Raw genomic sequence first — 56,475 nt, forward strand, 5'->3', positions numbered from 1 at the left:
GTTGATCTGGGCCGCCAGCGTCAGGCTGGCCCCTCTGGGCTGGACCACCAGCAGCACCGGCAGGCCCAGCGTATCGGCCAGATGCCAGGCACTGACGGTATCACTCACGCCGCCCAGTCCATCGTAAAAGCCCATGGCACCCTCGCACACGGCTGCCCCGTGCCCGGCGGCGGCCTGCGCATAGAGCGCGCGCACGGTCTCCGGCGTGGAGAAAAACAGGTCGAGGTTGTGGCTCTCCACCCCCAGCACGGCCCGGTGAAACATGGGGTCGATATAGTCCGGCCCGCTCTTGAAGGAGCAGGGGTCCTGCCCCCGCCGCTTGAGCGCCGCCAGCAGAGCGCAGGTCAGTGTGGTTTTGCCGCTGCCGGAACAGGGCGCGGCCACAAGAAATTGGATCATTTGCGTTCTCCTGTGATAAGGAAGATGGGGTTATTGGCCATCAGCAGGTGGAGCCTGCCCGCAGGCCGGGTGCGGCTGACCGCGATCTGCGTCACCTCCGCAGCAAGGCCGTGGGCAGTCAGTGCGGCCACGGCGGCGCTCAGCGTTTCCAGCGCAATGGCGGAGATGCAGATGCGGGCGTTCGGATTCCGGGCAAGCACCGTGTCCACTACAGCCTCCATGCCCCCCTTGGTCCCGCCGATGAACACGGCATCCGGAGCGGGCAGGTCAGCCAGCGCAGCGGGGGCGCAGCCCTCCACCAGTGTCAGGTTGCAGGCGTGGAACGTTTCCCGGTTCTGCCGGATGAGCCCGCAGGCCTCCGGGTCGCACTCCACGGCATACACATGCCCCTGGGGTGCAGCCAGCGCCAGCTCCACGCTCACGCTGCCGGTGCCCGCCCCCACATCCCACAGGGTATCGGCAGGCTGCACGGCCAGCTTGGCCAGCGCCGCCGCCCGCACCTCCTGCTTGGTCATGGGCACCTCTCCCCTGTGGAAGGCTTCATCCGGGAAGCCGGGCACCCGCCGGGGCGGCTGAGGAAGATGCTCCACAAGCAGAACGCTCAGGCTTGCAAACTGCTTTTGCGCAAACTCCTGCGCCGTGCCGAACAGGATCTTTTCCTCTGCCCGGCCCAGCTCTTCGCCCACCAGCACATGGGCATCGCCCAGCCCGGCGGCAGCCAGCCGGCCGCAGAGGGAGGCAGGCGTTTCGGCCCCGCCGGTCAGGAAAAACACAGGCTTTCCCCCGGCTGTCAGGCACTCGGCCACCGGGTCGCAGGCACAGCCGTGGGCCGAGACCAGCTTCCACTCCTGCCAGGAGCGGCCCACCGCAGCGGCCAGCAGCTGAACGCTGGAAAGCCCCGGCAGCACCCGGCAGGAGATGCCAAAGGCCCGCAGCATCGGCAGCAGCTGGGCCGCACCGGAGTAAAACCCGGTGTCGCCGCTGTACACAAGGGCAGCATCCACCTCCGGGTCAGCCGCCAGCGCGGCAAGGACATCCTCAGGCTGATACAGGGCCTTCCGGTGTTCCGTGCAGCCCTGCGGCAGCTGTTCCAGCAGGCGCTTTGCCCCCAGGATCAGTCCGGCGTTCTGCAGGGCGGCAAGGCCCTGCGCGGTCAGGCTTTCCGGCGTGCCCGACCCCATCCCGATGAGTGTGATCATTGCAGCATCTCCTTACAATGTGTCAGGATCTGTTCCGCCGTTTCGCCCTGCTCGGCCGGGCGGCGGATGACGATGAGCTGTGCCCCGGTGTCCTGCGCTGCCCGGGCTTTTTCTTCAAAGCCGCCCGCCGCGCCGCCATCTTTGGTAACGAGGAAGCGGATGGCAAACTGCTCCATCAGTGCCCGGTTCAGCGCATAGGAGAACGGCCCCTGCATGGCAATGATGTTCTTATGGGGGATATCTGCCCCCTCGCAGGCGGCAATGCCCTCCCGGGTGGGCAGGACACGGGGAAAAAGCCGTGCCGGTTCCAGCACAGCAAAGGCAGAAAGCTCCTTGGCCCCGGTGGCAAGCAGGACATTTCCCTGCGTCCGGGCCAGAAATCCCGCCGCATGGGCCGCAGAGGCAAACACCATGCTCCCGGCGGGCAGCGGGCTTTCGGGCCGGAGCAGGCGGCGGTACTCCGTGCCCGCTGTTTTGCAGGCTGCCCGGATGTTCCGGGTGGCCTCCACCGCATACGGATGGGTCGCGTCCACGCAGAGGTCAGCCCCCTGCAGCAGGGCGGTCATCTCCTCCGGGGTCAGCCGCCCGCAGTGGACGGTGATGCCGGACCTTTCGCCCTGTTCCTCGGCCCCCAGCGGGGTGGCCACGCTGACCAGTACCTCGGCCCCCAGTGCGGCCAGCTGCTTTGAAAACATGCGGCCCTCGGTGGTGCCGCTGAATACCACGGCCCTCATGCGCGGTACCCCCGCGGCGTGACCATCCGCCCGCTCAGCTGGCGGGTCTGGGCGTTGCCGACAAACACGGTGGTGAACATATCCACCGGGGTGGTTTCCAGCGCAGCCAGCGTCAGAATGCGGCTTTCCTGCCCCTCCCGGCCAATGTTCCGCACAATGCCGCAGACCGTTCCGGGTGCTTTGCCGTTTGCCAGCAGGATGCGCACCGCCCGCGCCAGATAGTCCGGCCGCCCCTTGGAGGAGGGGTTGTACAGCGCGATGCAGAAATCCCCCATGGCTGCTGCCGCCAGCCGCCGCTCAATGACCTCCCACGGCGTGAGCCGGTCAGAGAGGGAGAGCACACAGAAATCGTGGGCCAGCGGGGCACCCAGCACCGCACCGCCGCTCAGGGCGGCGGTCAGGCCGGGCACCACCTCCACCGTCACGTCCGGGAAGTGCTCGGCCAGCTCCAGCAGAGGGCTTGCCATGCCGTAGACCCCGGCATCTCCCGAGCAGACCAGCGCCACCGCCCTGCCGCTCCGGGCCGTTTCCAGCGCCCAGCGACAGCGGTCGATCTCCTTGGTCATGCCGGTGGAATAATAGAGCTTGTCCGGGAAGTAAGGGCGCACCAGATCCAGATAGACCGTATAGCCGCACAGCACCTCGGCTTGCGTTAAGGCGCTCTGCGCCTGTGCGGTCAGAAACCGGGGATCCCCGGGCCCAAGCCCGACAACAAAAACAACCTTAGGCATCCTGCCACCTCCAATCCGGGGCAAAGGGACGAAGCGCCAGCGCAAAGGTCACGCCGCCGCCCGCCTGTTTGGGAAGAATGATCGTGCCGCCTGCCGCCAGCACTGCCGCCCGCTCGCAGACATTGTCCACACCGGTCACGCTCCGGACAAAGGCCGAAGGTGTGAACTGCCCGGGGGCGTTCTGCAGCTGTGCGGCAGAATAGAACTGCACCGGCCAGCCGTGGATTCTGCAAAATTCCAGCAGGCCCGGCTCATGGGCTTTCAGGTCGATGCTGGCCGCTGCCGTGATGCACGCTGCCGCAAGGCCGTGGGCCGCACAGAACTGTGCAAAGGCCGCTTCCAGCTGTGCAGCGCTGGTCCCCCGCCTGCACCCGATGCCCAGCACACCGATCTTCGGGATCAGGTGCAGCGCATCGCCCGCCGGGAAAAGGGTCAGGGCAAAGTCGGCGCGCTCTGCCTCCCCCGCCGGGACCACCCCGGCAGGGGCCTGCCCGGCAATGGGGAATTCCGACCGATACCGCACCGGCCCGCCCGCCAGCAGTCTGCTGCTGACGCGCTTGATGCGCTCTGGCTCCAGCACGGCGCAGTTCTGATGCCTAGCCCACGCATCCACGGCAAACACACCGTTGGCATCGGTGGCCGTGGTAATGACCGGCACCGCGCCGCAGACCGCCGCCAGCGCCCGGGCCAGATCGTTGGCCCCGCCCAGATGGCCCGAAAGGATCGGCACCGCAAAATGACCACACTCGTCCAGCACCACCACGGCAGGGTCCACCGCCTTGTTCCGGCAGTGGGGCGCAATGGCCCGCACCGCAATGCCCACAGCCCCCACAAAGATCAGGGCATCCGCATGGGCGAACTGCTCCGCAGCCCAATCGGCAAGGCCGGGCCCGCCATGGCCGCAGCGGTCTACGGTGCCGGGCAGGGCACTGGCCAGCTTTTGGGCCAGCGCCAGCCCTTTTTCCGTAAAGGCGAGATAGGCGCGGGTCACTGGTCTGCCCCCTTGCGGAACTCCGTCGTAAAGGCTGGGTCGTAGAGCTTGCTCCGCTCATACCGGGTGCCCAGAAAATCCCCCACCACGATGAGCGCCGTCTTGGTGATGCCGTTGGCGCGGGTGCTCCCGGCCAGCGTGCCCACGGTGCAGCGCACCACCTTCTGCTCCGGCCAGCTGGCCTTGTAGACCACGGCGGCAGGAGTCTCCGGCGTGTAGGCTCCGCCTGCCAGCAGGGCCTGCTGCACCTTGTCGATGAGGCCGATGGAAAGGAAGATCACCATGGTTGCCCCATGGGCGGCAAGGCTGGCCAGCTTCTCCTTTTCCGGCACCGGGGTGCGCCCCTCCATCCGGGTGATGATCACGGTCTGGCTGATGGTGGGCAGGGTGTACTCGGCGTTCAGCGCCGCCGCCGCCCCGCAAAAGCTGGACACCCCGGGGGTATCATCGTAGGAGATGCCATCCGCATCCAGTGCGTCCATCTGCTCCCGGATGGCCCCATACAGGCAAGGGTCGCCGGTGTGGAGCCGCACGGTGGTCCCGCCTGCGGCTTCCACCCGGCGCATCACGTCCAGCACCTGTTCCAACGTCATCTCGGCGCTGTTGTAAACGGCGCACTCCGGCTTTGCCAGCCCCAGCAAGGCCGGGTTGACCAGACTACCCGCATAAATGATGCAGTCGGCTTCCTGCAGCAGGGCCGCGCCCCGCCGGGTGATGAGGTCAGGTGCGCCAGGGCCTGCGCCTACAAAATGTACCATCTCAATGCTCCTTCCATTCGTTCAGCAGTTGTGCGGCAGTGTCGGTGGCTCCCAGCGGGCCGTGCTGGTTGGAAAACAGCACCGCCCCCACCCGGAACGCCCCGCAGGTCCGCCGGTCAAGGTGGAGCTGAACCGCCCGCAGCAGGCTTTCCAGCACCGGAGCCCGCAGGCCGGCGCTGTCCAGGAGTTCCAGACAGGCATCGGTGGTGGCAGCGTTCATCAGGGCGGCGCAGACTTCCCGGGAAGCGCCGCAGAGCGCCGCATGGGTGCAGAACAGCTCGGTGCGGCAGTCAGCAGTGTGGGAATGGGTGTTCATAATACCGCCCGCCACCTTGACCAGCTTGCCCACATGGCCCACCAGAAGCACCTCTTCAAAGCGGGCCGCTGCAGCCATATCCAGCGTATCACCGATAAAGTTCGAGGTTTTCACCACCGGAACAGCATGAAACTCCGGGTATCTTTCGTGCAGATAGTCCAGCCCGTAATTGCCGGGGGCCAGGATGAGCCGCCTGGGGCTACCCGCCCGGAGAGCGGCCTGATTCATTTCCAGCTGGATGGTATCCAGGATCGCCTGCTGGCTCATAGGCTCCACAATGCCGCTGGTTCCCAGCACCGAAAGCCCGCCCTCGACCCCGATGTGGGGGTTGAAGGTGCGCTTTGCCACCTCTTCCCCGCCCTCGATGGAGATGGTCACGGCAAAGCCGCCGGTGTAGCAGGCGCTCTCGGCTTCCCTTTGCAAGGCCTCGGCGATCATCTGCCGGGGCACATGGTTGATGGCAGCTTCCCCCACCGGCTGGTCCAGCCCGGCCTTGGTCACCCGGCCCACGCCCTTGCCGCCGGAGATGCGGATCTCGGTGGTATCGGGCAGCAATTCTACGGCGGCGATCACGGGCAGGCCGGTGGTCACATCCACATCATCCCCGCCGTCCTTCTCAATGGCGCATTCGGCACCGGCTCCGGCGGGGCGGCAGTACAGCGGTGCCACCTCCACCACGATGCCCTTCGGCGTGCGCAGGGCAACGCTCTCCGGGGCATGGCCGGTGAGCAGGAGCCGCGCGGCCCCCGCCGCACCCAGCGCCGCGCAGGTGCCGGTGGTGTACCCGCAGCGGAGCAGCTTCTGCCCACTGCGGACGTAATGTTCAAACTTTGGCCCGGCAGGCTTTTCCGGACCGAACACGGCCTCGTACTGCTCCTTGGTCAGGCTGTACAGCGCCCGGATATTCTCCGGGGCAAAGGCCTCCTTTGGGGTCAGCACCCCCGAAACGCTGTGCGGGAACACGCAGACCACCGCATCCGCGATCTTCTGCGCCATGTCCAGCTCGTGCAGGCTGACGATCACGGCCAGCCCCTGCTCATGGGCCAGTTTCTGCAGGATGGTCAGCAGCTCGATCTTTCCCTTGACATCCAGAAAAGAGGTCGGTTCGTCCAGCAGCAGAACTCCGGGCTGCTGGCAGATGGCGCGGGCCAGCAGAACGCGCTGGCGCTGGCCGTCGCTGATGCAGTTGAAATCCCGGCCCGCCAGAGGGGAAGCTCCCACCAGTTCCAGCGCGTCCCGCACGGCCTGCCGGTCGGTATCGGACAGGATGCCCAGCCGCCCGGTATAGGGGATGCGCCCGGCGGCGGCAAACTCAAAGCAGGAAGTCAGCTCGGTGCGGCGGGTATGGGGCAGCATCAGGGCCAGCTTCCGGGCCCGGGCCGGGCCGGTGTAATCGGTCAGGCTGCGGCCATCCAGCAGGACAGCCCCGCCCAGGGGGGCCAGCTGGCCCGCCAGCGTTTTGAGCAGGGTGGATTTGCCCGCGCCGTTTGGCCCGATGAGGGCCAGGATCTGTCCCGGCACCGCCCCCAGCGTGATGCCGGAAGCAAGGGGCGCGCTGCCATAGCCGATGGCCAGTTCTTTCGTTTCACAGCGGTATTTCATCGCACACCCTCCTGACCCCGGCACACCAGCAGCCAGATGACCACCGGTGCACCAAACACTGCCGTTACGGCGCTGATCGAAAGCTCGGTGGGGGCAAACATACTGCGGGCGATGAGGTCGCACAGCAGGCAGAAGGCGGCCCCGCCCAGGCAGCACCCGGGCAGCACCACCAGCGGCCTTGCGCTGCCGAACAGCTGCTTGACCAGATGGGGCACCGCGATGCCCACAAAGGAGATGGGCCCCGCAAAGGCCGTGACACAGGCGGCCAGCAGGCTGGAAAGCAGCACCAGCAGCCGGGAAAAGGCTTTGACATTGATGCCCACGCTCCGGGCGTAGGCCTCCCCCATCTGGTAGGCGGCCATGGGCTTGGAGAGGCAGAACGCTGCCGCCAGAGCGGGCAGCACCACCAGCGCCGCCGCCCGCACATTGCCCCAGGTCATGCCGGAAAAGCTGCCCTGAGACCAGTTGTGGAGGTTGACGATGTTGCTGTCCTGGGCAAAGGCCACCACAAACTCCGTGACGGCCGAGCAGATGTAGCCGATCATTACGCCGCAGATAACAAGGATGCTCATCCGCTGCACCCGCCGGGAGACCGCCAGCACAAAGGCCATGGAGGCCATGGCCCCCGCAAAGGCGGCTGTGATCAGGGTAAGGGAGCTGGTAAGCAGGCCATGGTTCAGAAAAGCCACCATAACCAGTGCCACGGCCAGCTTGGCCCCGCTGGAAATGCCCATGACAAAGGGCCCTGCAATGGGGTTGGCAAAAAAGGTCTGCAGCAGGTAGCCCGCCGCCGAGAGCGCCGCCCCCAGCAGCACCACCATCACGGCCCGGGGCAGGCGCAGCTGGGTGATGATGCCCACGCTCAGAGCGTCCTGCCCGCGGCCGGTCAGGGCCGCCAGCACTGCCCCCGGTGTCAGGGACACACTGCCCCAGAACAGGTTGGCGGCAAACAGCACCGCCAGCAGCAGGGCAAGGATGCCGTAAGAAAGGATCAGGCGCTTTTTGCTGGTCATAGGTTACTCTACTTTCCTCAGAAATTGCAGGTCGGCGGGGTCGTTCTCCGTAAAGACACGGTGCAGATCGAGCACAAAATCGACCAGCGCCGTACTCTGCTGGAAAAAGCTCTGGGTGGTGCACCAGACACTGCCGCTCTGCACGGCCTTGAACTCGGCCAGCAGGGGGCATTTTGCCACCAGTTCCTCCGTGGTATGCACCACGCCCTCAATGGTGCTGTTGTAAAGGAGCACATCCGCATCCTTTGCACCGGCGTAAAAATCCTCCAGCGGCAGGTTCATGGTGGAAAGGTTGTTGCCGTTGTCGGTCAGGTCCGCAAACACATAATCACCGCCCGCCATCTCGATCATCTGGGCCACATAGTCGCCGCCCTTGCGCACATTGGCAAGGTTGTTGGCTGTGATGGAGAAAAAGGCACAGCGCTTGCCGGTGGGAGCCTGCCCGGTCAGCGGTGCAAGGCGCTCCACCTGCCGGGCAAACTCCTGTTCCGCCAGCTCCTCTTTCCCCAGCAGGATGCCCCAGAACTTGAGCCATTCCAGCCGGGCCAGCGGGCCGCTCTCATAGCTGGAGCGCTCCACCAGCACCGGGATGCCGAACCGTTCCAGCTGCTCCTTGACCTCCGGGGTGTGGTAGATCATGGTGTTCTCGATGGCAAGGCCGCAGTTGGCCGCAAGGATCTTTTCGTAGTCCGGGGCGCTGTACTTGCCCGCATAGGCAATGCGCCCGGCCTCCATGGCGGCTCTGGCCTCATCCAGATACCAGCCCTCCGCCCGGGTGCCGGAAAGGGTCACGCTGTCCAGCCCATCCAGCGCGAGGAACAGGTCCATCACCGAGGTGGAGACAAGGTAGATGTTCCGGACGGGCTGACGCAGCACCGTCACGCTCTCGGGCAGGCCTTCCACCGCAGCGGCATCCTCCGGGGTCACAAGGAACTGCTCCCCCGATTCGGTCAGGGTCAGCATGGTATAGCCGCCCTCATAGCAGTCGGCAGTAAACTGTGTGGCGTAATCCAGCGGGCAGGCATGGTCAAAGACCAGTTCCTCTGTGCTGGCGGGAGCCGTTTCGGAGGCGGCGCAACCCGACAGGGCCAGTACTGTAGCAGGCAGAACGCGCAGGAATTGTTGTCTCGTCAGTTTCATCAGTTCAGCGCAAAGGTCAGCGTATACTCGATCTCATGGGGGGTGCTCATGGCTACGGTATCGGCAGTGACAGTCAGCGGGGTGCCCAGTGCAGAAACAGGGATCTCAAAGGTGGAGTTGCCCTCGGTGTTGGTGGGCAGATACTTCTCGCCGTCCACGATCATGTAATCATAATTGGGGCTGCTCCACAGGATGACAGCGGTCATTTTGCCGTCTGCCACGGTCAGGGCGGCAGGGCTTTCCACGGTGGCACGGCCAGAGCCGCCCTCCAGGGTCACATTCACGCTGTATTCACCGTCCGCAGGGGTCTCGGCAGCTTCTTCCGTCTTGGGCTGTGCATTGCGGATGCTCACGGTGTGGTCATACCACTTGCCCTTGGTCCCGAGGAGTGCCAGCTGGAAGTCCTGGTCCACAGCGGCCACGGGGATATCATAGCCGTAGACCTCCTCCGAGGTGCCATCAGAGTAGGTGACGGTGTCGGTGGTAGGCAGCAGCCAGTCTGCCTTGTTGGCCTCGGCATCGGCGGCCATGCCAACGTACAGGTTGACGATCTTCTTGGAGGCCAGACTGACATGGAAGGTCATCTGCCCGTTCTCCACGGTCAGGGTGCCCATGCCATTGCAGGCTTCGTTGGCGTGGAACATGCCGCTGTCGGTGTCGAACTCAGCCGTGTACACGCCGTCCGGCAGGGCGGCTTCGGCAGGTTCGGATGCGGCAGCGCTCACGGCAGAAGCGGCTTCCGAGCTGGCAGCAGAGGAAGCAGTGGAAGAAGCCCCGCCGCAGCCGGTGAGGACGGCGGCCAGCATCAGAGAAGCAACGGACAGGGAAACAAGCTGTTTGCAGTGCATAAACAAAATACCTCAAAAATTCAGAATTTGAAATGGGAGTGTTTCTCCTCATGCGGGGAAGCTCTCCATAAAAAATGCCCGAAAAGATCTCTCCCTTCGGGCATTGGAAATGCGGAATATTAGCCGTTCAGGGAATCAATGGCGGCTTTGGTGTGCTCAATGTAGCGCTGCTGGATGTCCTCGATCTCACCCAGACCGGCGATCTGGCACTCCACGGACGCGAAGTCACCGGAGGCCTGGAACTGGCTCAGCCAGGAATCGTCATCCGCACCGGCCATATCGTTATTGGCGTGGTCACCGGCAACGACCATCAGGGGACGCAGGATGACCTTGGTGTAACCGGCGGCCTTGACAGCCTCGATGACGTTCTCGCAGGCGGTCTCCTCGGGCTCACCCTCCACCGTGCCGATGAACACGTTGCTGTAGCCCAGGGTCTGCATGGCGGTCTGCATCTGGCTGTAGCTCACCTTTGCGGTGTGGGAGGTGCCGTGGCCCATAAAGACGAAGGCGACCTTCTCCTCAGCGGCGGCCTCCAGGCTGTCGAAACCGGCATCCTTCACAGCAGCAGCGGTAACGGCCTTGGCAACAGCTTCCTTGTCGGCGTTGATGACGGCAGCATCGGCACCAACCTCGCCCAGCAGGGGCTCAGCAACGGCGACGCTCTCGAACTTGTCCTTGTACTCGTCGATCATCTCCATCATCTCGTCGTACTCTGCACCGTGCATCAGGTGGGTGGGCTGGACGACCAGGTTCTTCACGCCGTTGGCCACAGCGCGATCCAGAGCCTGCTGCATGTTGTCGATCTTCTCGCCGTCGCGGGCCTGAACATGGTTGATGATGATCTGTGCGGTGAAGGCGCGGCGGACAGACCAATCGGGATAAGCGGCCTGCAGCGCATCCTCGATGCCCTTGATATCCTTCACTCGGCTGTCGTTGAAGGAGGTGCCGAAGGAAACCACCAGCAGCTCATTCTCGCCGATGTCGTCCTGATTGCGGCTGTCGTCCTTGGAAGCATCGCCGGTGTCGCGGCCAAAGTAGTCAGGGTCAGCCTCTTCGCCCTCGACCAGCTCCTTCTGGGCATCGGTCAGGGCATCCCATGCGGCCTTGGCGGCCTCACACTGGGCATCGGTGTCATCGGTGCGCTCCTGCACATAGATGGCATCGATCAGGTCTGCAACATTCTTTGCGGCCAATTCGTCAGCCTCCTCGCCGGAAACCTCGCTGCTGGCAGCAGATCCTGCCGTGCTGGAAGCAGTGGTGCTGCTTGCGGCACCGCCGCAGCCGGTCAGTACACCGGCGCAGAGGGCCAGAGCGGTCAGAGCGGCCGCTGCTTTGTGGATGGTGCGTTTTCTCATTTTTGTTCGTTCCTTTCCTGTTTTTGAACATGATTTTTGCTGAACAGAAGGTACAGGAAAGAGTGCCCGGCAAAACAAAAGGGGCCTTTCTGCTTGCGGGATGGCAAAGCAAAAAGGCCCTTTTCAGTTTTTTCAGGCTTTTTGGGTACAACCAATTCCTCGTGATCTGGGGCTTGCGCCCCCGTACCAACAGCGGGCAGGTTTCCTGGCTGAAAGCTCAACATCCACCGCCGCCTTCCCGGAACATACGTTCCAGTGACCGGTGCAGCTGCACCCTGGCGGTAAACTCCCTTATCACAGTGACGAGATCGTGCGGGATTTGCACCCGCTTCCCTTTTAACGTGCCTGCCCCCGGCCAGAGCCGCGGGCGGTACGCACCTGCTGTTTTCTATTCAGTTCGCTGTTCAGTATAACATACTCAACGGAGGAATGCAATCACCACTCCGGGGAAACTTCCGGGCTCACAGGCGGTGTTTTTTCCCCGATCAGGGCCACCGCCACATCGTTGACATTGGTGCCCGTTGCCCCGGTGATGATCAGGCCATCCACTGCTTTCAGGGCGTGGTAGGAATCGTTGTTCTGCAAAGCAGCGTATCCGCTCCAGCCCCCGGCCTCCAGCGCGGCAAGGGTATCCCCATCCACATAGCCGCCGGCGGCATCGGTGGGGCCGTCTGTGCCATCGCTGCCCACAGAGAATACCGCCGCGTTCAGCCCGGCAATGGCAGGCGCAACCGCAAGGGCCAGCTCCTGATTTCTTCCGCCAAGCCCTTTTCCGGTCAGGTGAACGATGGTCTCGCCGCCCGCGATGTAGGCCAGCTTTTTCCCCTGCCCTGCCTGGGTGCGGACAATGGAGCCAAGGAAGCTGCCTGCTTCCCGTGCTTCGCAGCAGAGTTGGTCGGTCAGGAGAACCGGTTCATATCCCAGATTCCGGCAGGCGCTGGCCGCGGCACGGCAAAGCTCCCGCACGCTGCCGGTGATCCGGGTGGTCACATTGTCCAGCGTTTTGGGCGTTTCCTGCGCCAGCAGGGCCCGGGCCTGTGCTGAGAGTGCCAGATGATACTTTTTGGCAACGGCAAGCGCCTGGGCGCAGGTGGAGGTATCCGGCACCGCCGGGCCGCTGGCGATCATATCCAGCGGATCCCCCAGAATGTCGCTCAGCACGATGCTGAACACCTGCGCAGGGGCACAGCGCTGCGCGAACCGCCCGCCCTTCACACCGGAAAGCCGCTTGCGGATGGTATTCATCTCCACAATGTCGGCCCCGCTGGCCAGCAGCTGGCTCGTGATGTCCTGCAGCTCTGCCCCGGGAACGAGCGGCTGCTCGAACAGCGCACTGCCGCCGCCGGAAAGCAGGAACAGCACCGTATCCCCGGCAGTCAGCCCCTGCACCAGCTCCAGCGCCTTTTGAGTGGCCGCAAAACCGTTTGCATCCGGCACCGGGTGGCCCGCCTCATAGCAGGCCACACCTGGGATCTCACCTTTCACATGGCCGTACTTGGTCACGACCACACCGCCATCCACCCGGCCCAGCGTTTCAACCGCCGCGTGTGCCATCTGCCAGGCCGCCTTGCCCGCCGCCACCAGAAGCACCCGGCCCTTCCCGGGCCGGAGATCCCGCAGCGCACGGCGCACCGCCTCATCCGGCAGAACAGCGTTCAGGCTGGAACGAAGGATCACATCCGCATCCCGGCGCAGTGCAGCATTCATAGACTCGCCCTCCTTGCAGCGGTGCCCGCCCCTCCGGGACAGCGCACCAGAAACAGCCGAATAAAAAATCAAGACCGACGATCTCTTTTGAAATCGTCGGTCTTGTTTCAATCCGAGTGGCGAGAATCGAACTCACGGCCTCTTGAACCCCATTCAAGCGCGCTACCAAAACTGCGCTACACCCGGACATCTGATCGAGCTTGTCGCTCACAGCTCAATCAGTATACCCGAAGAATGGTGTTTTGTCAAGCACTATTTTCAAATTTCTTTTTCATTTTCGGCAATGGCCGTTGTGCTGCCCACCGGCTGCGGAAACTCCACCGTAGCCAGCGCCACAGCGAACACGCTCTGCGCACCGGCATCCAGCAGAGCCTGCGCGCAGGCCGAGGCCGTGGCTCCGGTGGTCAGAACATCGTCCACCAGAAGGATGCGCTTTCCCTCCACAGCCTCCGGCCGGGCCACCCGGAAGGCACCCGCCACATTGGCCAGCCGCTCGTCAAGGGAAAGTCCCTCCTGCCGCCGGGTGGAGCGGGCACGAGTCAGCGCGTCCGTGACCACCGGCACGCCCACCGCCCGGGCAAGGGGCTGTGCCATCCGCTCCGGCACATTGTAGCCGCGCTTTTTGCTGGAGGCCGGTACCGGAAGGATGCAGTCGTAACCCCTGTCAAGGCCCGGCACCGGTTCGGGCAGGGGCTCAGAGCCGCGCATTCTGATCTCGCTGCCAAAGAGCAGGCGGGCCATCTCCACGCCCAGCTCTACAGCTGCCCAGGGCGCGCCCTGATATTTCGCCCGCAGCACCGCGCGGCGGACAAGGCCGGTGTATCGGTAGGGCGCGGCTGCCCCATCCAGCCGCCCCAGGTAGTGCTCGGAGCCGCGCAGCCGCATGGAAGGTGCACGGCGCAGCTCTGCCAGCCCATCGGCGCAGTCCGGGCAGGCAGGCTGGTTCCCCAGCACCCGGTCACAAAAAGGGCAGCGGCGCGGGTAAAGCACCCAGCGCAGCTGCCGCAGTGTGCGGCTCAGGCCGCTGTAATAAAGCATCAGTCGTTCTTGACCGCAATGATGACGCGGACCTTTTTTCCGGCAGCGCAGCCGAAATTATCGTACCAGCCGGTCAGCTGGTAGCCGTCCGCATCCACCTGAGCCAGCTTGGTGGGGTAATACTGGCCCTTGTACCACAGGTAGACCTGCACATTGTCTGCCATCTCGTAGCGTTCATTGCCCGAGAGCACCGAGGCCGCGCCGACCTTGTCGATCTTCAGGGGCATCAGCTGCATCATGGCCTTGACAGAGCCGGTGGTCTCCTGCCGCACGGCAATGCCGCCCGCCAGCACCGGATACTTGATGGCCGTGGTGTAGCTGGCCACCGCGCCGTTGACGTAGCAGATATAGGTCGCCCCGCCGCCGATGTAGTTAAAGATCTGCTTGAAGGGGGTGCCCGTGATCTCCGCGATCTGCTGGAAGCCAATGCTCATCAGGGAGCCGGTGTTGCTGGTCAGCTTCTGCCAGGCCGTGCTCAGGATATCGCCCGAGACGATGCCCCACAGGATCTCGCTGGTGGTGGGCACCAGCAGATTGGACAGGCGGTCTACCGCCGTGGCACCGGTCACAGTGGTGGTGGTATCCGAGGTAGAGCCGGAGCCGTCGGTGCCGCCCGTGGCCGCTCCGGTGGTGGTGCCTGTCGTGGTCGTGGTGCCGGAAGCGGAATCTCCCGCCGTAATGCTGGTGACGAGGCTCTTCAGGTCAGAATAATTCATGGCCAGATTTTTCACATCGTCCAGCACGCCGTAGCTCCACAGGTCGCCGGTCACATCGTTCAGGATGAGCCGGTCGATCTGTCCGGCATCGTTGACGGTATAGTAGCGGACATCGAGGTCACTCAGTGTTACCCCCGATAGGCGGCTGGGACGAACCGTCCCAGCCACACCCTCCGAAGTTGTATCCAGAATCTCTACATCGTCGGCCAGGGCGGCTGCGCCCAGAGCAGTGGCATTGGCATTGATGGTGCCGTTGACGCGGCGGTCCTCGATGTGCTCCACGCTCTCGCCCTCCGGGGTGACCTTGATCTCTACCAGCCACCCCTGCGGAAAGTTCAGGCTCTTGTCCACATTCACAGTGCGGGCAATGCCATCGGTGCACATGACGGAGACTTTCTGCAAAACATCCGCGCCGTTCTCTTCCACCAGACTGCGGGTGGCGGTCTGCACGACACCGTAGAACACGTTGTCGGCTTCCTCGCCGGTCACGATCCCGGCAGCCTCATTGTTCATGCCCAGCAGCAGGGTGACGACCTCGCCCACGCCGCCGCCGTTGAGGGAGGACACCTGGGAGGCCACCGCAGAGGAACCCAGCGTATAGCTGGTGCCTGCCACCGTTACACTGGTGGGGGCGCTGGCACTGGGCGAAACTGCCGTGATGCGGCCAGCGGCGCGGCGGGTGTAGACCCACAGCGTCTGTAAACTTTCGCTGTAATAATACACGTCGTATTTGTTCAGTTCCGCAGATTCCGACGCTTTATCGTTGCGGTAGACCATCTTGGGAACAAAGGGCAGCTGGACCGTATCGCCCGCCACAAAGGGGCCCTTCAGGCTCTTGAGCATGACGCTGGAGGTATCCACCTGACCGTTGGAGACCGTGAAGCCCAGGCTGCTGCCGTAGGCACTGCCGCTGGCAGCGTTGGCTGTCAGGGTGTTGTAGAACAGCAGGGCGCACTCCTCGTAGTTGAGCGCCTCGCCCTGGCTGCGGTCCACCTGATTGCGCAGGCCCAGCTCACTGGCCTTGTTCAGCTGTGCGTTGGGGAAGGAGCCGCTCAGGTCGGTCATCTTATAGCCCATCAGCTTGAGGATGGCCGTGACCGCCTCCTCCAGCGTCACGGCGTTGTCGGGCCGGAAAGAGCCGTCGGTGTAGCCGTTCATCCAGCCGTTCTGCACCGCAATGCGGACATAGGGGGCATAGGGCGAAGTGCCGGGCAGGTCGGTGAACAGGGTGCCCACCGTGCCCTGAGAGCCCACGCTCTCGCGGTAGGTGGAGTAGGACACCAGCATCCGGGCCAGCGCACTGCGGGTGACCACAGCGTTCAGAGCAGCCTGCTGGCTGCTGTCCATCGCGTTCAGCGTGATGGACAACTGGACCGCCGTGTTGGCGTTGCCCGCTGCCGATGCCGGCAGCACCAGCATCGACACGGCAATGCTTACCGCCAGCAGAAATGCAAGGATTCGCTTTTTCATGGAAAATCCTCCTTAAAATAGTTTCTAATGTATTCCGGGTTGCGGCTCCCAGCGTCTGCTTCGTGCAAAGCCTTGCACTTGCATCCTGCTGGCCGCGGCCCCAACAACTCCTCCCTTCATCCGCCACTGGCGGCGGTCGTCGTTGTTGCCCCTATTAGGGGAGCTCCGCAAGGCGCTGGCAAAGCCAGACCGAAGCGGTGAAAGGTTTAATCATATCTCAGCGCTTCAATGGGGTTCAGCCTTGCGGCGCGCTTGGCGGGCAGGTAGCCGAACAGCACGCCGATGCCCACCGAGATGCCAAAGGCCACCACGATGGAGTTGAACGAGGGACTGACGGTCACATCAATGTCGCTGGAGATCATGGGCAGGATGCGGTTTGCCGCCATGGACACGATATAGCCAAGGACGATGCCCAGCACGCCGCCCAGTGCGGAGGTGGTGGCAGCTTCCACCACGAACTGCGACAGGATCACCCGCTCCTTGGCACCCAGTGCCTTGCGGATGCCGATCTCCCGGGTGCGCTCGGTCACCGACACCAGCATGATGTTCATAATGCCGATGCCGCCCACCAGCAGTGAGATGCTGGCAATGCCGGTAAGGATGATGATGACCATGTTGATCATCTCGTTCATCTCCTCCAGCCACTCGCTGGCGCTGTAGATGTAGTAAGCGTTGTCGCTCTTGAGCAGGTCGTGCAGACCGCTTTCCACCACCGCCTTGGCCTCGTTGGCCCGGCTCTCGTCCTTCATAATTGCAACAAAGTTCTTGGCGCTGGACTGGTTGGAGAGCCGCATGGCCGTGGTGTAGGGCAGATAGATGCAGTCATCGTCGGAGCCCTGCTGCATGTTCTTGTCCGTCACCTTGGCGTTCAGCACGCCCACGATCCGGAACTTGTAGGCCCCCAGCTTGATGGTCTGGCCCACCGCGTTGCCGCCGTAGGCCGCCCGGTTGAGGTAATCGCCGATGATGCAGACCTGCTTGTTGTCCTTGATGTCCATGTACTGCAGGCCGCGCCCCTGGGCGAGGGTATAGTTTTTCATCTCAGTGTAGTGCTCGTCCACACCGTAAACGCTGGTGCCGTAGCGGTAGGTCGTGGTGCCCACCTTGGGGGTGTTGTTGCTGAAATCGATCTGGGGCGAGACTGCGGAGATGAGCTCCTTGTTCTTATCCGCGATCTTATACACATCCTCCACCGAGGCGGTGCGGGAGCCGTAGCCCCAGACCTGAATGGACAGGGCATTCGTGCCCAGCGCCGAAAAGCTGTCCCGCATGCTCTGGGTCATGCCGTTGCCCAGGCCCACGATAACGATGACCGCCATGACACCGATGATGATGCCCAGCATGGTCAGGAAGGTGCGGAGTTTGTTGCTCCACACATTCTGGAGGGCCTGACGGAAGGTCTCAATGATCATTTGTTCCCCTCCTGTTCTGCCGATTCAAAGTTCAGCGTCGGCTGGACGATGGCTTCCGGCGCGCGGGAGTCGCCATCGTAGACCACCTGACCATCCTCCAGCCGGATGATGCGGTCGGCCTGCACGGCAATGGAGTTGTCATGGGTGATAAGCACCACCGTATGGCCCTGCCCATGCAGGTCCTGCAGCATTCCCAGCACCTCGCGGCCGGTGTGGCTGTCCAGCGCGCCGGTGGGCTCATCCGCCAGAATGATCGCCGGGTTGCGCACCAGCGCCCGCGCGATGGATACGCGCTGCTGCTGGCCGCCCGAAAGCTGGTTGGGCTTGTTTTTCAGCTTATCGCCCAGCCCCACCTGCTCCAGCACCTCGCGGGCCCGGCGGTGGCGCTCGGCGCGTGGGATGCCCGCATAGACCAGCGGCACCTCCACGTTTTCCAGTAAGTTTAATTTGGGCAGAAGATTATACTGCTGGAAGATGAACCCCAGCATCTCGTTGCGGATGGAGGCCAGCTCGTTCCGGCTCATCTTGCCCACATCCCGGCCGTTCAGCCGGTAGGTGCCCGCCGTGGGCACATCCAGACAGCCGATGATGTTCATGCAGGTGGACTTGCCGGAGCCGGACTGGCCCACAATGGCAACAAACTCGCCTTTTTCTATTTTCATGGTGATGTGGTCGGCGGCTTTTACCGTGGTGTCGCCCATCTGGTAATACTTGCAGACCGCATCAAATTCGATCAGAGCACTCATTCCATCCTCCCATCAGAAGATCATCATGCCGCTGCCATCGTCATAGTAGCTGTCGCTGCTGACCGAGTTGGGGTCGTAACCAATGGTGTCCCCCTCCTGGATGCCGCTGACGATCTGGGTGTAATCATCATCGCTGACACCGGTCTTGACGGCCACATAGACAAAGCCCTCGGGTGCCTCCATGGTGGCATCCGCCTTGGAAGCGCTGGGGGAATCCTGGGTCACCAGCACATAGCCGCCCCGGACGATGGCCGCATTGGGCACGGTCAGGGCATTGGCAGCCTCGGCCACCACGATCTCGGCATTGGCGTTCATGCCGGGCCGCAGGCCGTCGGTCTCGTCAATGCGGATGGTCACCGGGTAGGTGGTGGTGCCGCCGTTGGAAGCGCCCTTCATGGAGACGCGGGTCACAGTGCCCACATAGTTCTTATCCTGCACGGCATCGGCCGTGATCTGCACCTTCTGGCCCACAGTCAGGGAGCTGATCTGCAGCTCGTCCACATTGATGACCATTTCCAGATAGCTCAGGTCGTAGATGACGCAGAGGGTATCGCCGGATTTGACCGCATCGCCCACCTTGGCATCCTTTTCAATGATGGTGCCGCTGATGGGAGAGGTGACGGTATAGTTGGCCATGGTATCCTGCAGGTTCTGCAGGGAGATCTCAGCGCTGCGCAGGGTCTCAGAGGCCGACTGGATGCTCTCGGTCAGGTCATCGCCGCTCAGCTCGATCAGGATATCGTCCTTGGCAACAGTCTGGCCCTCCTGCACATGGATGGAGGTCACGGTGCCTGCGGCCTGTGCGGTCAGGGTACGCTCTGCCTGATAGCCAAAGGTGGCAGAGCCGATGGAGCTGACCCCGTTGATGGAGGCGGTGGCCGCCTGCGCGGTGGTCAGGCCACCCGCGTTCCGCACGGCAATGGTCACGGTGCGGGTGAGCAGGTTGCCGGTGCTCAGGGCATCCGTTCCGGTCACGCTGGTCACGGTGCCGTCCAGCTGCTCAAAGGTGCCGTCCAGCGTCACCTGGGCGGTCTGGCCCACGCTGAAATTGGCGGCATCAGCGGCGGGGAATTCCAGCGTCAGCAGCATTTTGGAGCTGTCGCGGATGATGGCGACCTCCTGCCCGCTGGTCACCTCGTCGCCCTTGGCGACCTTCAGGGTGCTCACGGTGCCATCCACCTCGGCACGCACATACTGGCGGTCCACCACCTTGTCATAGCTGCGCTGTGCCTGCTGCATGGCGATCTCAGCCTTTTCAAAATTGGTGGAAGCGTCCGAGCTGTCCAGCGTGTAGAGGATGCTCCCCTCATCCAGCACGTCGCCCTCCTCGAACTCGCCGGTGAGCACCTTGCCCTCCACCAGAGATTTCACGGTGTAGGTGTTGGCAGGGTTCAGGGTGCCGGTACCGCTCAGGGTGTTGGAGACATCCCGCACTTCAGGGCTGGTCTCCAGATAGCTGGGGTCCACGGCTGTGGTGCTGGCGCTCTTGGGCTTGAGCAAAAACACACCGCCCGCGATCACCACACAGACCACCGGCACGAGCCATTTCCAGTTCTTCTGCAAAAACAGCACCGGGGCCTTGGTTGTCTGTGCCGCAGGCGTTTCCGCACCCGGGTTCTCCGCGCCGTCCTTCTTCTTATTCCAGATCATCATGTTCCTCCTATCAGATTCAGGCCCGCCGGGGGCGGCCTGTCAGGTTCCTTTCCTATGTATAGGTGTAGTGTATCGCATTTTGCCCGGATACACAAGCGTCCAAATTTCGTTTGATCGCTTTTCAGCAAATTTTCACAGATTGTAAACCTTTGTGCAAATCGCAAGTTGACCTGTCTGCCGCTTTCTGGTTTAATCGGGACGTTGTTTGAACCAAACCAGAGGAGGATTTTTTCTATGAATCAGACCAGTAAGTTCTCGGTGCGCGATATCTGCTACGCGGGCCTGTTTGCCGCCGTCATCGCCGTGATGGCACAGATCTCCATCCCCATGCCGCTGGGTGTGCCCATGACCATGCAGACCTTCGCCATCACGCTGGCGGCTGTGGTGCTGGGCTCCAAGCTGTCCGCCATTGCCACGCTCGTTTATCTGCTGCTGGGCGCTGTGGGCGTGCCCGTGCTGGCCAACTTCTCCGGCGGCATCGATAAGTTTGTCGGCCCCACCGGCGGCTTTCTGATCTCCTTCCCCATCATGGCCTACATCATCGGCCTTGGCGTGGAGCACAGGGATGCTTTCAAGGGTGCTTTCCCCGTGGCGGTTGTCGTGGGCACCGTGGTCAACTATATCGTGGGTGTTATCCTGTTCGTGATCGTCGCCCACAGCACCGTGTCCGTGGCTGTTTCTGCCTGCGTTCTTCCCTTCATCCCCACCGCCATCATCAAGGCTGTGCTGGCCTGCGTGCTGGGCCTGAACATCCGGAAGCGGATCCCGGGGGTAAAAAAGGCATGAGCATCGTACTGCGCCCGCATCACCTGCTCTGCACCCAGGGCTACTCCGGCCATGGCTACAGCGAAGCCTTTGTGGAGCACATGAACGATATCGTCCATCAGCTGCGGGATGTGCCCGGGACGAAGATCCAGCTCACCTTCTCCACCGACACCCTCTGTTCCTGCTGCCCCAACAAGCTGGACACCGACCTGTGCGACACACAGGAAAAGGTCAAGCGGTACGACCGCAAGACTGTGGAGTATTTCGGGCTGGAGGAAAAGGAATACGACTACCAGGCCCTCATCCGGGAGATCGATGCCAAAGCCACCCCCGAGATGCTGGCCGATATCTGCCGGGACTGCTGCTGGTTCCCCATCAGCGCCTGCTGCAAGAATATCTGCGAAGGCAAATACGTGAAATAACATTTCCCCCTATACAACAGGCCGCCGTGCAGGATCATCTCCTGCACGGCGGCCTCTTTGTTTTATTCTGTTTCTGCGGCCTGCACCGTTACATAGACCCCGGCGGGGACACAGGCGGCCCAGGCATCCTGCTCGCTCAGCCAGTCGAATTGCTCGCACACATGGTCCGGGCACTGACTGTCGAGAAAGGCGATAGCCCCATCCTTTACCTGCAGATGCACGATATAATCGCCCACATCATACAGATAATCGTGGTCCTCGTCCAGCGGGATCGTTTCGGTGATGCCGTCGCCGAAATCGACCACGGCCACCAGCGGCTCCGCTTTGGGGGCGTTGGCACGGTACAGCACGAACAGGAGTGCTGCCGCGGCCAGCACCACGGCCGCAAAGATCAGGTTTTTCTGCCAGCTTTTCAGGCGTTTCATGCAGCGTACTTGCTTGCAGCTGCACCTGCAATGCGGCCAAAGACAACGAAGTCAGAGACAGCAGTGCCGCCCAGACGGTTTGCACCGTGGACACCACCGGTCACCTCACCTGCTGCGAACAGGCCGGGGATGATCTCGCCGTTCTCGTTCAGGACTTCGGTGTTGGTGTTGATCTTCAGGCCGCCCATGGTGTGATGAACGCCTGCGGTGACCTTGATGGCATAGTAGGGAGCGGTATCCAGCTTGTTTGCAAAGCTGGTGCGGCCAAAGTCGGGGTCATTCTTGGCCTCAACGTAGCCGTTCCAGGTGTTCATGGTCTCGGCCAGAGCAGCGCCGTCCACGCCGATCTGCTCAGCCAGTTCCTCATAGGTCTTGCCCTCGAAGGTGTAGCCCTTCTTGATGTAGCCCTGAATGACACTGGAATCATCGACCATCTTCTGGTCAATGATCAGCCAGCTGTAGCTGCCGGGCTGTGCGATCTCAGCGGCAGAGACCACGTCACGGGTGCCGACTTCATCAATGAAGCGCTTGCCCTCGGAATTGATCAGAACAGCGCCGTCGCCGCGCAGACCCTCGGTGATCAGAGAAGCGCTGTCGTACTGGACAGTGGGGTGGATCTGGATCTGGTCCATATCCACGGTGTCAGCACCGATGGCCTGTGCCATCTTGATGCCCTGGCCCAGGATGCCAGGGGCGTTGGTGGTCATAAAGCCCTTCAGCTCGGGCTTATACTCAACGACCATATCCATGTTTGCGCCGAAACCGCCGGAGGTCAGGATCACGGCCTTGGCGTTGATGGTAATGGTCTCACCGGAAGCGCCGGTGGCCTTGATGCCAACAGCAGCGCCGTTGTCATCGGTCAGGATCTCGGTGGCGGTGGTGTTCACCATGATCTGGACACCAGCCTTCTGGCAGTCCTCCTCCAGCAGGGGCACCATATAAGCACCCACGGAGACGACCTTGCCCTCCTCATTCACAGGGCGGTGGATTCGCTTGACAGATGCGCCGCCTGCAGAGGAGACGCTGTTCAGGGTAATGCCCTGCTCACCCAGCCAGTCGATGGCATCAGCGCTGTTGGAGCACAGGGTCTCCACCAGAGCAGGGTCATTGACACCCTTGCCGCCGATCATGGTATCCAGCTCCATCAGCTCCACAGAGTCGAAGTAGCCCTTGGGGTCAGCCTGATAAGCAGCCCACTGCTCAGACACAGTCTTGGCCAGAGCGGTGATGGTCTCGTTGTCAGCATACTTTTCAGCAGCGGTCTTCAGGGTCTTTTCGACACCTGCGCCCTCGGCGAACTCGTTCTCATCCTGATACACGGTCTTACCGGCGTTCATGCCGCCGGTAGCGCGCACGGAGTTGCCGCCCACCACGGGCTGGCTCTCCACGATGACAACGCTCTTGCCCTCGCTGGTAGCAGTCAGGGCAGCGGTCATGCCTGCGCCGCCTGCGCCCACGATGACGATGTCGGTATCAACGGTAGAGTCCTCAGCAGGCTCAGCGTTGTTCTCCACAGCGGTCTGGAAATCCTCAGGCTTCAGACCAGCAGCGGTGATGGCAGCAGCGGCTGCCTCCTTGATGGCATTGGAGGTGATGGTTGCGGTAGACACGCCGTCCACGGCAATGCTGCCGCTCTCGGCAATGGCAGCGGGCAGCTGCTCGATTGCCTTGGAGCCCACGCCCTTGGTCTCATCGGCACCCTCAGCGGTGCAGCCGGTGATCTTGCCGTCGGTCAGGGTCAGGGTAACGGTAACATCGCCGCCAAAGCCCTTGGCAGTGCCGGTAAAATCGCCGGTAGCACCCGCGCCGGTGGTGGAGGCGGGCTTGCTGCCGCAGCCGTAGCCCAGCAGGCTCACTGCAACGACAGCGGCCATGGCCAGCGCTGCAATGCTCTGTTTCATCTTCGTGTTTTTCATGGTTTCTTCTTTTTCCTTCTTAGTTGAAGCAACGTTGCAGGCAGTTAGCCTGCGCGAACATATCTCAGCATAAAAAGGGGGCTGCCCATTCGGAAGGCAGCCCCCTTTGCCGAACTAGGAAAAGATCAGGCGTTGGCCTGTGCAGCAGCAACAGCGCAGGCAACGGTAGCGCCGACCATGGGGTTGTTGCCCATGCCGATCAGGCCCATCATCTCAACGTGTGCGGGCACGGAGGAGGAACCTGCGAACTGAGCATCACCATGGACGCGGCCCAGAGAGTCGGTCAGGCCATAGCTTGCGGGGCCTGCAGCCACGTTATCGGGGTGCAGGGTACGGCCCGTGCCGCCGCCGGAAGCAACGGAGAAGTACTTCTTGCCGTTCTCGATGGCCCACTTCTTATAGGTACCTGCAACCAGGTGCTGGAAGCGGACGGGGTTGGTGGAGTTGCCGGTGATAGAGCACTGAACGTCCTCCTTCTTCATAATGGCAACGCCTTCCATAACGTCGTTAGCGCCGTAGCACTTAACAGCAGCGCGCTCACCCTCGGAGAAGGGGATCTCCTTGACGACGGTCAGGGTCTGGGTGGGGATATCGTACTCGGTCTGCACATAGGTGAAGCCGTTGATACGGGAAATGATGTAAGCTGCATCCTTGCCCAGGCCGTTCAGGATAACACGCAGGGGGGTCTTGCGGACCTTGTTTGCAGTGCGGGCAATGCCAATGGCACCCTCAGCAGCAGCAAAGGACTCGTGGCCTGCCAGGAAAGCGAAGCAGGTGGTGTCCTCGCTCAGCAGACGAGCGCCCAGGTTGCCGTGGCCCAGACCGACCTGACGCTGCTCAGCAACAGAGCCGGGGATGGTGAATGCTTCCAGACCTTCGCCGATGGCAGCAGCACACTCGGCAGCGTCGGTCAGGCCGCGCTTGACGGCGATGGCGGTGCCCAGGGTGTATGCCCAGACAGCGTTATCAAAGCAGATGGGCTGCACGCCGCGGACGATCTTGTCGCAGTCGATGCCCTTAGCGAGGAGCATCTCGTTGCAAGCGTCCAGAGACTCCAGGCCGTTGGCCTTCAGGCATGCCTCAATTTTCGGCATACGGCGATCCATAGATTCAAAAGTTGCCATGAGTTGTTCCTCCTCTCTTATTCCTCACGCGGGTCAATGTACTTGACAGCGCCCTGCTCCTTGCTGAAGCGGCCGTAAGTACCCACGTTCTTCTCGTAAGCCTCGTTGGGGGTCTTGCCGTGACGGATATCCTCCATCATCTTGCCCAGCTTGACGAACTGATAGCCGATGACCTCATCGTTGGCATCCAGAGCCAGCTTGTTGATGTAGCCCTCGGTCAGCTCCAGGTAACGGACACCCTTGGCCTTGGTGGAGAAGATGGTGCCGGTCATGGAGCGCAGGCCCTTGCCCAGGTCATCCAGACCTGCGCCGATGGGCAGACCGTCCTCAGAGAAAGCGGTCTGGCTGCGGCCGTAGACGATCTGCAGGAACAGCTCGCGCATTGCCACGTTGATGGCATCGCACACCAGGTCGGTGTTCAGAGCTTCCAGAATGGTCTTGCCGGGCAGGATCTCGCCAGCCATAGCAGCGGAATGGGTCATGCCGGAGCAGCCGATGGTCTCCACCAGAGCCTCCTCGATGACACCGTTCTTGATGTTCAGAGACAGCTTGCAGGTGCCCTGCTGGGGTGCACACCAGCCCACACCATGGGTGTAGCCGCTGATGTCCTTGATCTCATAGGCCTTGACCCATGCGCCCTCTTCGGGGATGGGAGCCGGACCATGCTTAGGACCTTTGGTGATCGGGCACATATTCTGTACTTGCTGCGAATAGGTCATAATCATACTCTCCTTTTGACAAATTGATGCCATTGGCAGGGGGTGTCCTGCCGTTTGCATTGACCGGCTGCGCCGCTCTTTTCCGCGCCACGCCGGTACTACCACGCATAGTTTTATTATAGAGAACCTTGGCGGAATTTGCAAGACGTTTTGCGGATTTTTTCACAAGCATTTTTAACGGTTACATGCCACTAACTAGCACTTTCACCGCTTTCACTGCCCAGTCCGTCACATTTCTATCATATTTGTCAAAAGGAATATCTTGCGCTGTCCGGTTCAGTTTTTTCTGGGCGGCTGTTGGGCCCTGACAGGCCGGAGCGCCCAGATGCACACAAAGCCCGCCGCCGCGCCCGCCATGGCCAGCCAGTGCCGCCCGGTGGCAAGACCCCAGAGGTTCGCTGCAAAGGGGAAGGCAAGGCTGCCCACGCTCTGTCCCAGCGCCAGAAAGCCGTAGTTCACCCCGGCATGGGGCAGGCCGAACAGGTCGGTGGAGAGGGAAGGCAGCACCGCCGCCAGCGCCGAATAACAGAAGGTAAGCCCTGCGTACACGGCCACAACGAGCCACCCCTGTGCGAACAGGAAGGCCGCTGAAAGCCCCAGCGACACGCCGAACAGGATCAGGTCAGTGGGACGGCGGCCGATCCGGTCGCTGAGCAGGGGCATCAGCAAGCGGCCCGCCGCGCTGCCCACGCTGCCCAGCACCACACTCCACAGGGCAGCGCCCTCGTCCAGGCCCCGCTCCATGCCCAGCTTTAAGATGATGGGGCTGAACAGCAGCACCGCCGGGGTGGAACAGCAGACCGCTCCGGCACAGAGCCAGTATTGCTTTGTTCTGAGCATCTGCAGCGGGGCAAGGTCGAGGGACGGGGTGCCTTTTCCCCTGCCCTGCTCCTCGGGCTTCTGCTTTGCCGGAGGCGGGTCGGTGAGCAGGGCGCTGCCCACAAGGCAGACCGGCAGCGTGAGTACCCCCAGCGCCCAGAACGCCCCCCGGATCCCCTGCACCGGGCCAAAGCCCTTCAGCGCCGTGCGGACGAATCCGGTCAGGAACGCACCGCTCAGGCCCACCGCGCCGCCAATGACCCCCGTGGCAAGGCCCTTGCGCCCGGCGTACCATTTCTGGGCGCAGGACTGGATGGACGGGTAGAGAAACGCCGTGCCCAGCCCCGCCGGAATGCTGAACACTGCCCAGAACCATACCCCCTTCTCCCCGGGCAGGAGGGCCGCCGCAAAGAACCCGCCGCAGAGCAGGCCGGTGCCCCACAGCGCCGCGCAGCGCGGGCCTTTTTTATCCTGCAAAAAACCACCGATGACGCATCCCACCCCGAACGCTGCGATCAGGATGCCGAACGCATAGCCAGCGCCGTCCTCGGTCAGGCTGAACTCGTCCATCACCGGCTGCTGGAACACGCCCCACGCCGCAGGCAGGCCCGTCAGGATCTGAATGGCCGCCCCCGCCGCCAGGATCGCCCAGGGGTGGCGCGCTGTAAACTGCTTCATCTGTTTTATCACCTCGTTCTGTCAGTGTGCCCTTTTTCATTGACAAAACGGCATGTTTCTTTATAATTAAAGATGTTCAAATTAAAATAACTTCACCCTCTCCGTCAGTGCTGACGCACTGCCACCTCCCCCAAAGGGGGAGGCTCTGGCGGTTCTTTGAAAGGCCTCATCTGGGATTGCCCTTGGCTCTCCCTTTGGGAGAGCTGTCGAGCGAATGCGAGACTGAGAGGGTGAGGATGCTGAGAAAGAGGAACCAACTATGAAATCACAGGCATTGAAGGGTATGCGGGACCTGCTGCCCGCCGAACAGACTCTGCGCGACTACATCCAGGGCAAGATCCTGGAGACCTACCGTGCTTCCGGCTTTGAGCGCATCTCCACCCCCATGCTGGAGGATATGGAGAACCTGGACAAATCCGATGGCGGCGACAACCTGAACCTCATCTTCAAGGTGATGAAGCGCGGAGACAAGCTGACCAGCGCGCTGGGATCCGGCGACCCAAAGCAGCTCTCCGACATGGGCCTGCGCTATGATCTGACCCTGCCCCTGAGCCGTTTCTACGCTGCCAACAAGGACAAGCTCCCCCACCCCTTCAAGGTCATCCAGACCGACCGCGTGTTCCGCGCCGAGCGCCCCCAGAAGGGCCGCCTGCGCGAATTCGTCCAGTGCGACATCGACATTCTGGGCGACGAGAGCCCCAACGCAGAGGTGGAGCTGATCGACGTGACCGCCCGTGCCCTGCTGGGTATCGGCTTTACCGGCTTCACCGTGAACATCAATGACCGCCGCATCCTGCGCGGAATGCTGGAGAGCATGGGCTTTGCCGCCGACACGTTAGACTCTGTCTGCATCACCTTTGACAAGATGGATAAGATCGGTGCCGAGGGCGTGAAGGCCGAGCTGACCGAGAAGCAGCTGCCCGAAGCTGCCATCAACGCGCTGGCCGATTTCATTGCCGCCGGTGATGTGACACTGGATTCTGTGGCCTCCCGCTGTGCCGACCCCGCCATTGCCGATGACCTGAAGTATGTGCTGGCCACCGCAAAGGCCATGGCCAACGGCCGCTTCGATGTGGCCTACTGCCCCAGCCTGGTGCGCGGCCAGGGCTACTATACTGGCATGGTGTTTGAGATCACCTGCCCGCAGTTCAGCGGTGCAGTGGCTGGCGGCGGCCGCTACGACAACATGATCGGCAAGTTCCTGGGCACCAAGGTGCCCGCCGTGGGCTTCTCCATCGGCTTCGAGCGCGTCTGCGGCATCCTGCTGGAGCAGGGTTACCAGATCCCCGGTGCCAAGCAGAAGATTGCCCTGCTCTACAACAGCGATGTGGACTTCCCCGCCGTGCTGGCCAAGGCCGCACAGCTGCGCGACACCTACAATGTCACCGTTCTGCCTCAGGCCAAGAAGCTGGGCAAGCAGCTGGGCCAGCTGGAGGCTTCTGGTTTCGCCGGTGCCGCCTTTATGGACAAGGATGAAGTAAAGATCTTCGCACAGCAGTAATGGGCGGGCGGCGGGAAGTTTCCCAAAGCAAGTGTCCGCTGGGGTGGGACCCTGTTGCCGCAGGCAATAGGGCGGGCGATGGAATGGCCCGTTTCACTTGCGCGGGAAAGCTTCCCGCCGCCCTTTGCAACAGCATATACAACAAAGCCCTCTCGGTCGATTGGCCGGGAGGGCTTTGTTTTGTGCGGGTCAATTACAGGTTGTACAGTTCCGTATACTTTTTGGTCAAATAATCCAGATAGTAGTGCGCATCAAAGGTGCCGCAGGCGTTTCTGACGACTTCAGCAGGCTCCAGCAGGTGGCCGTACTGGTGCACCTTTTCCCGCAGCCAGCCGGTGACGGCGGAGAGATCCCCGTGGGCCACGCCGCCGTACACATCGAATTCCTGCTCCATATTGTGGAGCATCTGGGCACCGTAGGCGTTTCCCAGAGCGTAAGACGGGAAGTAGCCGAAGGAGCCGCCCGACCAGTGGCTGTCCTGCAGGCAGCCCTCGCGGTCATTGGGAACCTCCACGCCCAGATACTCCTTGTACAGCTCTGCCCACGCGGCAGGGACCTCCTTTGCCGTCAGGGTGCCCGCAATGAGCTGCTTCTCGATCTCGTACCGCACCATAACGTGCAAGCAGTAGGTCAGCTCATCGGACTCGGTGCGGATGAGGCTGGGCTCCACCTTGTTCACGGCGCGGTAGAACTGCTCCGCAGTCACATTTCCCAGCTGTGCGGGGAAGAATTCCTGCACCTTGGGATAGATGGCCCCGATAAAGGCGCGGGAACGGCCGATGAGGTTCTCGTAGAAGCGGGACTGGCTCTCGTGCACGCCCATGGACACACCGCCAGTCAGGCAGGTGTACTGCAGGTCATCCCGGATGCCCAGCTCGTACAGGGCATGGCCGCCCTCGTGGAGAACGGAGTACATCGAGGAGGCCACATTGTGCAGGTCGTAGTTGGTGGTGATGCGGACATCCTTGTTGTTGAACTCCAGCGTAAAGGGGTGTTCGGTCTCGCCCAGGCCGCAGTGGCCCCGGTCCAGGCCCATGACCTCCATGAGATAGTCCGCAAACGCCTTCTGCTGCTCGACCGGATATTCCAGATGCAGGAAGCTGTCATCGATCTGAGGCTTCTCGCCGATGGCCCGGATGAGGGGCACCAGGCCCTTGCGCAGGGTGTCAAAGAACACGTCCAGCTGTTGGGTGTCCACGCCCCGCTCATACTCGTTCAGCAGGGCATCATAGGGCGCTTTTTCCGCATCGTAATAGCCCGCGAACTTCCGGTTATACTCCACCAGCTCCTGCAGGATGGGGCAGAAGGAGGCAAAGTCGTTTTCTTCCTTGGCCTTGTGCCAGACATCACTGGCGCGGTTGGTCAGCTCGCTGTATGCCATATACTCCTCGGCGGGGATTCGGGTGAGCTGTCGGCAGCTGCGGCGCAGCTCCTCCACCTCGCGGCGGTGGAGGGTGTCCAGCGTCTCCCGCCGGGCATAGAGCTCCTCCACCAGTGCAAGGGTCTCGGGGGCGGTCATCAGCTTCTGCAGCTCACCGGCCAGAATGCTCAGAGCCACACCCCGGCCCTCGGCCGTGTTCTTGGGGGCCACGGTCACAGCGTCCAGATACAGGCTGTTGGAGGCGCAGTTGTAGGCGTACAGCTTCTTCTGCAGGGTCTCCAGCGCCCGCAGCTTCTCATTTTGTTCCATTGGGTGTTTCTCCTTTTTCAGTTTTTGGTGGGAAATGCCGGGTCATTCCAGAAAAAGCGCTTCCGGGCCACCGGGTCCGGGTCCGGGATCTCAAACGTATAGCGCTCCGTTGCATTGATGACCGTGGTCTGGCCGTGGGTGCACACCCGGGGCAGGTTGGCATTATAGCTCAGGTGGACATGCCCGTGCACGAACCACTTGGGCTGGTACTCCTCCAGCAGGTCGTTGAAGCAGGCAAAGCCCTTATGGGCCCGGTCATTGCCATCGTTCAGGCCGGCCGCCGGGGAATGGGTCAGCAGCAGGTCGATGCCGCCCGCCCGGTGGGCCTTGAACCAGAGCCGCCGCATCCGGCGGCGCATTTCCTGCTCCGTGTACTGGAAGGTCTCCTCGCGGTTGTAGCGGATGCTGCCGCCCAGCCCCATGATGCGCAGCCCTTTCCAGACATACACCTGATCGTCCACGCAGATGCAGCCGCCCGGCTCGCCCTCCGTGCGGTAGGAGCCATCGTGGTTGCCGTGGACATACAAAATGGGGGCTGCTGTAAAATTTGTTATATATTCGAGGTATTTTTTGGGCAGATCCCCGCAGGAGAGGATCAGATCGACCCCGGCCAGGCGTTCCCGGGAGCAATAGTCCCACAGCGCCTTGGAGGGGGTATCGGAAATTGCAAGTATCTTCACGTCCGCAACACTCCGTTCTGTTGAGCTTTTTACAGCGTTGTCTCTTTCAGGCTGCTCAGGCCGTTGATCTCCAGCAGGCCCAGCGTTCTGACATCCAGCTGATCGTACCGGGGCAGGCTGCCCTCCACGCACTCGCCCAGCCAGTCCATCTCCATCAGTTCCTTGGGGGTGTAGGTGTCTGCGGTGGGTGCCTTGGGGATATGCCCCTGCGCAAAGATGCCCGCAGGGAAGATGGGGAACTCGTTGGCCGCAAGGTTCTTTTCCAGCAGATCGAGCAGCTGCTGCGTGCCCTTGGGCAGGGTCTCGTAGTAATCCAGCCGCTCCGCGTCACTGCGGAAGCCCCACCAGTAGTTGATGGCCTTGCCGCTGGAACCGCTGTCCCAGGTGCCCTCGAAGATGGAGCGGATGATGCCGATATAGAACACTTCCCACTTCCAGACCGGCAGCGCCACCGGCTGGATGCTGCCATCCGGCATCCGGCGGCACAGGCCGTATTCCCTGGCGCTGCCGGTGGGCTCAAAGGGGCTGCAGGCGTAGAACAGCTCGATATCCGGGCAGTCGGAGAAATCCAGCGGCTTTCCCGGCTCCTGCAGGCAGGCCCAGCGCAGCAGGATATGGCTGTTGGGCCGCACGGTGCGCAGGCCCCGGGCAAAGGCGTTGATGGCCGCAGGCACACCGTAAACGGGGTTGGCCGCCACATAGCCCACCCGGTCGGTCAGATTCAGGATACCCGCCAGCATTCCCAGCAGGTAGTTGGCCTCATAGGTGCGGGGGTAATAGGTGCGCACCAGCGGATGGGGCGCGTTCAGGCAGCAGTTCAGGAACCGGGTCTTGGGGTGCTGGGCCGCCACCTTGAGGCAGGCGGGCCGCATCCGGATACTGGTGGTGAACACCACATCCGCGTTGTCGTGGGCCACCTCTTCCATGATCTGCTCCGCGTCCACCTCGGGGGAGACATTTTCCCGGTTGGTGATGATGAGCCGGTCCGGGAATTCCTTTTTCAGGGCCTCGATCCCCTTTTCGTGGCCCCGCACCCAGGCGCTGTTCTTGGCATTGTACTCGTGCAGGAACACCACCTTGAGCTGGCTGGGCTTGCTGAAGATGTTCAGCTTGTTCAGCAGCGGCTCACTGCCGGGCTTTGGCTCCAGCGAAAGCTCCACGGCATGGGGCTCCGTCAGGATCTTGATCTCATCCCACAGCTTGGCCAGGTTTTCCCGCACCTGGCTGGGGGTGGACTGGCAGGCATCCGAATACCGGTAGACCGAGAGGTACACCAGCAGCGCGTCGCCCGGGGTCAGCTCCAGGGCGGAGCCGCCCAGCGCATAGAACTGCTGGCTGAACATGGTATACAGGGCCGAGAAGTTCAGCCGGTCGTCATCCGACCATACCTCGCTGGCGGCCTTGCAGACCAGTGTCTGCAGCTTTGCATAGCCGCCCAGCCGGGAGAACCGGACATTGTTGATCTTGCTCAGCTTATAAAAATCGAGAAACTCGTAGTAGATCTTGTTTTCCAGCGTGTCGTTCCGGGCCGGAACAAGCCGGGTGACCGTGCCCGGAATGGTGACCGCCTCGTAGTATTTGAGGACAGACACCCGCTTGTTGCCCTCCTGCACATAGAACTTGTTCAGGTATTCGTAGGCAATGATGGGGGTGTGGATGCCCTCCTCCAGATGGGCCTCGCAGAGATTCGACCACTTGATGGCAAACTCGGTGTCCTCTTCCAGCAGGGGCATAAAGTTGGCCGCAAAGGCCGTGTGCCGCCCGCTGGTCTTGGTGCCCACAATGCTCTCGGCGGGGATATCCACCAGCCCCAGCGGTTCCTGGGCAACGATGTTCACCCCGTTCAGGATATCATCCAGCACCGCAAGGTACGGCGACTGGCCGCGCGCCACACAGGCACGGTAGGCACGCTGGCCCGCGCGCAGGGCGCTTCTATAATCTTCTATCATGGCCATAGCAGAACTCCCTTCTTCAATGGCTCCTGTTTTCCTTTCCCGGCCCGTGCCGCCGTGTATGCGGCACAGGTCTAAGGACAGTATAACATGAAATTCGGATTTATGGGAGACTTTCTCCGGCAAAGGTGTTGATTTACAGAATTTTTTCAGGTACGATAAATAGGAAACCATATTTGTGAGGTACATTTTCATGCAGACTGAACAGCTGCCCCGCCTGGAAGCGGGGGAATACCCCGGCGGCATCTGGTACTACGAGCCCCACACCTACCTGCCCTACCGCTATGTGCTGGGCCGGGTGGGCAGGCACCCGCTGGTGTGCATCGGCATCAACCCCAGCACCGCCCAGCCCGGTGCGCTGGACCCCACCTTAAAGAGTGTGGAGCGGCTGGCCAACGCCAACGGCTTTGACAGCTGGATCATGTTCAACGTATATCCCCAGCGCGCCACCGACCCCAACGACATGGACCGGGTGCCGGACCGCGCCCTCTGCGACGAAAACCTGCGCTGGCTGCGGGCCGTTCTGGCCGAGACCGAGCCCACCATGTGGGCCGCATGGGGCACCCTGATCGAAAAGCGGGACTACCTGCCCGGCCTGATGCGGGAGATGGTGGCCCTGACAAGGGAGCGGGACATCCCGTGGGTCACCTTTGGCAAGCGGAGCAAAAAAGGCCATCCCCATCACCCGCTCTACCTGCGCAAAGATTCCACACCTGAGCCGTTTGACGTTGAAAACTATCTGGACACCTGTTTTTGAGGGAGGGATACCATGACCCCGGAACGCTACCAGGCCCTGCTGCGCTGGCTGGAGGCCCGCCCCGCTCTGAAAAAGCTGGTGATCGCCCTGAACCGCTGGCTGCCTGCCGTGCCCTTTGCCTGCTATCCTTTGCTGCTGGTGCTGCTGAATGTGCGGTGGTTCCGGCTGCTCTCCGCAAACCGCGCCGCCGCTCTGGATTTTATGCAGCTCATCGCCCGGGCAGTCTTTGTGCCGGCCTTCGTCTTTCTGGGCGGCACGCTCCTGCGGGCCAGGCTGAATTTTCCCCGCCCGTATGAGCAGCCCGGCTTCACGCCGCTGGTGCCCAAGGAGACCCACGGCAAGTCCTTCCCCTCCCGCCACGCCTTGAGCGCCGCCGTGCTGGCCGCTGTGTGGTGCTACTTCTACCCCGCCGCCGGGGCCTGCATGGTGGTGGTGGCCCTGCTCATCTGCGCCCTGCGGGTGCTTGCCGGGGCGCACTATGTCCGGGATGTGGCCGCCGGTGCTCTGCTCGGCTTTGCCCTTGGGGCCGCCGGAATGTGGCTGCTGTGACCCCAGAATGCCCCCTGCGCCGTAAAATCCAAAAAAATTTGAAATTCCGCTTGACAGAAGCCTATGCGTATGGTATTATACTTCTCGCAGCGTGTGCCGAACGCACACTGCCGCCAGATAAGTACCCCATGGGATAACAACGTGCGCCCGTAGCTCAGGTGGATAGAGCAACTGCCTTCTAAGCAGTGGGCCGGGGGTTCGAGTCCCTTCGGGCGCATATTATGTGGTGCCTTTAGCGTAGTCGGTTAACGCGCCAGATTGTGGATCTGGAGACCGTGGGTTCGAGTCCCACAAGGCACCCTGCTAGGAATTAGACCGGAAGCCGAAAGGTTTCCGGTCTGATTTTTTGCTTTTCCGGCCCATTTTAACACGTATTTTCGTTGCTTTTCCGTTTTCTGCTGAAAAGTACAACTTTTTTTGAAATTGCGCTTGACAATTCCGGATTCCATGGTATAATAACTAACGTTCCGAGCCGAACGGCCCACGAACAAAACAGAATATGCGGATATGGCGGAATTGGCAGACGCGTTAGATTCAGGTTCTAATCGGGGCAACTCGGTGGAGGTTCAAGTCCTCTTATCCGCACCAAACCATGAAAATCCGAACCTTTTCTCGATAGGAGAAGGGTTCGGATTGTTTATTTTATTTTGATAACTAAGCACATCTGATTCACAAAAAAATATTGCTGTTATTTCTCCAAAAGGGTACAATAATTTAAAGGGGAGTAAAGGAAAGGAGTATTGCGATGAAATTAGTAAGAGTAGAATTTACAAAGTTGTTTGGATATTTTGACTATTCCATTGATTTCCATGATACAGTTACAATTCTTCATGGCTTAAATGGCTGTGGGAAGACTACAATGTTGCAAACCATAAATGCTGTATTTAATAAGGAAATGGATACTATTAAGTCCACTGACCTTCAATCTGTAAGCTTTTTCTTTTCGACTGGAGCTATTCTTAAAATCGATCGCAAGAAAATCTATTTAGATCCTGAAAAAGAGAAAGCAACAGGAATAATATATCTTGCATACTCGATTATTGAGAATGGAAAAGAAACTGTTTTCGATTCTTTTGAAAACACTGATGAATACCAAGATATCGTTAAAAGATTTTTGAAAGGATACCGTCCATTCCCATTTCTAGAACGCATAAACGAATCTACATGGTATGATAGAAAGCGTGAAACAAAGCTTAATTTGGAGGAAGTTATTGCTGAATATGGAACTATCATATTTAGACGATATAGTAGAGAATATCTTGAAGATGATATTCCACAACCCGTTCAAGATATTCTTGCTTCTATGGATGTTAGGTTGATTGCGGCTGACAGATTAACGGTAGCAAAGCGTGTTGAGCGTCAATATGGGGAAGATAACATAAAGATAGAACGCCGTGTAAATCTTATTGCAAAAGATCTTTCACAAAAAATCCGGGACACGATTCAGCAATATGCTCAACTTTCACAGGCTAAGGATAGAACTTTTCCGCTTCGGGCTATAAAGCAAAGCTCTCCCCTGACTGTTGATGAAATTAAAAGCAAAATGATAGAGCTTGAATCGAAACGTAAGGAATTTGTTGATACTGGAATCTTGGAAGAGGAACAAGATGATATTGGAATTCATGATTTACTAGATGCAATTACCGAAAGCAATCGCCAAAACCTTTCGTTATATGCGATCGACACTGAAGAAAAATTAAATGCGTTGTCCAGTTTGTCTTCTTCAATCAATCTTTTCCGCAATCTAATTGATAAGAATTTCAACAATAAAAGGATTGTATTTAATAAAGATTATGGCTTTCGGTTCGTAGCAACCTACTCTGATTCTACCATCTTACCGCAAAGCTTGTCTTCGGGTGAACAGCATGAATTGGTTATGTTTTATGATCTGATTTTTAATGCATCAGAAAACACTTTGATTTTAATTGACGAACCTGAACTATCCTTGCATATAAAATGGCAGCTTGATTATGTTGATGAATTATTGCAAATTATCAGTGCAACGAAGTTTTCCGCAGTTCTGGCAACTCATTCACCACAAATTATTCATGATAAATGGGATTTAACGGTATCCTTGTCTGAATAAAGTGAATGTTATGCAGAAATATATAGATGAATATACATTACTTGCGGAAGCAAAAATGATGTATCAGGATTGTCACGAAAGCTATATCTTGGTTGAAGGGAAAACAGATAAAATTTTTTTCACTGTACTAATGGGTAGCCAATCTAACATTCGTTTCCGCCCAGTTAGCGGCTGGGAACGAGTACATAAGACTATTCTATTGGCCCAAAAGGAGGGATTTAAAAATATTTTAGGAATTATAGACAAAGATTTTCATGTCCTTTTACAGGATGGCATTACAGAAAATGATCAACTATTCTTTACTGACAGTAACGATATCGAAATGATGTTATTCAATTCTGTGTCGTTAGAAAAATTTTTGAACATCCATGGTGATGAGAATAAACTGAAAGTAGGAGAAAGTCCTCGAGATCGCATATTAAATGCAGGCTCTTATATAGGCGCACTACGGATGGTCTCATTATCTAATCGCTATAATTTGCGTTTCGATGGGTTTGAATGCAAAGACTTTATTGATAGAAATACACTTGTTCCTGATGCCAAGAAACTCATAAGGAAAATTACTCAAAGGACAACATCAAACGGAACCAGTGTTTCTGTGGCAGAAGAAATTCTAGAAGGTCAAGCAAATGAGTTCGTGAGAGCATATTGTCCTCATGATTTATGCAACGGACATGATGTATTCGACATCCTCGGATTTGCTATGACAAAATGCTTTGCATCATTGCCGGCCAATCAATATAATCCAGATACTATATTTGGATATTTGTTAATGGGCTATTCTAATAACGAATTTCTTGAAACTCAATTATACAATAAACTTACTATGTGGATACAATCAAACGTATAGCGCATATTACAAATTAGGTAAAAAGGCGGTGTGATATTTATTATTAGCACACCGCCTTTTTACCGGTTCACTCTACCTTTTCTTGTTCAGCTATTTCTTTGCCTTTGGTTGTCCACAATTTGAATTCTCTCTGCCCTTCCTCACTCTCATAGAAGGCCAGAATGTCTGGCAGGATGCAACAGGCAATGGCCTCGATCTGATGTTGTGGAATGGTTGTGTTATTGATCAGTTTTTTCCTTCGGCTCAAAGAATCCCTCCGTCCGGTCTGTCAGCTTCAAGTTACTGGTCACATTGCTGCTGTCAATCCGTCGGAGGCTTTGCGCCTTCTACCATACTCCTTCAAATTCCGTTACAAAATCCCACATCCCCTTTCTTTCCATTCCGGGTGAACTAAAAGAGAGCAAGCATAGGGAGTGTGGCCACACTCCCGTAAAATCTCCGTTTTCGGCCTGCTGCCGGAGCGGAGATTTTTCTTGTTGCTAAGAACTTTAGTGAAGAAAAACCACCAGCTCCGCTGGTGGAATAAAAACGGCTTTAGCCCTAGACAAAGAGAAACCTCCCCGTAGAATAGAGTGTGGGTTTGCCAACCACATTCTAGGAACAGGGAGGTTTATCTTTGAAATGAAAGATAACAAAGACGTAGATAGTTTAAGCCATACCACGTGGAGATATCAATACCATGTAGTGTTTGCACCGAAATATCGGAGAATGGTGATTTATGGCCAAATCAAAAAAGATATTGGTCAGATACTTCGCAAACTATGCGAGCAAAAGGATATTGAAATAATTGAAGCAGAAGCCTGCCCGGATCATATCCATATGCTGATAAGTTTTTCGCCGAAGTACAGCATTTCTTACGTTATGGGATATCTCAAGGGAAAGAGCAGCCTCATGATTTTCGACAGACACGCGAATTTAAAGTACAAGTATGGAAATCGGCATTTCTGGGCCAGAGGATATTTTGTGGATACTGTTGGAAAAAACAAGCAGAGAATCCAGGAGTATATCAAGAGACAGCTGGAACAAGACCAGATTGCAGACCAGTTAAGCCTTAAGGAATTCACGGACCCGTTTGAACTGCACCCCATTTGTTAGACAGTATGGTATACTGTTTAGGAAATGGGGTGTTTTTGTATGCCAAAGGGACAACGAAAGTACAACGGAGCTCAAAAGGTAGAAATCATCAAACAGCTTCACAATGAAAAATTAAGCTTTTATGAAGCGTCCAGCAAGTATGGAATTCCAAGACGTACGCTTCAAGATTGGGAGCGCATCTATCTGGAAGAAGGCGAAGAGGCACTTCTGGTAGAACGTCGAGGTCGAGCCTGTGCCGCCAGTGGGACACAGAAAGGCCGGAAGCCAAAGCTGGATAAGCAAGTAGAAGAAGATCTGATTGCAGAAAATCAACGGCTTCGGATGGAGATCGATTACTTAAAAAAATTGAACGCCTTGGTACTGGAAGAGGAACGCCAAAACAGAAAGCACAAGTAGTTCAGGAGCTAAGGCAGAAATATCCATTGAAAGCATTGCTGCAACTTGCCGGACTTCCTCGCAGCACATTCTACTACTACCTGCATCGGTCTCAAAATCCTGCGAAGTACCAGATGGTAAAAAAACAGATCATTACAATCTTCAATGAGAACAAGAAGCGATACGGATATCGCAGAATTACACAAGAACTACACAACAACGATATTTGTGTGAATCACAAGACGGTTCAGAAACTCATGAAGCAGCTGGGCTTAGTCTGTCAGGTTCGCGCAAAAAGAAAGTACAACTCCTACAAGGGTGAAGTCGGAGAAGTTGCGCCAAACTTGCTGGAACGGCATTTCAAGACAAACCAGCCAAATCGGAAATGGGTCACAGATGTTACCGAGTTCAAAGTGAACGACCAGAAACTCTACCTGTCTCCAATTCTTGATTTGTTCAATGGCGAAGTTGTCAGCTACAATCTGAGCCGCCATCCAAATTTCAAACAGATCACGGATATGCTGGAAGGTGCTTTTCAAAAGCTGCCGGACAAGGTTGACAATCTGATTCTGCATTCGGATCAGGGCTGGCAATACCAGATGAAGTCCTACCAGAATCTACTGAAAGCAAAAGGAATTACGCAAAGTATGTCTCGGAAAGCCACTTGTCTGGACAATGCTGTTGCCGAGAACTTCTTTGGACTGCTCAAGACAGAACTGTTCTATCTGGAAAAATTTGATTCCATTGACCAGCTCGAAAAGGCTATTGTCGATTACATCGACTATTACAACAATCGCCGAATCAAATTAAAACTAAACGGTCTGAGCCCTGTACAGTACATGATTCAGACCGTTGGGGTCGCTTAATTTGATTTTTGTCTAACTTTTGGGGTTCATATCACAGTGTGGGCAGCGGCCAATTTCCGTGCGCAGGCGGATAAAAATATCCAGCCACTCTTTTTCCAGAATGCGTGGCTTCTGCTTCATCATTACATCATGACTGAATGCACGGATGAACGCTTCTTTTACATAGTCCGGATAAACATTCCAGAACAGTTTCAGATTATGGTCAGTTCCCGGAATCGGACGGTTTTCCGTTGTAGATGGGTCATAGACAAAAATTGGAGCACTACCATAATATTTTTGCTCGGCTTCTTTGGTCATGCAGGGAGGGGTGCTGTAACGGCCTTCCAACGGGTGGTTGATGAACAATAACCGGAACAGCACTACGGCCAGACTAAAACGGTCGCTGTTCTTGTCGGGGTCATTCTTTCCCATAACAATTTCCGGAGCCATCCAGCGCTGCTTGCCCATAATGCCAAGATTGGTTCCGAACGGACTGACGTTATCATTATCGCAAATCAGCACATCGCCATTTTCCGGGTTGATGAAGAAGTTGCCGTTGTTGATATCCTGATAACTGTAGCCATTATTGTGCAGAGCACGGAAGGCTTCGATAATATTGATTGCTGCCGTACAGAGGGCGTAGAAACTTTTGAAACGCGCCTGTTTCTGCTTTCGGCCACCCACAAAAAAGTTGGTCAGTTCTTCGTAACCAGACGGGCGCACATCCATCAGATAGCCAAACTGGTCGTTATAAACTTTGGTAATGGCTTTTGGCCAGAGAAAAGCATCCGTTGGCGCACCATTGCTAATATTGTTTTCGAGGTTTTTATAGAAGTCATTTTCCTTTCCCTTGAAAACTCCCAGATGATACCATTTCAGAGCATAGGTTTTGCCGTTGTACGATACCTTGTAGACCGTGCCCTGACCACCAGAACCAAATTCATCCAGAACCTCAGCCTGTCCCCCAGCTTGAATATCCAGCTTATCATGTACTTTTAGATTTCCCATATTGCAATACCCTTTCGATGATTTACGTCATAATTTGAAGCGTTTGTACTGCCAAATCCGCACGAGGCAGAATAAAGTTTATGACCTTTTGCCCAAATTGAAGCCCAATCGCATTGGAATAGGGATGAAATGCAGAAAGTGAACCAATGGTTTTTTCTAGGCCGCCTTTCTGCGAGGTGAAAATGATGCGCTTGTTGGTAATATAAAGGTATCCCGGTATGTAGTCGACCTTGGTTTCCGTTACCGGGATAGATTCACTGCTGCCCATGTGGTATCGAACGCCCTTGAAAAAGACACTTGGCACACTGGTACCGCCGGATTTTCGGACATTTCGAGTGGTGCTTGTCTCGACCATTTCGTAGCTCTTGTCTACAAAGCAGCATTTTTCACCCTTTTTGAGCATCAAGTTAGGCACATTCAGTTCTGCCAGACTGCCACTCTCAATCCGGGAGATTGCAGCAGAAGGAAGAACCGTCTGACTGGCAGAGAAAGTCGGCATGGGTTTCTGTTGTTGCTTGTTGAAGATACTCATAATCTTTTACCGATCTCCACTGCTTCGGATGCCAGAGCCGTCATAACCCAAACTGACAACACCATGTACTCCGCACCATCCACAGGAGAACAACCTAGAACCATTATAGCAATTCAATTTTCCACAGGTGCCGCATATTACGAAGGTAGTTGCTTTACAGTAAGGACATCCGGGATAATCTTCTGTTGGCTCAATCTTACCAATAATTGTGGTTTCATCGTAGCCTTCATGTTTTGCGGCTGATTCTTTGATAGGAAACGCCCATGTGTACTTCCAGTGCTTTTTGCCAGCCTTTTCAAAGCGGACACCGTAGGCTTTGTGGACTTTTCCGCATTTGCAAAGAGCAACTGTTGCTTCTATGCCATTCGTCATAACTTTTCCCTATTGCTCAATTGTACAGGTGTGGTTTGTGTGAATTTTATGTAACAATTATAATGCTTTTACAATAGAGCGTCAATGAGAATGCAAATATATTCCATTTTGCATTCAAAATATTTTGAAATTTATGCCTTTACATCAATTTATAACGACAGCTTGTAAACATAAGAGGGGCAGATACCAAGTTATACGGCATCTGCCCCTCCGGACATTATGCAAAGATCAATTCGGCCTTAATAACTTCCTCCGCTCGGTTCTGGATACTGTTCATCCTACGCACCCATTCCATTTGATTTGCGGCTTTCAATTCTTCGTTCATGCCCTCACGTTCTGCCATCTGCTGGGTAAGCAACTCCAGCTGTTCCTCTGCTTGTGTATCAGTGTCCGCCAGATAGGTGTTCAGCCTGCCGGACAGCAGAAGAACCTGATACCGTACTGGATGATGTTCTTTGAGATACCGTTTGTGCATTCTACCCCAGCGGCCAACAGGGCGAGAATCCTCTGCCAAAATCAAGGCAGGAAAGTAGTAATCTCCGACCAGCACATAGTCCAGCCCATTATTTTCATCATGCAATCTAGTGTTCGACTTTTCCATTGCACACCTCAAATCTTTCTCTGCTGGCGCAGGTACTCTTCAAAAATGCTTCTCCGAATTAGAATCTTCCGGCCAATCTTATAGATAGCCCCACATTCATGTGCCATCCGGGTGACAGGTTTCAGTCCAAGCCCATAATAATCGCTTGCCATGCTATAAGTCACGAACTCATGCCGCATAAAATCCATATCTTCATCGTCGATCTGGTCGGAGAACATCCACACCCTGCCGCTCACTTGTCCTCGACCTCCTCCACGGCAATTTTTCTTGCAGGTTCATGGAAGCGTTCCAAATAGGCATCAAAAATCTCCCGGTTGATAAGCACCGTGCTGTCGAAGCGGTAAATGGCCCCGGCATCGCTAGCGAGCTCCAGCAACTTCTTATGGGACAGGCTGTACACGATTTCTGCTTGCTGGTAGCGCAGGAATTGGCGGCGCAGTTTGCGAAGCTGGTCGGGAATTTCTTTCATGGGTTTGATGGGCTTGTAGTCGGTTTTCATAATTTTATCCTCCGTTTTTTGTGACTGTCTGACAGAAGTTGGCCGCAGGAGCAAACGAAAAGAGCACCTCTCGGATGGTTCCAAGAAGTGCTCTTATAGCTTTGTTCAAGCCTTGTGCGTTTTTATCTGAAATCCGTCACGCTTCATAACGGGACGTAATTCTTCAGGATTTTGCTGTCAAATTGATGTCAAAACGGGGATGACACAGTTTTTGCAAGAAAATCAGAAGTCAAATCTTTCGTTTCTATGTCAATTTCCTTGTAGTTCACTGGTCGATGGGCTTCATCGTGGGGACAGGTCAAGGAAGGCTCACAAATGGCTTTATTTCCCTTTATAAGCCTATCCATGCGGCTTCCTTTTTCCCTCTCCCGTACGTCACCCTACGCAACTCTCCACAACTTACCGGCAATTTGGTGTAAAAGTGGTGTAGTAGTTGGTGTAGTGGATTTTAGACCGAAATGCCCAGTTTACCGTTCAGATTTGCAAAGGAATGGGCTTTGGCTTCCTTGGTGGCTTCTGCGTAAATCTCCATCGTAGTGCTGATGTCCCGGTGTCCCATGATGTCCTGAATAATCTTCAGGTTGGTTTCATTTTCGCACAGCCGGGTGCAGAACGTGTGCCGGAGATTATGGCAGGAGAAGGGCGGCAGCAGCTGCGGCTCCCGTTTTTCCTTTTCGGCCTTTTCCAGCTCGGCTTCGTTGTGTGCCACGCTGATGCGCTTGATGGCGCGGTTGACCGTCTGCGGGTTCTGCGGCTGGCCAAAGCGGTTCAGGAATACGAAGTCCGAGATTCCGTCGATTTCGTATTCGCATACCAGTTCCAGCTCCTGCTGGTTGGTGCGTTCCTGCTCCAGTGCCTTCCGCACTTCGGGCAAGATTGGAATTGCCCGCTTGCCTGCAGCAGTCTTGGGGGTGGACATGGTGAAATAGCAGCCGCCCACCTCGTGGTCATGGTACACCAGATTGTGCTGGATGGTGATAAACCCACTCTCGAAGTCGATGTCGCTCCAGCACAGGCCAACCGTTTCCGAGATACGGCATCCGGTACCCAGCATGAAGGTGAACATCGGGAGCCAGTGCTGGAACTTCGGCGTTTTCTTGATGAAATTCAGAAACGCCTGCTGCTGGGGCAGGGTCAGAGCGTGTCGTTTGGGCGTTTCGTACTGGTGGGCGGCTTTAATGGCCGTCAGGACACCATCCGTGGGATTCACACGGATGTACTCATCGTCCACCGCCACCGCAAAGACCTGATGGAGAACATTCTGGATGGTTTCCAGCGTGTTCAACGCCATCTTGCCATTGCGGACGATGCCATTGTAGTAGCTGCGGATATCCGACTTGCGAATGTCCTTGAGCTTCATCATGCCGATCTCATCCCGGACGAACCGATTGTACATATAGACGTAATTGGCGAAGGTATGCTCTTTCAAGCCCACCTTGTTCTTACGCCACAGTTCAAACAGGTCATTCAGGGTCAAGCTGCACTCCGGAATGCGGATGCCATCTGCCAAGTCGTGCTGGATCTTCTCTTCCTTTTCGCGCAGCCCCTCCAAGGTTGCATCATAGATGGTATGACGTTTTCCGTTTTTTGCAGTCCAACGGTACATATACAGCCCGTCGCTCTTGCGGTAGACCTCGCCATCTTTCAAAACACGGCCTTTATTATCTTTACGTCTTTGCATATAAACTCTCCTTTTCATTCACAGAATGTTGAAAAGGAGCCTTACGCCATGAGTATACCATGACGCAAGACTCCCTGCAACATCAAACGGTCAATTTTCTACACCGCATCAGATCGAGAATGCCTTGTCCAGATATTCGTCCAGCTTACGGCGTTTGATCAGCCGTTTGGTTCCGTTCCAAAGGACGAACTTGCATTCATCGCTATCGGTCATTGACCGCAGTTTATTGATACCGATCCCAGAGTAAGCCGCCGCTTCCTCCAAGGTCAGATTACTCTTTTGCCAAATCGGAACTTCTTTCACTTGCACCTCCATATCCTTGTAACCGGGTGCCGGGGCAGAAGGTGCCAGCTTTCTGCCCCAAACGCTCCCGATGAGGTTCAGATTTCCGAGTGCCCCTCCTGTGTGCGGGGTTGTGCCGCTGGTTTATTTTGTGCCTGTTCTGCCTGCAAGCGGTTCAGCAGTTGCAGAACGGAATCCCGTGCTTTCTCCTTGACCTGCTCCTTGCCTTTCTGCCGGGCCTCCGGTTTCAGGAGCTTCTCTTGCAGACGTGTAGCAGTGGTCTGCATAGTCTTGAGGAACTTGTCCAGCACGGTGTCCAATCGATGGGCGGCATACTCTCTCGTGGACTGCGGAGCCTTGCGTTCCGGGGACAGCACCCACTTCTTCGTTTCCTCGATCATCCGCATATCTTCCTTGCGGGTCTCGGTGCGTACTACATCCGTCACGACCTCCACCGCCTTGTCGTAGGCTGCTACCGAAACATCTTCCAGCAGGGTCTCCATGTCCGATACTTTCAGGGTCAATTCATCCAGCTTATTCTGCTGGGCGGCAAGTTGCTCCTTCTGCTTGGCAAGGATGAAATCCTGCTTTTCCAGATATTTGCGGCTGCCGTACTCCGCTTCTTCCTCCAAATCTAACCCATGACGTTTTGCAATCTCAAACAGCATTTTTCGACAGGCGGCATCGAAGGTGATTTTGCGGTTGTTGCGGCGGCTGAGGGGTTTGGCCGGGTCGGGCAGGTCGAAGCCCAACGCTTCCAGCGCCTTTTCCTGCTGGGGTGCCACCTCGCCGTACTTATTCTCACAGTCGAACACATGGCGCTCATGGATGTGGGGTGTGCTTTCGTCCAGATGCAGTGCCCAGTCCAGCACATGAACATGGTCGCCATACTTGGCTTTGAACGCCTCGATGAACTCGGTGACGATGTTCAGCAAATCCTCTGCGGAGGCATGGTCGTCCATTGTTCCCAGCTGATAGATAGTTTCTTCCGGGCAGGTCTTGCGGCTGGACAACAGGTCGGGAATGGAGCGGTTGCGCTCTGTGTGCCGGATCTTGGCGTTACGCTCATTCTGGCTTTCGACAAAGGCAGTGTAGTGGGTCTCATAGAATTGCCGTTCCACATCTGAAAAGGTCGCCGCCAGATCATCCGGGTCGGGTGGAGCGAGAGCCGAATGGAAGCCGTGGAAGCAGTCCCAGTAGATGTTGCCCTTGGCTCGTTCCGGGTCGATGTGCTCACTGTTAGCAAGGTTGAAACTGCGGTCATTGTGCTTGGGGTTGTAAGTGCCGTGTGCTCCGGCTCGTCCGTTGTGTCGTGTCAGTTTCAGATAGACATCCCTCCGTTTCAACAGCTTGGCGGGGAGAACGCAGCAGCGGAGCTGCTGGATCTGCCGCCGTTTTGCGCCAGATAATACCCAGTAGGATATGACGCACAGCATCATATCACTGGGGCAAAGAGCTGCGCTCTCTGCACTCTTGCTCCGGGCAAGCTGACAGGCAAAGATTTGCGAATCCCTGCCCGCAGCTCGTCCGGCTTTTTCAGTTGGCCAAATTGACCAACTGATTTTGCCTGTTCCCAAAATGGTAACAGGCAGATAGACGGTCTGATAACGGCCATCCCACCCTGATTCCCATTTTGGGGAATTGGGTAGGAGCTGGTAAGTACCGTTTCCCGTCACTTACCACTCTTGGCAAACTGTCAACCTGACACTTTGCCACCCCCCTATAAAGGAGAACTTTGGCGTTTTGCTGCGTACGTGCGTACGCAACAGGCGGCTTTCTTTGTACGCACGTACGCAGCGAAAGACCGAAAACGCACCATATAGGGGGATCAAAAGCGGGTCATGCCCGCCAGCTATTGGGGGTGAGGTCGGGCTGCACAAGGGCTTCGATGCCCACAAAGCCCCGGACACGCCGCCCGGACGAGTTGACGATGTTGTTGGTGGATTCCAGATTATACCTGCGCTGGTTGGCGATCAGCGCATCGCTGAACCCTCGTGCCTTGATCGCATTCAGGCTGTTCTCCTCGCACCACATCTTGTAGACCTCATACAGCTCTTTCGAGCTGGTGCAGGCATCCGCCTTCAGGCGGATGTAGCCCTCGGATTCGAGGAAATCGAACACATTGTTGTTGTCCCGCTTCACCAGTTCCCGGTTGCGCTTGGCACGGTCACTCTCGGTGAACTGGAAGCCATTCTTCACCAGCCGCTGCAAGCCCTCAAATGCCCACAGCAGGATGCCCTCGACCTCTGCCGCCATCTTCTCGGCAATGTCCGGGTCGTCCACACGAGACAGGGGCTTGTCCTTGGTGGTCAGGATGAGCTGACGGCGATAGAAACCGTCCGAGCGGTCATACAATGCCTGCAAATCGCCATTGCTAAACGCCAGCAGGCGGGCGTACATCCAACCCTGATAACTCTGCTTGCCCTTGCGCTCCAAGTCCATCTGCCCCTGTGCGGTCACGATGGACTTGACATAGTTGGTCTGGCGCAGGGCTTCCATCCGCATATCATCGTCCACGCAGAGCAGGGTGTGTTCGAGGTCGGCACGGGCAAAGCGGTTCTCCGAGATCTTGCCGATGCTGCCATCCTTCATGTTGCAGCCGAACAGCCGGGACAGCACCACGCCGATCTGCGACTTGCCCTCACCGCCGCTGCCCTTGATGACCATCATGCGCTGACCCTTGTTGCTGGGGATCAGGCAGTAGCCGATGAACTCCTGCACCGTGGGAACGTCCTCCGGGTAGAGCAGGTCGGACAGGAACCGCAGCCAATGGGTGGGCTGTGCAGCTTTCGGGTCATATTTGACCGGGAGCCGGTTGCGGACGATCTCCGGCTTGCCCTCCTGAAAGGTGCCGTCCAGATACAGGGTGCCGTTTGCCAGTGCGATGCGGTCAGTGACAGGCGGGAAGTCCTCCACCTGTGCCGCCAGCTTCAGCACATCCACCACATTGGTGACCTTCTTGGCAAGGTTCGCCCCGACGTATTCACGCATCATCTCGAAGATCTCACACCGCAGGGGCATGGGGTCCACCATTCTGCCGTCCGGGGTGAAAAATGCGCCATTCGAGTAAAGCAGTTGGTGGATGCTCAGAAAATCGTCACAGAACAGGGATTCGTTGAAAAAGCCCTTCTTGAACCATGCAGGGGTAAAATTACTCATAGGCATTCCATCCTTTCGTTGGCGTTACGGAAAAACAATGTGGTCAATTTGACCACATTGTTTTCTGGTAACTGAGGAATCAACGTTTAGCCGTTCTCCCTGCATGGATTTCCTGCCCCCTTCCGGCGGCGTTTTCCGGCTCTCCCACTTGGGGGTCATCGCCGGGTATCCCATGCAGACGGTCATGCTGTTTTCAAGGTCCAACGGGCAAAACGGCAACAAAAAAGCCGTCACAGAACAGACCAGCCCCGCCTTCGCTTTTTCTGGAAGGTCATGCTAGTCGGTTATGTAACGGCTGAAAGCCAAGATGTTCAGCCCCGCAGGGCCTGAACGAATATGTAAAAATATGTTATATTCAATTGTTGGGACAGATTACCACAAAAATCGAGCCGTGTCAACAAAAACTTTTGAGAACGCGTCACTTTCGGCAGCTTGCAAGAAAAGGCGAGGAAAACTTTGGCAAAAAGAGAGAGGGCTGGGCGGTGCCAGCCCTCTTGACAAGCAGATTTATATAGTTTGAAGGCGATTTTTCAATGCTATGATATTTTGATGGATCTGCATGATCACATCCTTAAACGCAGCATCATCTTTTCCAGTCGGGTCTTCCAATCCCCAGTTATCATCAAATGGTCTACCAATAAAAGGACATCCCACATTGCAGCCCATGGAGATGGCGATATCCGGTTCTGGAATATCCGAAATCAGCTTAGAATACTGCGTCTGCTCCATGTCGATGCCATAAAGCTTCTTCATCAACCGCACGGCATCCTGATTGATTTGCGGCTTGGTTTCCGTTCCGGCAGAATAGCTTTCAAACACGTCGGACGCCAGTGCTTTGCCCAATGCCTCCGCAATCTGGCTGCGGCAGGAGTTATGGACACAGATAAATGCAACTTTTGGTTTGGTCATGCGGGAAACCTGCCTTTCGTTTTGTTTGCGATTTTTACGAGGAAAAGCATCACAGGCACTTCGGTCAATACACCAACCGTTGTGGCAAGTGCGGCAGGAGAAGTCGTTCCGAATAGAGCGACAGCTACCGCAACCGCCAATTCAAAGAAGTTGGATGTGTTACGTTCGTTCATGCTCTTACCTTCTTCAAAATAACGATGACTTCATCCTTTTTCAGCACCTTGCCATAGGACACCACCTGACCGTCCACCACCAAAGCGGGGGTGGTCATCACACCATAGGCGGCGATCTTTTCAAAGTCCCGCACATGGTCAATGGTCGTATCCATCCCAAGCTCCCGCAGTGCGTCTACAGTTGCCGCTTCCAGCGCATTACACTTGGCACAGCCGCCCCCAAGAATTTTGATCCCGGACTCCTTCTTTTCAGCTTCTGCCGCCTGCATTGCTTCCGGCGTACAGCTCCCGCCGCAGCCGCAAGGCTGCTTTTGTTCTTCTTTTTTCTTACCAAATCCGAAAATTGACATTTTGATACCCTCCAATTATAAAATGAACCCCTGAAACAGGTTGAATAAGTAGCCTACAACGATAATGCCCAAAGCGCAGATAGCGATAAAAACACCCAGCAGCTTCGGCTTAACTGCCTTGCGCAGCATGATCATTGACGGCAGGGACAGCGTAGTGACGCCCATCATAAAGGCAAGCACCGTACCAAGCTGTGCGCCTTTTCCAAGCAAAGCCTCAGCAATGGGAATCGTTCCGAAAATATCGGCATACATAGGAATGCCGATGATGGTTGCTAATATTACGCCGAAGGGGTTATGGCTGCCAAGAACCGCCACAACCCAGCTTTCGGGAATCCAGTTGTGAATGACAGCCCCGATGCCTACGCCGATGAGAATGTACGGAAAGACCTTCTTGAAGGTTTCCGCTACCTGATCCTTGGCATAAACCAGCCGTTCCTTCTGCGTCAGTGTTGGGGAGGCAATGTCCACGGCAGATGCCCTGCGGATAAATTCCTCCACCTGATTTTCCATGTGCAGCTTTTCAATCAGCGTACCGCCAGCCACAGCAATCACAAGCCCCAGCACCACATAGAGAATCGCAACCTTTGCCCCGAAAATACTCATCAGAAGAACAAGACTTCCCAAGTCCACCATAGGCGATGAAATCAGGAATGAGAAGGCCACACCCAGCGGCAGTCCGGCACTGGTAAATCCGATAAACAGTGGAATGGACGAGCAGGAGCAGAACGGTGTTACCGTGCCGAGCAGGGCTGCGATGCAGTTTGCCCAGATACCGTGAAACCGCCCCATAATTTTCTTACTGCGTTCCGGCGGAAAATAACTCTGAATGTAGGAGATCAGATAAATCAGCACACAGAGCAGCACGGTGATCTTAATCACATCATAGAGGAAGAACTGAATGCTCCCACCGATTCGGCTTGTTGCGTCCAATCCCAATGTGCCGAGTAGATTTCCAATCAGCGTATTCAGCCACTTCATGCCGAGGATTTGATCGGTGATAAACTTGCCCATCAGGAGCAGCACCCCCCTTCGCTATTAGAGCCGCAGCCGCAGCAGGTCAGTCCCTCTATAAATTCTTTGAACTGGGTCAGGGTTTCGCAGTTCAGGGAGTAGTGCTGCCACTTGCCATCCTTGCGGGCATTCACTAGTCCGCACTCCATCAGAATCTTCATGTGGTGAGAGAGGGTCGGCTGGGTAATTTCAAACCGTTCCAGCAGCTTACAGCCGCACTTCTCACCGTCCGACAGCATCTTTACGATTTCCAGCCGGTTCGCATCGCCCAGCGCCTTGCAGATCAAAGCCACATCCATAGCATTCATAGAAACACCTCACATTGATAATCGTCTATGCGTATAGTGTAGCATATACATAGATGATTGTCAATACATTTGTGCAAATAAAAGCAGGTACACCGCATTTCTACAGTGTACCTGCTTTTCATCATATTGTGGGTAGTTTGTCTACTACACCAATCCGCCTATTCACTTGTTACACCACACCGCTTTGTAAGGCTCCTTTTCGGGAAAACGTCCCAAAATTGGTGTAGTTGTGGTGTAGTACCGCAGATGCCGCTTGAATTTTGTCCGAAATTTCATCGTATCTGCGTTTTAATTTTGCATTTTACTGCTCAATCGGCTTCATCGTGGGGATGTCATCGACGAACGGTTATAAGCCTTTATTTCTTGATACTACTCTACACCACAAGGGTTGAATTTTGCCATTCCATTTACATCTCTACACAAGCCTTTATCCGAACTGTATCGTTTGGCGTATGAATTGGCGTAAATGGCGTATGGCGTATTTGGCGTATGCTTTATTTTATTCTTCAGGGTCTTTCCACTGTGCGAACTGACGGTCAAGATTTTCAAATTCAGACTTACGCAATTCCTTGGTCACATCTGCATAGATGTTCAAGGTTGTGGAAATATCAGAATGTCCCAGCGCATCCTGAATCACCTTGATGTTCACGCCCGCTTCGCACATCCGGGTCGTGAAGGTATGCCGCAGGGTATGGCAGCTGAAACGCGGCAGGAGTACGGTGCTGTTCGGATTCTTCGCAAGCACTTCATCGTTGCAGTCCCGGATGATGCGCCGGATGGCCTTGTTCAGCGTTCCCTGATGCTGGCACTCACCAAAGCGGTTGACAAAGATAAAGTCCGTGTAACCGTCCACCGTTACCGTGCAATGGATCTCTGCTTCTTCCTGATAGGCACGTTCCTTTTCAAAGGCTTCTTTCACGAAGTCCATCATCGGAACAGTGCGGACACCAGCCTTTGTTTTGGGCGAGTGGCAGTTGAAGTAGCAGCCCTTCTTGCCGCCGTTGTTCTCACGGTGGTCGTAGTTGACCAGCGTGTGATTGACGGAGATCGTGCCTTCCTCAAAATCCACATCACACCAGCGCAGACCAGTGGCTTCTCCTACGCGCAAACCAGTTCCCAGCATGACCGCGAAAATTGGATACCAGTGCTGATACTTCGGCGTTTTGGAGAGGTAGGACAGCAGCAGATTCTGCTCTGCTACGGTCAATGCCTTACGGCGGTTGGTTTCAAACTGGTGTGCCTTTTTCAGCTCCCGCAGAACGTTGTCTGAGGGATTGCTCCGCAGATAGCAGTCATCCACCGCCATGTCCAGCACCTGATGCAGAACCGTGTGTACACTGTCAATCGTAGAGATCTGCAAGCCCCGCTCGTCTGCCAGCGTGTTGTAGAACTGCTTAACGTCCGACTTCTTGAGCGCAGACACCTTCGATTTGCCGAAATCCGGCTCCACGAACTGCCGATAAAGGTACAGATAATTCTGAAAGGTGTTGTCCTTCAGACCACGCTTCACCTTTGCCCACAGGGTGAACACATCATTCAGGGTGACGTACCGTGCTTCTGCCTTGATGCCTTCCAGCGAATCTCGCTGAATGTCGTTTTCCTTTTCCCGAAGTTCCTCCAAGGTCGCGGCATAAATAGAATGTCGCTTGCCATCCGGGGAAGTCCAACGGAAATCGTACTTGCCATCTTTGCGCTGGGATTCGCCCTTGCGGAGAACCACACGCGCCTTGTCCTTGCGTTTCGTATTCCGATTTGTTGCCATGAGCGTTGCTCCTTTCTACATTGCGGTACAGAAAAGAGCGTTGTTCTGTGTTCATAGTACCACAGATACGCCATTCTCTGCAAGACGTTTTGAAAAATATCCGGGACATTTTCAAAGCGAGTACATTCGCTCCGTGTATTCATCCAGCTTGCGCCGCTTGATGAGCCGCTTGGAACCCACCCACAGCACGAACTGACAATGCTCCTTATCCGATAATGAACGCAGCTTGTTGATGCCAATGCCGGAATAAGCCGCAGCTTCCTCCAGCGTTAAATTGCTCTTTTCCCAAATCGGAACTTGTCGGGACTTGGTCCCTCCATCTTGCTGATGCAAGACCGTTCCATCGCTTAAAGTCCCCACCGGGGACTTCATTGCTTCGCAAACGCGAACTTCCTTCATAGGCAGACCTCCAATTCCTTGTAACCGAACGCCTGTAACCGGGCAGGAAAGCTCTCTTTTTCTGCACACAGGGCATCCGGTGGGCTTTATACTTTTTCTTATCTTTTTAAGGTTACATGGTTACAGAAAGAGGAAAACGCAGCAATCATGCGGTTTTTGCGATGTAACTGCAGCGTAACCAAACCTGTAACCGACCGTGTAACCGCTGTCCATCAGAAGGGAAAGCCCAGCTGCTTAGCTTCTGCATCCGTTATTTCGGAGAAATCTTCAGCCCCGGTTTCGGGGCTGGTTACGCGCTCCCAGCCTTTCTGAACGCCGTACTTCGGGTAACGCTTGGCGGTTTTGTGAGCCTGCCAGCCTTGGATATCGCCGCGCGAAATTCCCGTGTTCATGATCTCGCAGATGGCGCGGGTCTCCCACTCTGCCGGGATATTGGTGTTGCCCAGTGCTTCTGCGTAAAGCTGCTTGGAACACACCCGGTCACCCGTGTAGTCCTCCAGAAAGGCGTAGATCATGCCAGCCTGCGCATCCTCCTGCATGAAGTCCTGCTGATGGACTTGCAGGGTTTCCTGCATGGCGGGGCTGAACGCCAGCTTGTAATTACCGCTGTTGTAAATCGTCATGGCTTCTGCCCAGAGCTGGTCGATATAGGTGCGAGATTCCTCCTCATTGTCCAGAATGTGAACTTCGGCCAGTTCCGCATCCACCGGGATGGGGATGAAGCGGCGGTTGCCCGTGCGGTCACGGGGCAAAAAATCCTGCCGGTTGGTCGTGCCAGCAAAAACACACTGGCGCAGACGGTCGGCAGGATGTGTTTCGTAGGGGACTTTATAGGTCTCCTTCTGCTTGCTGAGAAAGCTCTTGATTTCCTCGATGCTTTTGGCATTGGCGGTGGCAATCATCTCCGACATTTCAATGATCCAGTGACCTTGCAGCTTGCGGTACACGTTGTCGTCGTCCAGCCGACGCAGGTCATCTGAGAACCACTCGTCCTTGACCGCCAGCAGCCGGAAAAAGCTGGACTTCCCCGCACCCTGACCGCCCACCAGACAGAGCATGGTCTCAAATTTGCATCCCGGCTGAAATACCCGCTTGATGGCTCCCAGCAGAAAGATTTTCATAGCTTCGCAAGTGTACTCGTCCTCCGCAGCACCGAGAAAATGGTGCAGGACGTGGGCTATCCGTGCCGTGCCGTCCCATTGCAGGCCGTTCAGGTAATCCCGGATGGGGTGGTAGCGATTCTCGTTGGCAATGATGCGGATGGCGGATTCAATCTTCTTTTCGCTGAAAATGCCGTACTTCTCCATTCGCCGCAGGATATACTTCATATCGGTGTCGTTCAGCGTCTTGCCGGAGCGGGGCCAGCCCACAGGCTTTACGATGTCGATGCGCTCGCTCAACAGGTTCAGTCGAATGGCATCGGCCAGCACATGGTCGTTCTGCAAAATCGTGATGCAGTTCTGGATCGTCCGCTGGATTTCGCCGTTGGAGTGCTTGGACAGCATTTCCTTCACATCGGTAATGGTTCGGGGAGCGCGTTCTTCGTTGACTTCTTTGCTCAATAAACATCACCTCGTACTATTATTGAAAACATTTTTCTGACTTTTCGGCGGTAGGCGGCGCAGATGGCTTCCGCTGCGCCTGTTCCGTCTGCAAGCGGCTCAACAGGTGCAGAACGGAATCCCGTGCTTTCTCCTTGACCTGCTCCTTGCCCTTCTGTCGGACTTCCGGCTTCAGCAGCTTCTCCTGCAGACGTGCGGCGGTGGTCTGCATGGTCTTGAGGAACTTGTTCAGCGCATCGTCCAAACGATGGGAGGCATATTCCCTAGTAGCTTTGGGAGCTTTTCTCTCTGGCGATAACACCCACCTCTTCGTGTCCTCGATCATCCGCATATCTTCCTTGCGGGTCTCGGTGCGTACCACGTCGGTCACGACCTCCACCGCCTTGTCGTAGGCTGCTGCCGAAACTTCATCGATCAGCGTTTCCATGTCGTTGACCTTGAGGGTCAATTCGTCCAGCTTGCTCTGATGGGCGGCAAGCTGCTCCTTCTGCTTGGCAAGGATGAAGTCCTGCTTTTCCAGATATTTGCGGTTGCCGTATTCCGCTTCTTCCTCCAGTTCCAGACCATGCCGCTCGGCGATCTCAAACAGCATCTTTCGGCAGGCGGCATCAAAGGTGATCTTGCGGTTGTTGCAGCGGCTGAGGGGCTTGTCCGGGGCGGGCAGCTCGAAGCCCAGTGCTTCCAATGCCTTTTCCTGCTGGGGTGCCACCTCGCCGTACTTGTTCTCGCAGTCGAACACATGACGCTCGTGGATGTGGGGTGTGCTTTCGTCCAGATGCAGTGCCCAGTCCAGCACATGAACATGGTCGCCATACTTGGCTTCGAACTTCTCGATGAACTCTGTGACGACGCTCAGCAAGTCCTCTGCCGAAGCGTGTTCATCCAGCGTTCCAAGTTGATAGATGGTCTCTTCCGGGCAGGTCTTGCGGCTGGACAGCAGGTCGGGAATGGAGCGGTTGCGCTCCGTGTGCCGGATTCTGGCGTTACGCTCGTTTTGGCCTTCAACAAAGGCCGTGTAGTGGGTCTCGTAGAACTGCCGTTCCACATCCGAGAAGGTCGCAGCCAGATCATTCGGGTCTTGTGGGTCGAGAGCCGAACGGAAGCCGTGAAAGCAGTCCCAGTAGATGTTGCCTTTGGCTCGTTCCGGGTCGATGTGCTCACTGTTGGCAAGGTTGAAACTGCGGTCATTGTGTTTGGGGTTGTAAGTGCCGTGGGTTCCGGCTCGTCCGTTGTGTCGTGTTAATTTCAGATAGACATCCCTCTTTTCCTGTATTTTTTGTGTACGGCCACTCGTGCGATCAAATCACAGGAGTGATACAATTCTTCTAAGCAACGGGTCTCGCATTTCAAGACCGTGTCTTGAAATCTTCTCTCGGAATCGAGAGGTAATCCTTTCGGAAAAGGATTTATGTGTTTGTTATACTGCAAAGAAAGTGGCCTACCGCTCCTTCCCTCAGTGGGAGATCATGGCGTTTGTCGCTTTCCGCTTAGAAGAGTTTGCTTCTGCTCTGCAAGAAAAGTATAACAGAGAAACTTGGAATCGAACAGGAACTGAGAGTTCCTAATTTTCGGTGAAAGTAGGAAGCATCGTTCCCATTTCTTGTTGCATCCCTATTCTTTCTTTGCGGGGAATCATTAAGATGCTGCATCTCTGTAATTATCATAGCACCTGAAATTGCAAAAGTCGTGGGCTTCGTAGGCCTATTATTGTCCCCCCTAAGTGAACCCGTTTTGATTACTTTTTCCTGATTTTGGTATAAGGTTTAGTGGAGGCTTCTTTCATTTCAACAGCTTGCCGGGAGAGTGCGCAGCAGCGGAGCTGCTGGATCTGCCGCCATTTTGCGCCAGATAATACCCAGTAGGATATGACGCACAGCATCATATCACTGGGCAAGGCGTTCCCCCTTGACTCCCTTCAAAGAGCTGCGGTCTCGCCTGTCGGCTCGGTCGGTGCTTCAAAATACCTGCGGCCTTTTGAGGTCGCCACTGGCGACCCGCACCTCTGCACTCTTGCTCCGGGCAAACTGTCCTGAACGGACAGCTCGTCCGGCTTTTTCAGTTGGCCAAAATGACCAACTGATTCTGTTACGGGTAAAATCAAGTGCCGGGTGGCGGCACCTGATTTTCAACAGACCTTGAGACGGTACGAAAAACGATGTGCTCATTTTGAGTACTTGCAGCATCTGTAACACGTTTTCGATAGACTTTTTGTCGGCAGGAGTTGCTGCAATATCGGGCATCTGCACGTTTGGGCGTGAATTTTTCACCGCAGCACTGGCAGACCAAATCCTGACGGCGCATTTGGCGGTATTCCCGCTGCCGCAGATTGTTGGCCTGATTGCCGCACCAGTAGCTGTGACAGTATTTCTTGGTGTAGATGGTGGTGTAGAACACCCGACCGCAGCCGCCGCAGATAAGTTTGTGGACGGCGTATCCTCCGGCGGTAAAGCCCGTTTCCTCATACGATTCTTTCAAATAATCCTGATTGTTCTGCTTCCATTCTTCGTTTGTCATATACATGGAGATGACCCTCCTTTCACTGGCGTTACAGAAAAACAATGTGGTCAATTTGACCACATTGTTTTCTGGTAACTGAGGAATCAACGTTTAGCCGTTCTCCCTGCATGGCTTTCCTGCCCCCTTCCGGCGGCGTTTTCCGGCTCTCCTTCTCAGGGTCATCGCCGGGTATCCCATGCAGACGGTCATGCGGTTTTCAAGGTGCGGTGCTGGATTTGGCAATAAAAAATCGCCACACAACAACCTGAACCTGACCATCCCTTCTGGGATGGCC

Annotated in this window: 54 protein-coding genes, 4 tRNA genes, 2 pseudogenes and 1 riboswitch (1 of these 61 only partly in view); of the genes and pseudogenes, 13 read left to right on the forward strand and 47 right to left on the reverse strand. The window is 56.8% G+C overall.

Going from position 1 to position 56,475, the window contains the following annotated elements; genetic code table 11:
* From MTP40_RS11780 to MTP40_RS11865, 19 genes and pseudogenes are all read right to left on the reverse strand, one after another.
* Positions 1-399, reverse strand: the 5' portion of a protein-coding gene (locus MTP40_RS11780; RefSeq protein ID WP_249259437.1) for a cobyrinate a,c-diamide synthase. The gene continues 987 nt to the left of window position 1, outside the view; 399 of the gene's 1,386 nt are visible here — the first part of the coding sequence; it begins with the start codon at positions 397-399; its stop codon lies off the left edge, out of view.
* Complete coding sequence (cbiE, locus tag MTP40_RS11785) at positions 396-1,598, reverse strand: precorrin-6y C5,15-methyltransferase (decarboxylating) subunit CbiE (protein ID WP_249259438.1); 1,203 nt, start codon at positions 1,596-1,598, stop codon at positions 396-398. Before cbiE ends, MTP40_RS11780 begins: the two co-directional genes overlap by 4 nt.
* Positions 1,595-2,332: a precorrin-6A reductase gene (gene cobK / locus MTP40_RS11790; protein WP_156075814.1), complete on the reverse strand. Its 738-nt coding sequence runs from the start codon at positions 2,330-2,332 to the stop codon at positions 1,595-1,597. Before cobK ends, cbiE begins: the two co-directional genes overlap by 4 nt.
* Positions 2,329-3,063: a precorrin-3B C(17)-methyltransferase gene (gene cobJ / locus MTP40_RS11795; protein WP_249259439.1), complete on the reverse strand. Its 735-nt coding sequence runs from the start codon at positions 3,061-3,063 to the stop codon at positions 2,329-2,331. Before cobJ ends, cobK begins: the two co-directional genes overlap by 4 nt.
* On the reverse strand, positions 3,056-4,054 hold the full coding sequence (locus tag MTP40_RS11800; protein WP_249259440.1) for a cobalt-precorrin 5A hydrolase: 999 nt from the start codon (positions 4,052-4,054) through the stop codon (positions 3,056-3,058). The genes cobJ and MTP40_RS11800 overlap by 8 nt, the downstream gene beginning before the upstream one ends.
* Positions 4,051-4,812, reverse strand: a complete 762-nt coding sequence (gene cobM, locus MTP40_RS11805; RefSeq protein ID WP_249259441.1) for a precorrin-4 C(11)-methyltransferase — start codon at positions 4,810-4,812, stop codon at positions 4,051-4,053. The genes MTP40_RS11800 and cobM overlap by 4 nt, the downstream gene beginning before the upstream one ends.
* Before the next feature lies 1 nt (position 4,813).
* Entirely contained in the window at positions 4,814-6,124 is a 1,311-nt protein-coding gene (cbiD, locus tag MTP40_RS11810; protein WP_442900452.1) for a cobalt-precorrin-5B (C(1))-methyltransferase CbiD, read from the reverse strand.
* A gap of 111 nt (positions 6,125-6,235) precedes the next feature.
* Positions 6,236-6,730: pseudogene (locus MTP40_RS14540) on the reverse strand (ABC transporter ATP-binding protein); the annotation flags it as partial.
* On the reverse strand, positions 6,727-7,743 hold the full coding sequence (locus MTP40_RS11815) for a FecCD family ABC transporter permease (protein WP_249259443.1): 1,017 nt from the start codon (positions 7,741-7,743) through the stop codon (positions 6,727-6,729). The pseudogene MTP40_RS14540 and the gene MTP40_RS11815, both read right to left, overlap by 4 nt.
* Before the next feature lie 3 nt (positions 7,744-7,746).
* Complete coding sequence (locus tag MTP40_RS11820; RefSeq protein WP_249259444.1) at positions 7,747-8,883, reverse strand: ABC transporter substrate-binding protein; 1,137 nt, start codon at positions 8,881-8,883, stop codon at positions 7,747-7,749.
* On the reverse strand, positions 8,883-9,731 hold the full coding sequence (locus tag MTP40_RS11825) for an iron transporter (RefSeq protein ID WP_207684202.1): 849 nt from the start codon (positions 9,729-9,731) through the stop codon (positions 8,883-8,885). Before MTP40_RS11825 ends, MTP40_RS11820 begins: the two co-directional genes overlap by 1 nt.
* 119 nt (positions 9,732-9,850) lie before the next feature.
* Positions 9,851-11,086 carry a sirohydrochlorin cobaltochelatase gene (locus MTP40_RS11830; RefSeq protein WP_097773372.1) on the reverse strand — a complete coding sequence of 412 codons (1,236 nt, stop codon included), beginning with the start codon at positions 11,084-11,086 and terminating at the stop codon, positions 9,851-9,853.
* Between the two features lie 178 nt (positions 11,087-11,264).
* Positions 11,265-11,483: riboswitch (cobalamin riboswitch) on the reverse strand.
* Positions 11,484-11,521: 38 nt separating this feature from the next.
* Complete coding sequence (locus tag MTP40_RS11835) at positions 11,522-12,793, reverse strand: glycerate kinase type-2 family protein (RefSeq protein ID WP_207684203.1); 1,272 nt, start codon at positions 12,791-12,793, stop codon at positions 11,522-11,524.
* Positions 12,794-12,904: 111 nt separating this feature from the next.
* A tRNA-Pro gene (locus MTP40_RS11840) sits at positions 12,905-12,979 on the reverse strand.
* Positions 12,980-13,051: 72 nt separating this feature from the next.
* The gene (locus MTP40_RS11845) at positions 13,052-13,831 is read right to left on the reverse strand and encodes a ComF family protein (RefSeq protein WP_156059710.1); all 780 of its coding nucleotides are present in this window, start codon (positions 13,829-13,831) and stop codon (positions 13,052-13,054) included.
* Positions 13,831-16,017: an S-layer homology domain-containing protein gene (locus tag MTP40_RS11850; RefSeq protein WP_207684204.1), complete on the reverse strand. Its 2,187-nt coding sequence runs from the start codon at positions 16,015-16,017 to the stop codon at positions 13,831-13,833. Before MTP40_RS11850 ends, MTP40_RS11845 begins: the two co-directional genes overlap by 1 nt.
* A 206-nt stretch (positions 16,018-16,223) precedes the next feature.
* A complete protein-coding gene (locus tag MTP40_RS11855; RefSeq protein ID WP_207684205.1) occupies positions 16,224-17,429 on the reverse strand; it encodes an ABC transporter permease in 1,206 nt (401 codons plus the stop codon).
* Positions 17,426-18,175 carry an ABC transporter ATP-binding protein gene (locus MTP40_RS11860; RefSeq protein WP_117506087.1) on the reverse strand — a complete coding sequence of 250 codons (750 nt, stop codon included), beginning with the start codon at positions 18,173-18,175 and terminating at the stop codon, positions 17,426-17,428. The genes MTP40_RS11855 and MTP40_RS11860 overlap by 4 nt, the downstream gene beginning before the upstream one ends.
* A gap of 12 nt (positions 18,176-18,187) precedes the next feature.
* Positions 18,188-19,828, reverse strand: a complete 1,641-nt coding sequence (locus MTP40_RS11865; protein ID WP_207684206.1) for an HlyD family efflux transporter periplasmic adaptor subunit — start codon at positions 19,826-19,828, stop codon at positions 18,188-18,190.
* Positions 19,829-20,062: 234 nt separating this feature from the next.
* Between MTP40_RS11865 and MTP40_RS11870 the strand changes: the two genes are divergently transcribed.
* Together MTP40_RS11870 and MTP40_RS11875 are read left to right on the forward strand one after the other, a co-directional pair.
* Positions 20,063-20,614: a biotin transporter BioY gene (locus tag MTP40_RS11870; protein ID WP_035394764.1), complete on the forward strand. Its 552-nt coding sequence runs from the start codon at positions 20,063-20,065 to the stop codon at positions 20,612-20,614.
* Complete coding sequence (locus tag MTP40_RS11875; RefSeq protein WP_156072428.1) at positions 20,611-21,015, forward strand: DUF1284 domain-containing protein; 405 nt, start codon at positions 20,611-20,613, stop codon at positions 21,013-21,015. The genes MTP40_RS11870 and MTP40_RS11875 overlap by 4 nt, the downstream gene beginning before the upstream one ends.
* 62 nt (positions 21,016-21,077) lie before the next feature.
* Here MTP40_RS11875 and MTP40_RS11880 read toward each other — a convergent pair whose 3' ends face one another.
* The 5 genes from MTP40_RS11880 to MTP40_RS11900 form a co-directional block, all read right to left on the reverse strand.
* A complete protein-coding gene (locus MTP40_RS11880) occupies positions 21,078-21,440 on the reverse strand; it encodes a NusG domain II-containing protein (RefSeq protein WP_207684207.1) in 363 nt (120 codons plus the stop codon).
* Positions 21,437-23,356, reverse strand: coding sequence for a flavocytochrome c (locus MTP40_RS11885; protein WP_207697371.1), 1,920 nt, complete (start codon positions 23,354-23,356; stop codon positions 21,437-21,439). The genes MTP40_RS11880 and MTP40_RS11885 overlap by 4 nt, the downstream gene beginning before the upstream one ends.
* 125 nt (positions 23,357-23,481) lie before the next feature.
* Positions 23,482-24,480: a GGGtGRT protein gene (locus MTP40_RS11890; protein ID WP_005935035.1), complete on the reverse strand. Its 999-nt coding sequence runs from the start codon at positions 24,478-24,480 to the stop codon at positions 23,482-23,484.
* A 17-nt stretch (positions 24,481-24,497) separates the two neighbouring features.
* Positions 24,498-25,199, reverse strand: coding sequence for an iron-sulfur cluster assembly scaffold protein (locus tag MTP40_RS11895; protein ID WP_035394767.1), 702 nt, complete (start codon positions 25,197-25,199; stop codon positions 24,498-24,500).
* A 276-nt stretch (positions 25,200-25,475) separates the two neighbouring features.
* Complete coding sequence (locus tag MTP40_RS11900; RefSeq protein ID WP_249259445.1) at positions 25,476-26,696, reverse strand: MFS transporter; 1,221 nt, start codon at positions 26,694-26,696, stop codon at positions 25,476-25,478.
* A gap of 259 nt (positions 26,697-26,955) precedes the next feature.
* Here MTP40_RS11900 and hisS point away from each other — a divergent pair, with 259 nt between their 5' ends.
* Complete coding sequence (gene hisS / locus MTP40_RS11905) at positions 26,956-28,197, forward strand: histidine--tRNA ligase (protein WP_249259446.1); 1,242 nt, start codon at positions 26,956-26,958, stop codon at positions 28,195-28,197.
* A gap of 193 nt (positions 28,198-28,390) precedes the next feature.
* Here hisS and MTP40_RS11910 read toward each other — a convergent pair whose 3' ends face one another.
* Genes MTP40_RS11910 through MTP40_RS11920 form a run of 3 tightly spaced genes read right to left on the reverse strand, consistent with a single transcriptional unit; the run spans position 28,391 to position 32,522 of the window.
* Positions 28,391-29,887 (reverse strand): carboxypeptidase M32, encoded by a 1,497-nt coding sequence (locus MTP40_RS11910; protein WP_117476667.1) that lies wholly within the window; start codon positions 29,885-29,887, stop codon positions 28,391-28,393.
* A 17-nt stretch (positions 29,888-29,904) separates the two neighbouring features.
* Entirely contained in the window at positions 29,905-30,567 is a 663-nt protein-coding gene (locus MTP40_RS11915; RefSeq protein ID WP_249259447.1) for a metallophosphoesterase family protein, read from the reverse strand.
* 29 nt (positions 30,568-30,596) lie between these two features.
* On the reverse strand, positions 30,597-32,522 hold the full coding sequence (locus MTP40_RS11920; RefSeq protein WP_249259448.1) for a BMP family ABC transporter substrate-binding protein: 1,926 nt from the start codon (positions 32,520-32,522) through the stop codon (positions 30,597-30,599).
* A gap of 190 nt (positions 32,523-32,712) precedes the next feature.
* On the opposite strand from MTP40_RS11920, the gene MTP40_RS11925 reads away from it, so the two are divergent.
* From MTP40_RS11925 to MTP40_RS11970, 10 genes are all read left to right on the forward strand, one after another.
* The gene (locus tag MTP40_RS11925; RefSeq protein WP_005935043.1) at positions 32,713-33,276 is read left to right on the forward strand and encodes a DUF1643 domain-containing protein; all 564 of its coding nucleotides are present in this window, start codon (positions 32,713-32,715) and stop codon (positions 33,274-33,276) included.
* Positions 33,277-33,288: 12 nt separating this feature from the next.
* Positions 33,289-33,825 (forward strand): phosphatase PAP2 family protein, encoded by a 537-nt coding sequence (locus MTP40_RS11930; protein WP_005935044.1) that lies wholly within the window; start codon positions 33,289-33,291, stop codon positions 33,823-33,825.
* A gap of 143 nt (positions 33,826-33,968) precedes the next feature.
* Positions 33,969-34,042 (forward strand) — tRNA-Arg (locus tag MTP40_RS11935).
* A 9-nt stretch (positions 34,043-34,051) separates the two neighbouring features.
* Positions 34,052-34,125: transfer RNA gene (locus tag MTP40_RS11940), tRNA-His, on the forward strand.
* Between the two features lie 201 nt (positions 34,126-34,326).
* Positions 34,327-34,413: transfer RNA gene (locus MTP40_RS11945), tRNA-Leu, on the forward strand.
* 157 nt (positions 34,414-34,570) lie between these two features.
* The gene (locus MTP40_RS11950; RefSeq protein ID WP_156072362.1) at positions 34,571-35,911 is read left to right on the forward strand and encodes an AAA family ATPase; all 1,341 of its coding nucleotides are present in this window, start codon (positions 34,571-34,573) and stop codon (positions 35,909-35,911) included.
* Between the two features lie 10 nt (positions 35,912-35,921).
* Entirely contained in the window at positions 35,922-36,761 is an 840-nt protein-coding gene (locus tag MTP40_RS11955; RefSeq protein WP_156072359.1) for a DUF4435 domain-containing protein, read from the forward strand.
* A 621-nt stretch (positions 36,762-37,382) separates the two neighbouring features.
* Positions 37,383-37,856 carry an IS200/IS605 family transposase gene (gene tnpA / locus MTP40_RS11960; protein WP_156072353.1) on the forward strand — a complete coding sequence of 158 codons (474 nt, stop codon included), beginning with the start codon at positions 37,383-37,385 and terminating at the stop codon, positions 37,854-37,856.
* Positions 37,857-37,895: 39 nt separating this feature from the next.
* Positions 37,896-38,252, forward strand: a complete 357-nt coding sequence (locus MTP40_RS11965; protein ID WP_181967255.1) for a helix-turn-helix domain-containing protein — start codon at positions 37,896-37,898, stop codon at positions 38,250-38,252.
* On the forward strand, positions 38,201-39,097 hold the full coding sequence (locus tag MTP40_RS11970) for an IS3 family transposase (protein ID WP_249260101.1): 897 nt from the start codon (positions 38,201-38,203) through the stop codon (positions 39,095-39,097). Before MTP40_RS11965 ends, MTP40_RS11970 begins: the two co-directional genes overlap by 52 nt.
* A 12-nt stretch (positions 39,098-39,109) precedes the next feature.
* Here the strand turns inward: MTP40_RS11970 and MTP40_RS11975 are convergent, their stop codons facing one another.
* The 20 genes and pseudogenes from MTP40_RS11975 to MTP40_RS12070 form a co-directional block, all read right to left on the reverse strand.
* A complete protein-coding gene (locus MTP40_RS11975) occupies positions 39,110-40,084 on the reverse strand; it encodes a serine/threonine protein kinase (protein ID WP_156072345.1) in 975 nt (324 codons plus the stop codon).
* A gap of 22 nt (positions 40,085-40,106) precedes the next feature.
* Complete coding sequence (locus MTP40_RS11980; protein ID WP_207684704.1) at positions 40,107-40,616, reverse strand: hypothetical protein; 510 nt, start codon at positions 40,614-40,616, stop codon at positions 40,107-40,109.
* A 6-nt stretch (positions 40,617-40,622) separates the two neighbouring features.
* Complete coding sequence (locus MTP40_RS11985; RefSeq protein ID WP_156072339.1) at positions 40,623-40,988, reverse strand: TerY-C metal binding domain-containing protein; 366 nt, start codon at positions 40,986-40,988, stop codon at positions 40,623-40,625.
* Between the two features lie 217 nt (positions 40,989-41,205).
* Positions 41,206-41,589: a TnpV protein gene (locus MTP40_RS11990; RefSeq protein ID WP_156072336.1), complete on the reverse strand. Its 384-nt coding sequence runs from the start codon at positions 41,587-41,589 to the stop codon at positions 41,206-41,208.
* A gap of 8 nt (positions 41,590-41,597) precedes the next feature.
* On the reverse strand, positions 41,598-41,825 hold the full coding sequence (locus MTP40_RS11995; RefSeq protein ID WP_156072333.1) for an excisionase: 228 nt from the start codon (positions 41,823-41,825) through the stop codon (positions 41,598-41,600).
* Complete coding sequence (locus MTP40_RS12000; protein ID WP_156072330.1) at positions 41,822-42,088, reverse strand: DUF6462 family protein; 267 nt, start codon at positions 42,086-42,088, stop codon at positions 41,822-41,824. Before MTP40_RS12000 ends, MTP40_RS11995 begins: the two co-directional genes overlap by 4 nt.
* Before the next feature lie 448 nt (positions 42,089-42,536).
* Positions 42,537-43,769, reverse strand: coding sequence for a tyrosine-type recombinase/integrase (locus MTP40_RS12005; RefSeq protein WP_044959566.1), 1,233 nt, complete (start codon positions 43,767-43,769; stop codon positions 42,537-42,539).
* 108 nt (positions 43,770-43,877) lie between these two features.
* Positions 43,878-44,072 (reverse strand): excisionase, encoded by a 195-nt coding sequence (locus MTP40_RS12010; RefSeq protein WP_156059779.1) that lies wholly within the window; start codon positions 44,070-44,072, stop codon positions 43,878-43,880.
* A 77-nt stretch (positions 44,073-44,149) separates the two neighbouring features.
* Positions 44,150-45,490, reverse strand: a complete 1,341-nt coding sequence (locus MTP40_RS12015; RefSeq protein ID WP_207685981.1) for a hypothetical protein — start codon at positions 45,488-45,490, stop codon at positions 44,150-44,152.
* A 400-nt stretch (positions 45,491-45,890) separates the two neighbouring features.
* The gene (locus MTP40_RS12020) at positions 45,891-47,210 is read right to left on the reverse strand and encodes a DNA primase family protein (protein ID WP_249259449.1); all 1,320 of its coding nucleotides are present in this window, start codon (positions 47,208-47,210) and stop codon (positions 45,891-45,893) included.
* Between the two features lie 507 nt (positions 47,211-47,717).
* A complete protein-coding gene (locus tag MTP40_RS12025) occupies positions 47,718-48,119 on the reverse strand; it encodes an arsenate reductase/protein-tyrosine-phosphatase family protein (protein WP_113621411.1) in 402 nt (133 codons plus the stop codon).
* Positions 48,116-48,274: pseudogene (locus MTP40_RS12030) on the reverse strand (arsenic resistance protein); the annotation flags it as partial. The pseudogene MTP40_RS12030 and the gene MTP40_RS12025, both read right to left, overlap by 4 nt.
* 14 nt (positions 48,275-48,288) lie before the next feature.
* Positions 48,289-48,642 carry a thioredoxin family protein gene (locus MTP40_RS12035; protein ID WP_249259450.1) on the reverse strand — a complete coding sequence of 118 codons (354 nt, stop codon included), beginning with the start codon at positions 48,640-48,642 and terminating at the stop codon, positions 48,289-48,291.
* Positions 48,643-48,657: 15 nt separating this feature from the next.
* Positions 48,658-49,653, reverse strand: a complete 996-nt coding sequence (locus tag MTP40_RS12040) for a permease (protein ID WP_249259451.1) — start codon at positions 49,651-49,653, stop codon at positions 48,658-48,660.
* On the reverse strand, positions 49,653-49,961 hold the full coding sequence (locus MTP40_RS12045) for an ArsR/SmtB family transcription factor (RefSeq protein ID WP_005920646.1): 309 nt from the start codon (positions 49,959-49,961) through the stop codon (positions 49,653-49,655). Before MTP40_RS12045 ends, MTP40_RS12040 begins: the two co-directional genes overlap by 1 nt.
* A 499-nt stretch (positions 49,962-50,460) precedes the next feature.
* Entirely contained in the window at positions 50,461-51,723 is a 1,263-nt protein-coding gene (locus MTP40_RS12050; protein WP_112121396.1) for a tyrosine-type recombinase/integrase, read from the reverse strand.
* 111 nt (positions 51,724-51,834) lie between these two features.
* Entirely contained in the window at positions 51,835-52,122 is a 288-nt protein-coding gene (locus MTP40_RS12055; RefSeq protein ID WP_112121395.1) for an excisionase, read from the reverse strand.
* A 212-nt stretch (positions 52,123-52,334) separates the two neighbouring features.
* Positions 52,335-53,627, reverse strand: a complete 1,293-nt coding sequence (locus MTP40_RS12060) for a virulence-associated E family protein (protein ID WP_242983601.1) — start codon at positions 53,625-53,627, stop codon at positions 52,335-52,337.
* A 76-nt stretch (positions 53,628-53,703) separates the two neighbouring features.
* Positions 53,704-54,729 carry a plasmid recombination protein gene (locus tag MTP40_RS12065; RefSeq protein WP_242983596.1) on the reverse strand — a complete coding sequence of 342 codons (1,026 nt, stop codon included), beginning with the start codon at positions 54,727-54,729 and terminating at the stop codon, positions 53,704-53,706.
* A 1,052-nt stretch (positions 54,730-55,781) separates the two neighbouring features.
* Positions 55,782-56,204, reverse strand: coding sequence for a hypothetical protein (locus MTP40_RS12070; RefSeq protein WP_181573308.1), 423 nt, complete (start codon positions 56,202-56,204; stop codon positions 55,782-55,784).
* Between the last annotated feature and the right edge of the window lie 271 nt (positions 56,205-56,475).

The sequence above is a fragment of the Faecalibacterium sp. IP-3-29 genome, assembly GCF_023347335.1.
Classification (GTDB): domain Bacteria; phylum Bacillota; class Clostridia; order Oscillospirales; family Ruminococcaceae; genus Faecalibacterium; species Faecalibacterium duncaniae.

What these genes read in the sequence shown, in the direction of transcription:
- MTP40_RS12055 (WP_112121395.1), bottom strand. Translation starts at nt 52,122, where the DNA reads ATGAAGGAAGTTCGCGTTTGCGAAGCAATGAAGTCCCCGGTGGGGACT.
- MTP40_RS11860 (WP_117506087.1), bottom strand. Translation starts at nt 18,175, where the DNA reads ATGAGTGCTCTGATCGAATTTGATGCGGTCTGCAAGTATTACCAGATG.
- MTP40_RS11910 (WP_117476667.1), bottom strand. Translation starts at nt 29,887, where the DNA reads ATGGAACAAAATGAGAAGCTGCGGGCGCTGGAGACCCTGCAGAAGAAG.
- MTP40_RS11920 (WP_249259448.1), bottom strand. Translation starts at nt 32,522, where the DNA reads ATGGCCATGATAGAAGATTATAGAAGCGCCCTGCGCGCGGGCCAGCGT.
- MTP40_RS11870 (WP_035394764.1), top strand. Translation starts at nt 20,063, where the DNA reads ATGAATCAGACCAGTAAGTTCTCGGTGCGCGATATCTGCTACGCGGGC.
- MTP40_RS11975 (WP_156072345.1), bottom strand. Translation starts at nt 40,084, where the DNA reads ATGGGAAATCTAAAAGTACATGATAAGCTGGATATTCAAGCTGGGGGA.
- MTP40_RS11900 (WP_249259445.1), bottom strand. Translation starts at nt 26,696, where the DNA reads ATGAAGCAGTTTACAGCGCGCCACCCCTGGGCGATCCTGGCGGCGGGG.
- MTP40_RS11835 (WP_207684203.1), bottom strand. Translation starts at nt 12,793, where the DNA reads ATGAATGCTGCACTGCGCCGGGATGCGGATGTGATCCTTCGTTCCAGC.
- MTP40_RS12035 (WP_249259450.1), bottom strand. Translation starts at nt 48,642, where the DNA reads ATGTCAATTTTCGGATTTGGTAAGAAAAAAGAAGAACAAAAGCAGCCT.
- MTP40_RS12015 (WP_207685981.1), bottom strand. Translation starts at nt 45,490, where the DNA reads ATGATGCTGTGCGTCATATCCTACTGGGTATTATCTGGCGCAAAACGG.
- MTP40_RS11825 (WP_207684202.1), bottom strand. Translation starts at nt 9,731, where the DNA reads ATGCACTGCAAACAGCTTGTTTCCCTGTCCGTTGCTTCTCTGATGCTG.
- MTP40_RS11990 (WP_156072336.1), bottom strand. Translation starts at nt 41,589, where the DNA reads ATGGAAAAGTCGAACACTAGATTGCATGATGAAAATAATGGGCTGGAC.
- tnpA (WP_156072353.1), top strand. Translation starts at nt 37,383, where the DNA reads ATGAAAGATAACAAAGACGTAGATAGTTTAAGCCATACCACGTGGAGA.
- MTP40_RS11950 (WP_156072362.1), top strand. Translation starts at nt 34,571, where the DNA reads ATGAAATTAGTAAGAGTAGAATTTACAAAGTTGTTTGGATATTTTGAC.
- MTP40_RS11930 (WP_005935044.1), top strand. Translation starts at nt 33,289, where the DNA reads ATGACCCCGGAACGCTACCAGGCCCTGCTGCGCTGGCTGGAGGCCCGC.
- MTP40_RS11955 (WP_156072359.1), top strand. Translation starts at nt 35,922, where the DNA reads ATGCAGAAATATATAGATGAATATACATTACTTGCGGAAGCAAAAATG.
- MTP40_RS12000 (WP_156072330.1), bottom strand. Translation starts at nt 42,088, where the DNA reads ATGAAAACCGACTACAAGCCCATCAAACCCATGAAAGAAATTCCCGAC.
- MTP40_RS11865 (WP_207684206.1), bottom strand. Translation starts at nt 19,828, where the DNA reads ATGATGATCTGGAATAAGAAGAAGGACGGCGCGGAGAACCCGGGTGCG.
- MTP40_RS11885 (WP_207697371.1), bottom strand. Translation starts at nt 23,356, where the DNA reads ATGAAAAACACGAAGATGAAACAGAGCATTGCAGCGCTGGCCATGGCC.
- MTP40_RS11985 (WP_156072339.1), bottom strand. Translation starts at nt 40,988, where the DNA reads ATGACGAATGGCATAGAAGCAACAGTTGCTCTTTGCAAATGCGGAAAA.
- MTP40_RS11890 (WP_005935035.1), bottom strand. Translation starts at nt 24,480, where the DNA reads ATGGCAACTTTTGAATCTATGGATCGCCGTATGCCGAAAATTGAGGCA.
- MTP40_RS11980 (WP_207684704.1), bottom strand. Translation starts at nt 40,616, where the DNA reads ATGAGTATCTTCAACAAGCAACAACAGAAACCCATGCCGACTTTCTCT.
- MTP40_RS12060 (WP_242983601.1), bottom strand. Translation starts at nt 53,627, where the DNA reads ATGCTGTCCAAGCACTCCAACGGCGAAATCCAGCGGACGATCCAGAAC.
- MTP40_RS12040 (WP_249259451.1), bottom strand. Translation starts at nt 49,653, where the DNA reads ATGGGCAAGTTTATCACCGATCAAATCCTCGGCATGAAGTGGCTGAAT.
- MTP40_RS11815 (WP_249259443.1), bottom strand. Translation starts at nt 7,743, where the DNA reads ATGACCAGCAAAAAGCGCCTGATCCTTTCTTACGGCATCCTTGCCCTG.
- MTP40_RS11965 (WP_181967255.1), top strand. Translation starts at nt 37,896, where the DNA reads ATGCCAAAGGGACAACGAAAGTACAACGGAGCTCAAAAGGTAGAAATC.
- cbiD (WP_442900452.1), bottom strand. Translation starts at nt 6,124, where the DNA reads ATGGCGCAGAAGATCGCGGATGCGGTGGTCTGCGTGTTCCCGCACAGC.
- MTP40_RS11820 (WP_249259444.1), bottom strand. Translation starts at nt 8,883, where the DNA reads ATGAAACTGACGAGACAACAATTCCTGCGCGTTCTGCCTGCTACAGTA.
- MTP40_RS11875 (WP_156072428.1), top strand. Translation starts at nt 20,611, where the DNA reads ATGAGCATCGTACTGCGCCCGCATCACCTGCTCTGCACCCAGGGCTAC.
- MTP40_RS12045 (WP_005920646.1), bottom strand. Translation starts at nt 49,961, where the DNA reads ATGAATGCTATGGATGTGGCTTTGATCTGCAAGGCGCTGGGCGATGCG.
- MTP40_RS12070 (WP_181573308.1), bottom strand. Translation starts at nt 56,204, where the DNA reads ATGTATATGACAAACGAAGAATGGAAGCAGAACAATCAGGATTATTTG.
- cobK (WP_156075814.1), bottom strand. Translation starts at nt 2,332, where the DNA reads ATGAGGGCCGTGGTATTCAGCGGCACCACCGAGGGCCGCATGTTTTCA.
- MTP40_RS12025 (WP_113621411.1), bottom strand. Translation starts at nt 48,119, where the DNA reads ATGACCAAACCAAAAGTTGCATTTATCTGTGTCCATAACTCCTGCCGC.
- MTP40_RS12005 (WP_044959566.1), bottom strand. Translation starts at nt 43,769, where the DNA reads ATGCAAAGACGTAAAGATAATAAAGGCCGTGTTTTGAAAGATGGCGAG.
- cobJ (WP_249259439.1), bottom strand. Translation starts at nt 3,063, where the DNA reads ATGCCTAAGGTTGTTTTTGTTGTCGGGCTTGGGCCCGGGGATCCCCGG.
- MTP40_RS11925 (WP_005935043.1), top strand. Translation starts at nt 32,713, where the DNA reads ATGCAGACTGAACAGCTGCCCCGCCTGGAAGCGGGGGAATACCCCGGC.
- MTP40_RS12020 (WP_249259449.1), bottom strand. Translation starts at nt 47,210, where the DNA reads ATGAGTAATTTTACCCCTGCATGGTTCAAGAAGGGCTTTTTCAACGAA.
- MTP40_RS12050 (WP_112121396.1), bottom strand. Translation starts at nt 51,723, where the DNA reads ATGGCAACAAATCGGAATACGAAACGCAAGGACAAGGCGCGTGTGGTT.
- MTP40_RS11845 (WP_156059710.1), bottom strand. Translation starts at nt 13,831, where the DNA reads ATGCTTTATTACAGCGGCCTGAGCCGCACACTGCGGCAGCTGCGCTGG.
- MTP40_RS11880 (WP_207684207.1), bottom strand. Translation starts at nt 21,440, where the DNA reads ATGAAACGCCTGAAAAGCTGGCAGAAAAACCTGATCTTTGCGGCCGTG.
- hisS (WP_249259446.1), top strand. Translation starts at nt 26,956, where the DNA reads ATGAAATCACAGGCATTGAAGGGTATGCGGGACCTGCTGCCCGCCGAA.
- MTP40_RS11895 (WP_035394767.1), bottom strand. Translation starts at nt 25,199, where the DNA reads ATGACCTATTCGCAGCAAGTACAGAATATGTGCCCGATCACCAAAGGT.
- cobM (WP_249259441.1), bottom strand. Translation starts at nt 4,812, where the DNA reads ATGGTACATTTTGTAGGCGCAGGCCCTGGCGCACCTGACCTCATCACC.
- MTP40_RS11855 (WP_207684205.1), bottom strand. Translation starts at nt 17,429, where the DNA reads ATGATCATTGAGACCTTCCGTCAGGCCCTCCAGAATGTGTGGAGCAAC.
- MTP40_RS11850 (WP_207684204.1), bottom strand. Translation starts at nt 16,017, where the DNA reads ATGAAAAAGCGAATCCTTGCATTTCTGCTGGCGGTAAGCATTGCCGTG.
- MTP40_RS11830 (WP_097773372.1), bottom strand. Translation starts at nt 11,086, where the DNA reads ATGAGAAAACGCACCATCCACAAAGCAGCGGCCGCTCTGACCGCTCTG.
- cbiE (WP_249259438.1), bottom strand. Translation starts at nt 1,598, where the DNA reads ATGATCACACTCATCGGGATGGGGTCGGGCACGCCGGAAAGCCTGACC.